This window comes from Ensifer sp. VA4, from assembly GCF_055710065.1.
The window spans coordinates 1-55,345 of sequence record NZ_JBVQPO010000017.1 but is presented as its reverse complement, the minus strand read 5'-3'; the positions used below and the strand labels follow the sequence as shown (position 1 = coordinate 55,345).

General features: G+C 62.6%; 55 protein-coding genes and 2 pseudogenes (1 of these 57 cut by a window edge). 19 read left to right on the top strand and 38 right to left on the bottom strand.

What is annotated here, in order from left to right; translation table 11 throughout:
- The 4 genes from AC0C6X_RS26490 to AC0C6X_RS26475 all read left to right on the top strand — a co-directional run.
- Positions 1–564 carry the 3' portion of an alpha-D-ribose 1-methylphosphonate 5-phosphate C-P-lyase PhnJ gene (locus AC0C6X_RS26490; protein ID WP_173519859.1) on the top strand. 315 nt of this gene lie to the left of the window's left edge, so only the last 564 of its 879 coding nucleotides appear in the window; the start codon falls outside the window, past its left edge; the stop codon is at positions 562–564.
- A complete protein-coding gene (gene phnK / locus AC0C6X_RS26485; protein WP_173519858.1) occupies positions 561–1,337 on the top strand; it encodes a phosphonate C-P lyase system protein PhnK in 777 nt (258 codons plus the stop codon). The genes AC0C6X_RS26490 and phnK overlap by 4 nt, the downstream gene beginning before the upstream one ends.
- 65 nt (positions 1,338–1,402) lie before the next feature.
- On the top strand, positions 1,403–2,110 hold the full coding sequence (phnL, locus tag AC0C6X_RS26480) for a phosphonate C-P lyase system protein PhnL (protein ID WP_472956059.1): 708 nt from the start codon (positions 1,403–1,405) through the stop codon (positions 2,108–2,110).
- Positions 2,107–2,721, top strand: coding sequence for a DapH/DapD/GlmU-related protein (locus AC0C6X_RS26475; RefSeq protein ID WP_173519856.1), 615 nt, complete (start codon positions 2,107–2,109; stop codon positions 2,719–2,721). The genes phnL and AC0C6X_RS26475 overlap by 4 nt, the downstream gene beginning before the upstream one ends.
- A gap of 65 nt (positions 2,722–2,786) precedes the next feature.
- Here AC0C6X_RS26475 and AC0C6X_RS26470 read toward each other — a convergent pair whose 3' ends face one another.
- From AC0C6X_RS26470 to AC0C6X_RS26435, 8 genes are all read right to left on the bottom strand, one after another.
- Entirely contained in the window at positions 2,787–3,383 is a 597-nt protein-coding gene (locus AC0C6X_RS26470; RefSeq protein WP_472956058.1) for a DUF922 domain-containing Zn-dependent protease, read from the bottom strand.
- A gap of 180 nt (positions 3,384–3,563) precedes the next feature.
- Positions 3,564–4,088: a DUF992 domain-containing protein gene (locus AC0C6X_RS26465; RefSeq protein WP_472956057.1), complete on the bottom strand. Its 525-nt coding sequence runs from the start codon at positions 4,086–4,088 to the stop codon at positions 3,564–3,566.
- A gap of 357 nt (positions 4,089–4,445) precedes the next feature.
- Entirely contained in the window at positions 4,446–6,164 is a 1,719-nt protein-coding gene (locus tag AC0C6X_RS26460) for a dihydroxyacetone kinase family protein (RefSeq protein WP_472956054.1), read from the bottom strand.
- A gap of 11 nt (positions 6,165–6,175) precedes the next feature.
- Positions 6,176–7,111, bottom strand: a complete 936-nt coding sequence (locus AC0C6X_RS26455) for a sugar phosphate isomerase/epimerase family protein (protein WP_472956052.1) — start codon at positions 7,109–7,111, stop codon at positions 6,176–6,178.
- A 46-nt stretch (positions 7,112–7,157) separates the two neighbouring features.
- Entirely contained in the window at positions 7,158–8,696 is a 1,539-nt protein-coding gene (locus AC0C6X_RS26450; protein WP_472956051.1) for a tripartite tricarboxylate transporter permease, read from the bottom strand.
- A gap of 33 nt (positions 8,697–8,729) precedes the next feature.
- Positions 8,730–9,230, bottom strand: coding sequence for a tripartite tricarboxylate transporter TctB family protein (locus AC0C6X_RS26445; RefSeq protein WP_247960610.1), 501 nt, complete (start codon positions 9,228–9,230; stop codon positions 8,730–8,732).
- A gap of 159 nt (positions 9,231–9,389) precedes the next feature.
- Entirely contained in the window at positions 9,390–10,376 is a 987-nt protein-coding gene (locus AC0C6X_RS26440) for a tripartite tricarboxylate transporter substrate binding protein (RefSeq protein WP_472956048.1), read from the bottom strand.
- A 74-nt stretch (positions 10,377–10,450) separates the two neighbouring features.
- Positions 10,451–11,494 carry a 4-hydroxythreonine-4-phosphate dehydrogenase PdxA gene (locus AC0C6X_RS26435; protein WP_472956047.1) on the bottom strand — a complete coding sequence of 348 codons (1,044 nt, stop codon included), beginning with the start codon at positions 11,492–11,494 and terminating at the stop codon, positions 10,451–10,453.
- Positions 11,495–11,697: 203 nt separating this feature from the next.
- Between AC0C6X_RS26435 and AC0C6X_RS26430 the strand changes: the two genes are divergently transcribed.
- Positions 11,698–12,384 carry a GntR family transcriptional regulator gene (locus AC0C6X_RS26430; protein WP_247960612.1) on the top strand — a complete coding sequence of 229 codons (687 nt, stop codon included), beginning with the start codon at positions 11,698–11,700 and terminating at the stop codon, positions 12,382–12,384.
- Positions 12,385–12,575: 191 nt separating this feature from the next.
- On the opposite strand, the pseudogene AC0C6X_RS26425 reads toward AC0C6X_RS26430, so the two are convergent.
- The 3 genes and pseudogenes from AC0C6X_RS26425 to AC0C6X_RS26415 all read right to left on the bottom strand — a co-directional run bounded on the left by AC0C6X_RS26425 (position 12,576) and on the right by AC0C6X_RS26415 (position 14,941).
- Positions 12,576–13,838: pseudogene (locus AC0C6X_RS26425) on the bottom strand (IS110 family RNA-guided transposase).
- 306 nt (positions 13,839–14,144) lie between these two features.
- A complete protein-coding gene (locus tag AC0C6X_RS26420) occupies positions 14,145–14,402 on the bottom strand; it encodes an HVO_A0114 family putative DNA-binding protein (RefSeq protein ID WP_334196910.1) in 258 nt (85 codons plus the stop codon).
- 2 nt (positions 14,403–14,404) lie between these two features.
- Positions 14,405–14,941, bottom strand: a complete 537-nt coding sequence (locus AC0C6X_RS26415; protein ID WP_472956044.1) for a ribonuclease toxin HepT-like protein — start codon at positions 14,939–14,941, stop codon at positions 14,405–14,407.
- A 763-nt stretch (positions 14,942–15,704) separates the two neighbouring features.
- Between AC0C6X_RS26415 and AC0C6X_RS26410 the strand changes: the two genes are divergently transcribed.
- On the top strand, positions 15,705–19,361 hold the full coding sequence (locus AC0C6X_RS26410; protein ID WP_472956043.1) for a FecR domain-containing protein: 3,657 nt from the start codon (positions 15,705–15,707) through the stop codon (positions 19,359–19,361).
- A 17-nt stretch (positions 19,362–19,378) separates the two neighbouring features.
- Positions 19,379–21,367 (top strand): CHASE2 domain-containing protein, encoded by a 1,989-nt coding sequence (locus tag AC0C6X_RS26405; RefSeq protein ID WP_472956042.1) that lies wholly within the window; start codon positions 19,379–19,381, stop codon positions 21,365–21,367.
- Between the two features lie 8 nt (positions 21,368–21,375).
- On the opposite strand, the gene AC0C6X_RS26400 is transcribed toward AC0C6X_RS26405, so the two are convergent.
- From AC0C6X_RS26400 to AC0C6X_RS26380, 5 genes are all read right to left on the bottom strand, one after another.
- Positions 21,376–22,092, bottom strand: coding sequence for an ABC transporter ATP-binding protein (locus tag AC0C6X_RS26400; protein WP_173519845.1), 717 nt, complete (start codon positions 22,090–22,092; stop codon positions 21,376–21,378).
- The gene (locus AC0C6X_RS26395; RefSeq protein ID WP_472956039.1) at positions 22,073–22,837 is read right to left on the bottom strand and encodes an ABC transporter ATP-binding protein; all 765 of its coding nucleotides are present in this window, start codon (positions 22,835–22,837) and stop codon (positions 22,073–22,075) included. The genes AC0C6X_RS26400 and AC0C6X_RS26395 overlap by 20 nt, the downstream gene beginning before the upstream one ends.
- Entirely contained in the window at positions 22,837–23,841 is a 1,005-nt protein-coding gene (locus tag AC0C6X_RS26390) for a branched-chain amino acid ABC transporter permease (protein ID WP_472956037.1), read from the bottom strand. The genes AC0C6X_RS26395 and AC0C6X_RS26390 overlap by 1 nt, the downstream gene beginning before the upstream one ends.
- A complete protein-coding gene (locus tag AC0C6X_RS26385; RefSeq protein ID WP_472956034.1) occupies positions 23,838–24,704 on the bottom strand; it encodes a branched-chain amino acid ABC transporter permease in 867 nt (288 codons plus the stop codon). The genes AC0C6X_RS26390 and AC0C6X_RS26385 overlap by 4 nt, the downstream gene beginning before the upstream one ends.
- Before the next feature lie 177 nt (positions 24,705–24,881).
- The gene (locus AC0C6X_RS26380; protein ID WP_472956032.1) at positions 24,882–26,054 is read right to left on the bottom strand and encodes an ABC transporter substrate-binding protein; all 1,173 of its coding nucleotides are present in this window, start codon (positions 26,052–26,054) and stop codon (positions 24,882–24,884) included.
- A gap of 471 nt (positions 26,055–26,525) precedes the next feature.
- Here AC0C6X_RS26380 and AC0C6X_RS26375 point away from each other — a divergent pair, with 471 nt between their 5' ends.
- The 5 genes from AC0C6X_RS26375 to AC0C6X_RS26355 all read left to right on the top strand — a co-directional run bounded on the left by AC0C6X_RS26375 (position 26,526) and on the right by AC0C6X_RS26355 (position 29,772).
- The gene (locus tag AC0C6X_RS26375; protein ID WP_472956029.1) at positions 26,526–27,320 is read left to right on the top strand and encodes a DUF899 domain-containing protein; all 795 of its coding nucleotides are present in this window, start codon (positions 26,526–26,528) and stop codon (positions 27,318–27,320) included.
- 38 nt (positions 27,321–27,358) lie between these two features.
- Positions 27,359–27,586 carry a hypothetical protein gene (locus AC0C6X_RS26370; RefSeq protein ID WP_472956028.1) on the top strand — a complete coding sequence of 76 codons (228 nt, stop codon included), beginning with the start codon at positions 27,359–27,361 and terminating at the stop codon, positions 27,584–27,586.
- Between the two features lie 131 nt (positions 27,587–27,717).
- On the top strand, positions 27,718–28,239 hold the full coding sequence (locus AC0C6X_RS26365) for a hypothetical protein (RefSeq protein WP_472956026.1): 522 nt from the start codon (positions 27,718–27,720) through the stop codon (positions 28,237–28,239).
- A gap of 155 nt (positions 28,240–28,394) precedes the next feature.
- On the top strand, positions 28,395–28,715 hold the full coding sequence (locus AC0C6X_RS26360) for a FliM/FliN family flagellar motor switch protein (protein ID WP_173519837.1): 321 nt from the start codon (positions 28,395–28,397) through the stop codon (positions 28,713–28,715).
- 289 nt (positions 28,716–29,004) lie between these two features.
- A complete protein-coding gene (locus AC0C6X_RS26355; RefSeq protein ID WP_472956024.1) occupies positions 29,005–29,772 on the top strand; it encodes a 3-hydroxyacyl-CoA dehydrogenase in 768 nt (255 codons plus the stop codon).
- A gap of 66 nt (positions 29,773–29,838) precedes the next feature.
- Here AC0C6X_RS26355 and AC0C6X_RS26350 read toward each other — a convergent pair whose 3' ends face one another.
- Entirely contained in the window at positions 29,839–30,450 is a 612-nt protein-coding gene (locus AC0C6X_RS26350; protein ID WP_210266660.1) for a helix-turn-helix transcriptional regulator, read from the bottom strand.
- A 167-nt stretch (positions 30,451–30,617) separates the two neighbouring features.
- Between AC0C6X_RS26350 and AC0C6X_RS26345 the strand changes: the two genes are divergently transcribed.
- From AC0C6X_RS26345 to AC0C6X_RS26335, 3 genes are all read left to right on the top strand, one after another.
- Positions 30,618–31,226 (top strand): superoxide dismutase, encoded by a 609-nt coding sequence (locus AC0C6X_RS26345; RefSeq protein ID WP_173519834.1) that lies wholly within the window; start codon positions 30,618–30,620, stop codon positions 31,224–31,226.
- A gap of 247 nt (positions 31,227–31,473) precedes the next feature.
- Positions 31,474–32,070 carry a flavin reductase family protein gene (locus AC0C6X_RS26340; RefSeq protein ID WP_472956020.1) on the top strand — a complete coding sequence of 199 codons (597 nt, stop codon included), beginning with the start codon at positions 31,474–31,476 and terminating at the stop codon, positions 32,068–32,070.
- A 24-nt stretch (positions 32,071–32,094) separates the two neighbouring features.
- A complete protein-coding gene (locus AC0C6X_RS26335) occupies positions 32,095–32,427 on the top strand; it encodes a hypothetical protein (RefSeq protein WP_210266659.1) in 333 nt (110 codons plus the stop codon).
- Positions 32,428–32,595: 168 nt separating this feature from the next.
- On the opposite strand, the gene AC0C6X_RS26330 is transcribed toward AC0C6X_RS26335, so the two are convergent.
- The 6 genes from AC0C6X_RS26330 to kdgD all read right to left on the bottom strand — a co-directional run bounded on the left by AC0C6X_RS26330 (position 32,596) and on the right by kdgD (position 38,531).
- Positions 32,596–33,876: a TRAP transporter large permease gene (locus AC0C6X_RS26330; protein WP_173519831.1), complete on the bottom strand. Its 1,281-nt coding sequence runs from the start codon at positions 33,874–33,876 to the stop codon at positions 32,596–32,598.
- The gene (locus AC0C6X_RS26325) at positions 33,877–34,398 is read right to left on the bottom strand and encodes a TRAP transporter small permease (protein WP_173519830.1); all 522 of its coding nucleotides are present in this window, start codon (positions 34,396–34,398) and stop codon (positions 33,877–33,879) included. It abuts the gene before it with no gap.
- Positions 34,399–34,481: 83 nt separating this feature from the next.
- A complete protein-coding gene (locus AC0C6X_RS26320) occupies positions 34,482–35,459 on the bottom strand; it encodes a TRAP transporter substrate-binding protein (protein WP_173519829.1) in 978 nt (325 codons plus the stop codon).
- A gap of 129 nt (positions 35,460–35,588) precedes the next feature.
- Positions 35,589–36,461, bottom strand: a complete 873-nt coding sequence (locus AC0C6X_RS26315; RefSeq protein ID WP_472956017.1) for an amidohydrolase family protein — start codon at positions 36,459–36,461, stop codon at positions 35,589–35,591.
- The gene (locus AC0C6X_RS26310) at positions 36,458–37,600 is read right to left on the bottom strand and encodes a mandelate racemase/muconate lactonizing enzyme family protein (RefSeq protein ID WP_472956015.1); all 1,143 of its coding nucleotides are present in this window, start codon (positions 37,598–37,600) and stop codon (positions 36,458–36,460) included. The genes AC0C6X_RS26315 and AC0C6X_RS26310 overlap by 4 nt, the downstream gene beginning before the upstream one ends.
- 19 nt (positions 37,601–37,619) lie before the next feature.
- Positions 37,620–38,531: a 5-dehydro-4-deoxyglucarate dehydratase gene (gene kdgD / locus AC0C6X_RS26305; protein ID WP_173519827.1), complete on the bottom strand. Its 912-nt coding sequence runs from the start codon at positions 38,529–38,531 to the stop codon at positions 37,620–37,622.
- Between the two features lie 283 nt (positions 38,532–38,814).
- Between kdgD and AC0C6X_RS26300 the strand changes: the two genes are divergently transcribed.
- Both AC0C6X_RS26300 and AC0C6X_RS26295 read left to right on the top strand, forming a co-directional pair.
- A complete protein-coding gene (locus tag AC0C6X_RS26300) occupies positions 38,815–39,609 on the top strand; it encodes an NAD-dependent epimerase/dehydratase family protein (protein ID WP_173519826.1) in 795 nt (264 codons plus the stop codon).
- Positions 39,610–39,696: 87 nt separating this feature from the next.
- On the top strand, positions 39,697–40,434 hold the full coding sequence (locus AC0C6X_RS26295; RefSeq protein ID WP_173519825.1) for a FadR/GntR family transcriptional regulator: 738 nt from the start codon (positions 39,697–39,699) through the stop codon (positions 40,432–40,434).
- Positions 40,435–40,455: 21 nt separating this feature from the next.
- Here AC0C6X_RS26295 and AC0C6X_RS26290 read toward each other — a convergent pair whose 3' ends face one another.
- The 5 genes from AC0C6X_RS26290 to pcaD form a co-directional block, all read right to left on the bottom strand.
- Positions 40,456–41,511: a 3-carboxy-cis,cis-muconate cycloisomerase gene (locus AC0C6X_RS26290; protein WP_173519824.1), complete on the bottom strand. Its 1,056-nt coding sequence runs from the start codon at positions 41,509–41,511 to the stop codon at positions 40,456–40,458.
- A 90-nt stretch (positions 41,512–41,601) separates the two neighbouring features.
- The gene (pcaG, locus tag AC0C6X_RS26285) at positions 41,602–42,216 is read right to left on the bottom strand and encodes a protocatechuate 3,4-dioxygenase subunit alpha (protein ID WP_173519823.1); all 615 of its coding nucleotides are present in this window, start codon (positions 42,214–42,216) and stop codon (positions 41,602–41,604) included.
- Positions 42,216–42,965 (bottom strand): protocatechuate 3,4-dioxygenase subunit beta, encoded by a 750-nt coding sequence (gene pcaH / locus AC0C6X_RS26280; protein ID WP_173519822.1) that lies wholly within the window; start codon positions 42,963–42,965, stop codon positions 42,216–42,218. Before pcaH ends, pcaG begins: the two co-directional genes overlap by 1 nt.
- Before the next feature lie 12 nt (positions 42,966–42,977).
- Positions 42,978–43,382, bottom strand: a complete 405-nt coding sequence (gene pcaC / locus AC0C6X_RS26275) for a 4-carboxymuconolactone decarboxylase (RefSeq protein ID WP_173519821.1) — start codon at positions 43,380–43,382, stop codon at positions 42,978–42,980.
- Positions 43,375–44,187, bottom strand: a complete 813-nt coding sequence (gene pcaD, locus AC0C6X_RS26270; RefSeq protein ID WP_472956009.1) for a 3-oxoadipate enol-lactonase — start codon at positions 44,185–44,187, stop codon at positions 43,375–43,377. Before pcaD ends, pcaC begins: the two co-directional genes overlap by 8 nt.
- Positions 44,188–44,280: 93 nt before the next feature.
- Between pcaD and pcaQ the strand changes: the two genes are divergently transcribed.
- Both pcaQ and AC0C6X_RS26260 read left to right on the top strand, forming a co-directional pair.
- Positions 44,281–45,207, top strand: coding sequence for a pca operon transcription factor PcaQ (pcaQ, locus tag AC0C6X_RS26265; RefSeq protein ID WP_173519819.1), 927 nt, complete (start codon positions 44,281–44,283; stop codon positions 45,205–45,207).
- A 196-nt stretch (positions 45,208–45,403) separates the two neighbouring features.
- Positions 45,404–45,643 (top strand): hypothetical protein, encoded by a 240-nt coding sequence (locus AC0C6X_RS26260; protein WP_472956006.1) that lies wholly within the window; start codon positions 45,404–45,406, stop codon positions 45,641–45,643.
- A 255-nt stretch (positions 45,644–45,898) separates the two neighbouring features.
- On the opposite strand, the gene AC0C6X_RS26255 is transcribed toward AC0C6X_RS26260, so the two are convergent.
- The 10 genes and pseudogenes from AC0C6X_RS26255 to tdh all read right to left on the bottom strand — a co-directional run.
- The gene (locus AC0C6X_RS26255; RefSeq protein WP_472956003.1) at positions 45,899–47,218 is read right to left on the bottom strand and encodes an MATE family efflux transporter; all 1,320 of its coding nucleotides are present in this window, start codon (positions 47,216–47,218) and stop codon (positions 45,899–45,901) included.
- Positions 47,219–47,248: 30 nt separating this feature from the next.
- Positions 47,249–47,827 (bottom strand): peroxidase-related enzyme, encoded by a 579-nt coding sequence (locus AC0C6X_RS26250; protein ID WP_173519816.1) that lies wholly within the window; start codon positions 47,825–47,827, stop codon positions 47,249–47,251.
- A gap of 1 nt (position 47,828) precedes the next feature.
- Complete coding sequence (locus tag AC0C6X_RS26245) at positions 47,829–48,329, bottom strand: CMD domain-containing protein (RefSeq protein ID WP_472956000.1); 501 nt, start codon at positions 48,327–48,329, stop codon at positions 47,829–47,831.
- Between the two features lie 27 nt (positions 48,330–48,356).
- Positions 48,357–49,826 carry an NAD(P)-binding domain-containing protein gene (locus AC0C6X_RS26240; RefSeq protein ID WP_472955997.1) on the bottom strand — a complete coding sequence of 490 codons (1,470 nt, stop codon included), beginning with the start codon at positions 49,824–49,826 and terminating at the stop codon, positions 48,357–48,359.
- Between the two features lie 14 nt (positions 49,827–49,840).
- Positions 49,841–50,911: an ABC transporter ATP-binding protein gene (locus AC0C6X_RS26235; RefSeq protein WP_173519813.1), complete on the bottom strand. Its 1,071-nt coding sequence runs from the start codon at positions 50,909–50,911 to the stop codon at positions 49,841–49,843.
- A gap of 5 nt (positions 50,912–50,916) precedes the next feature.
- Positions 50,917–51,708, bottom strand: coding sequence for an ABC transporter permease (locus tag AC0C6X_RS26230; protein ID WP_173519812.1), 792 nt, complete (start codon positions 51,706–51,708; stop codon positions 50,917–50,919).
- A 10-nt stretch (positions 51,709–51,718) separates the two neighbouring features.
- On the bottom strand, positions 51,719–52,699 hold the full coding sequence (locus tag AC0C6X_RS26225; RefSeq protein WP_173519811.1) for an ABC transporter permease: 981 nt from the start codon (positions 52,697–52,699) through the stop codon (positions 51,719–51,721).
- Positions 52,700–52,775: 76 nt separating this feature from the next.
- A complete protein-coding gene (locus tag AC0C6X_RS26220; RefSeq protein ID WP_472955994.1) occupies positions 52,776–53,876 on the bottom strand; it encodes an extracellular solute-binding protein in 1,101 nt (366 codons plus the stop codon).
- 61 nt (positions 53,877–53,937) lie between these two features.
- On the bottom strand, positions 53,938–54,933 hold the full coding sequence (locus tag AC0C6X_RS26215) for a LysR family transcriptional regulator (RefSeq protein ID WP_173519809.1): 996 nt from the start codon (positions 54,931–54,933) through the stop codon (positions 53,938–53,940).
- 122 nt (positions 54,934–55,055) lie between these two features.
- A pseudogene (gene tdh, locus AC0C6X_RS26210) lies at positions 55,056–55,345 on the bottom strand (L-threonine 3-dehydrogenase); the annotation flags it as partial.

Below are 55,345 nucleotides of genomic sequence, written 5' to 3'. Positions count from 1 at the left end.
ACGCGCCACCGCATTCCGGAGGAGAAGCTAACCGAAGGCCAGATCCTCGTCTACCAGGTGCCGATCCCGGAGCCTCTGCGCTTCCTCGAGCCGCGCGAGACCGAGACGCGCAAGATGCATGCACTCGAAGAATACGGACTGATGCATGTGAAGCTCTACGAGGACATCGCTCGCAACGGCCATATCGCGACGACCTATGCCTATCCGGTCAAGGTCGAAGGGCGCTATGTCATGGACCCGTCGCCGACGCCAAAATTCGACAATCCGAAGATGCACATGTCGGAAGCGCTGCAACTCTTCGGCGCCGGCCGCGAGAAGCGCATCTACGCCGTACCACCCTATACCGACGTGGTCAGCCTCGACTTCGACGACCATCCCTTCGAGATTCAGAGCTTCGACAAGCCCTGCGCGCTCTGCGGCGCCGAGGACGTCTATCTCGACGAGGTGATCCTCGACGACAAGGGCGGACGCATGTTCGTCTGCTCCGATACCGACCATTGCGAAGACCGCCGCGCCTGCGGCCATGCAGGTCACATGCTCGCCCACCAGGAGGCCGCAGAATGAGTACCCTCCCCCTTCTGAAAGTGAACGACGTCTCGAAGTTCTACGGGAGCCGCATCGGCTGCCGTAACGTCTCCTTCGAGCTCTATCCGGGTGAAGTGCTCGCCATCGTCGGCGAGTCCGGCTCGGGCAAGACGACGCTTTTGTCGTGCCTGTCGACCCGCTTGATGCCGACGTCCGGCATCGTCGAATACCACATGCGGGATGGCCAGTACCGCGACCTCGCCCGCATGGGAGAAGCCGAGCGCCGCTTCCTGATGCGCACCGACTGGGGCTTCGTGCACCAGAACCCGGCTGAAGGTCTGCGCATGACGGTTTCGGCTGGTGCCAATGTCGGCGAGCGGCTGATGGCCGTCGGTGACCGCCACTACGGCAACATCCGCGCCACCGCCAGCGACTGGCTGGAGCGGGTGGAGATCGGCGTCGACCGCATCGACGACCAGCCGCGCGCCTTTTCCGGCGGCATGCGCCAGCGCCTGCAGATCGCCCGCAATCTCGTCACCTCCCCGCGCCTCGTCTTCATGGACGAGCCGACTGGCGGCCTCGACGTCTCGGTCCAGGCGCGCCTGCTCGATCTGGTGCGTGGCCTGGTGCACGACCTTGGCTTGGCGGCGATCATCGTCACCCATGACCTCGCCGTCGCCCGCCTTCTCTCGCACCGCATGATGGTGATGAAGGACGGCGCCGTCATCGAGCAGGGCCTCACCGACCGTGTGCTCGACGATCCGCGCGAGCCCTATACCCAGCTCCTCGTTTCTTCCATCTTGCAGGTGTGACGCATGATCCCGAAAAGTGAAAATCGGTTTTCGGCCCAGATCATGCGCAAAGGAAAGTAAGAACCATGGCAACACCTCTCGTTGTTTCCGAAGTCGCGAAAAGTTTCACCATGCACTTACGTGACGGCGTTCGTCGGCCCGTCGTCGCCAACGTCTCCTTCTCGGTCAAGGCGGGCGAGTGCGTCGTTCTCGGCGGCCCGTCCGGCGTCGGCAAGAGCTCGATCCTGAAAATGCTCTACGGCAATTACGGCGTCGATGAAGGCCAGATCCTGATGGATCACGACGGCAAGCTCGTAAACCTCGCAACGGCCGAACCGCGCACGGTGCTCGAAGTCCGGCGCACGACGCTCGGCTATGTCAGCCAGTTTCTGCGCGTCGTGCCGCGCGTCTCGGCGCTGGACATCGTGGCGGAACCGCTACAAGCCCGCGGCACGCCTCTCGAGGAAGCGCGCGCCCATGCGGCCGAGCTTCTGAGCAAGCTCAACCTGCCGCGCGAACTCTGGAGCCTACCGCCGGCCACCTTCTCCGGCGGCGAGCAGCAGCGCGTCAATATCGCCCGCGGCTTCATCACCGACCACAAGATCCTGCTGCTCGACGAGCCGACAGCTTCGCTCGACGCGAAGAACCGGGCGGTCGTGGTCGAGATGATCGTCGAGAAGAAGGCCAAGGGCACGGCGCTGATCGGTATTTTCCATGACGAGGAAGTGCGCGACGCCGTTGCCGACCGCATCCTGGACGTTTCGCTGTTTTCGCCACGAAAGGCCGCCGCATGAGCCCGAAGCTTGGGCTCGAACCCTTCATCCATCCGACGGCGAGCGTCAACAATTCGACGCTCGGCCGCTACACCGAGGTGCAGGAGCGTTCCCGACTCGACGAGGTCGAGTTCGGCGATTACTCCTACATCATGCAGGACGGCTCGATCTGGTGCGCGACGATCGGCAAATTCGTCAACATCGCAGCCGCCGTCCGCATCAATGCCACCAATCACCCGACATGGCGGGCGACGCTGCACCACTTCACCTATCGCGCGCCGAACTATTGGGACGATACCGAACTCGACCACGACCTATTCGCCTGGCGCAGATCCAACCGAGTAACGATCGGTCATGACGTGTGGATCGGCCATGGCGCAACCATCTTGCCCGGCGTCACCGTCGGCAACGGCGCGGTCATCGGCGCCGGCGCTGTCGTCTCGAAGGATGTCGCGCCCTACACCATCGTCGGCGGCGTGCCGGCGAAGCTCATCCGCGCCCGCTTCAACGAGGGCATCGGCGAACGGTTGGACGCGCTTGCCTGGTGGGACTGGGACCACCAGCGCCTCCGCCGCGCTCTCGACGATTTCCGCGAGTTGACGGCTGAGGAGTTCCTGGTGCGGTATGCTTGAGCGGATGGCCAATCAGGCCGCCGAGCATAGGTTCGGCGCCCTTTCGGCCAGAGAGGACCAGCGATCTACGGCCCGTTCACCAACCTCAGGATGAGCTGGTGGATATTGCCGCCGTCCGTCAGTTCGACCTGATCGAAGTCGCGGCTGCGCTGGCGTTGGGCTTGCGAAAGCGCACCAAGGCGCGAGGTCATTTCGCCCCTGATCTTTCGGCACTTGGGATCGTCAGGGACAGTGAGCCCCAAGGTCGCGCCTTCTATCGCGTGTACCATCTCCTTGATGAAATCACCGTGCACGCGTTCGTGCTTGCGCACGCCATCGATGAAGATGTCCCAGTTCTCCCGCGTGCCCGCAGGCAGCGGCTTTGCCGGCTTTGGTAGCGTATAGGTGATGATCAGCTTCGGCTTGGCGGTGGTCAGCACGCAGGCGCCGGCCTGTTCCTCGTATTTCCGCGTCCAGGTCAGCTTGAAATTGGTATGGGCGATCGCCCGGCCAAGGCCGGCTTTCGGACCGCGCTCGCCGATCGAGGCATAGAGTTCGGCGCCCGTCTGCCCCTCGATGCTATAGGGCGCTTCCTTCTCGACCGCCTGCCATTCGGCAGTGGCGGTCCGCGGCGCGGACGCGAGGCAAATGGCAACGACGCCAAGGCAAAGGCTTTTGCTCAATCCGAACCCTCGACATTCGCTTTTACGGCGCAGAACGCCGGTCGGCTTTCCTTAAACGGGAATCGCCGGAGTTCAAATGAAAAGGCACCGCAACTCGATTCGAGTGCGGTGCCCTTGTCGTTTTGTTCGGTCATGCCGGGCCCGTTGCGGGAGGAGTACAACTGGCCGTCGATACCGATCTTAGTTGACCGCCGTCAGTGTCATCGAGGTGCCGGTGGCCGCAAGGTTGAGGCCGATCTGGCCGGTCACGCTCACCGTCTGCAGATGGATCGAACCGGAGGTGCCGCCAACGAGGATGTTGGCACCGATGCCGGCGCCGACCGTCGCCTCAGCGGTTGCCCCCTGATAAAGACCACCGAGCGAGCCGCGGTGGTAGCCTGCGGTCGGTGCAAACACCGCCCAGATCAAGCGGCTTTGCGTCGTGAAGCCCACATCAACGCCCATCTTGCGGATGGCGCCGGAATAATGGTCGGATGCTTCGGCGCCCATCGTCGAACGGAAGACGCAATCCACTTCCTTGGCGGAACCCAGCACATAGCCGACGCCGCCGGCGATGTTGCAGTCGAGATAGCCGATCTTGACACCGTTGCTGGTATCGGGCTCAGGCTCAGGTTGAACAGTCGCGAGATCGGCTGCGTTTGCGGCCATCGCGCCAGCGAGAACCAGAGACGCTACGGATACCTTCACGGCAAAACTCTTTTTCATTCTTGTCTCCTTCTCGGAACGTCAGAAATGATTGGCAATGACCGGCGGCACACGAACTCGAGCACATAGCGCACGCTGCAGGAAATCAAAGCCATAGCCTGGCTTCGGGCAATTCCGTGGCAGGCTGTCTTCAGCCGAGAAAATTGATTGGGTTTCCCCAACAATGACCAGAGATTGTGTTGAAAAAGCCACGCCCGACGGCGCCCCCGGCCCGCTCGCGTCCGCAAGAGCGGAGGGCGGAGGGCGGAGGGCGGAGCGTATCCGGCGATGAAGATTCGACTCAAGAAAGGCGGCCACCACCCGCGGCAGATTGCGATCGGACGGCATTGCCGCCGCCCGATCCCGGCACTTAAAGCGTCAGGCCCTTGCGGCTTGCGCCAGGAACCCGTCGGCAACACGCGCCGTCAACGCCAGCGACACGGCGCCCGCATCCGGATGTCCGATGCTTTTTTCGGCAAGTGGGCGTGCGCGGCCAAGCTTCGGCGTCAGGCCGGAGGTTGCCTCGGCTGCTTCTGTCGCTGCTCTGGCAGCAGTCCTCCACGCCTCGGTCAGACGTTTGCCACTGGCAAATTCACGCTCCAGGGTCGCGACAAACGGCACCAGCGCGTCGACGAGCGTCTTGTCGCCAACGCGCGCACGGCCGAGGCGGGTGACGCCATCGAGCGCACGGCGGGCGCCATCGACGATGGCGGCGTCCGAAGGCGCCGTCTCGTCGTCGAAGGCATTGCTCCACGAACGCAACAACAGACCCCAGATCGCGCCCGAGGTGCCACCGGCGCGATCCGCCCAGGCATCACCCGCCACCGCCAGGACGCTTGCCGCTCCGGCGCCGGCCGCGACTGCCGTCTTTGCCGCCTCGTCGGCGGCGGCCGAACCACGGTGCATGCCCTGGCCATGGTCGCCATCGCCGGCGAAGGCGTCGATGCGGCCGAGTTCGTCTTCAGCCTGCTTCAACGCTTCGGCGATTTCACCAATCAGCCGGGCAATGCACCTGCCGCTTTCCCGGGATGCATCCGAGGCGGGTGCAAACGCAATCGCGCCGTCTTCGTCCTTGAGCTCGTCGGTCGCAGGCTCGGCGGCGATGATCGTGCCCTTGCGCAGCACCGGCGCATCGCAAGGAGCGCGCCAGTAGGTCTCAAGCTCGTCGTTCAGCCACATCAGCGTCAGCGAGCAGCCCTGCATGTCCAAACTGGTGACGAACTCGCCGCATTCGGGATCGACGATTTCGAAGCCGGCCGCCTTCAGTTCCTTCTCGATCGCCACCCAGAGGACGAAGAGTTCTTCGTACTTCGTCGCACCGAGACCGTTCAGGAGCGGTGCGACCTTGCGGGCATCAGCCGGCCGCTCGGCCAAAAGCTTGCCGACGAGAAGCTTGGCGAATTCGCTCGCCGACACCATCTTTTCTTCGCTGATGCCCGGCTCGCCGTGTATGCCAAGGCCAAGCGCCATCTCGCCCTTCGCCACGGTGAAGAGCGGCGCCTTGGCGCCCGGAAGCGTGCAGCCGCCAAAGGCTACCCCGAAGGAAACGGTGCGGTCATTGGCAAGGCGGGTGATGCGCTCGACCTCGTCGAGGGCGAGGCCCGCTTCGGCGGCCGCGCCGGCGATCTTGAAGACGACGAGGTCACCGGCGATGCCGCGGCGCTTCTCGGGCGTTTCGGCGGATGCGCTGGCGACGTCGTCCGTCACCGGCACGATGCGCACGTCGATGCCTTCGGCGCGCAGGCGTTCGGCTGCAACGCCGAAGTTCAGCACGTCGCCGGCATAGTTGCCGAAGCCGAGCAGGATACCACCGCCCTGATCGGCCTGGCGGCAGACACGGGCCACGGCCGCCGTCGAGGGCGAAGCGAAGACATCGCCGGCAACGGCCGCATCCGCCATGCCCGGACCGACATAGCCGGCAAAAGCGGGATAGTGCCCGGAGCCGCCGCCGATGACGACGGCGACCTTGCCCTTCGGCACCTTGGTCGAGCGAACGACGCCGCCCTTCACGAGACGGACGTTGCGCGCATAGATCGAACCGAAGCCGGCAAGCGCGGTCGTGGCGAACTCTTCCGGTGCGTCAAAGATGGTGGTCATCGCGTCTTCCCTTAGTCGCGAGGCAGAATGCGCCTCAGATAGTCCCGATTGGCCGCACTGACGGAGAGGCCGTCGCCGCCGTAGTGCTCGCAGAGGAACGGGCTGTTAAAGCCGTGGGCCAGCGCCATGCGGATGGCAGCACGGTAGTTGATCACACCGAACTCCAGCGGCGCCGGATGGGTGACGACCAGCCTCGATGTCTCGTCCTCGGTGCGGTAGTAGTTCTTGACGTGCCAGTATTTTGCGAATGGAGCGACCTTGGCCATCATCTGCTGCCAGTGCTCGACCGGGCGATGCAGACGCACGAGGTTGCCGAGGTCGGCGTTGATGCCGACATTGGCCATCCCGACATCGGTGATGAAGCGCACGGCACTGTCGGCCGAGCCGATATAGGTATCCTCGTACATCTCGAGCGCCAGCTCGATGCCGAGTTCCTCCGCATGGCGGCCGAGTTCACGAATGCGTTGAACCGCCTTCTGCCAGACGGCCGGGTCGTCGGGGTTCTTGACGCCATCGACCGTCCAGAACCAGAGCGCCTTCTTCTGTGCCTCGGTCAGCGGGCCGAAAAGGCCAAAGGATACGGAGCCCGCACCGATCGCCGCCGCGGTTTCGATGACGCGATGGCTGTAGGCGAGATATTCGTCGCCATGCTCGGGGTCGATCACGCTGCGCCGCGAGGTCGAGATAGCCGGCATGATAAGGCCGAGGTCGCGGGCGAGGTTGACGAAGCTGTCGAGCCGCTCTGGCGAGAGATCGGCTAGGCGGATCCAGCTATCGGTCGGGTCGAGTTCGGTGAAGCCGGCATCGACCACGTCGGCCAAGGTTTCGGCCCATTGCTCGACCGATTGCTCCTGCACCGAACTGCCGTCGGCGAGCACGTTCGGATACTGGATCATCGCGGCCGCGATCGGCCAGGTTTTACGGGTCCATTTGCGCGCGTCCGGCATGGCTCTCCTCACGGTTAATTGGACTTTCTGGGACAGGGCGGCTCTGTCAAGCCGCCGCGCTGCCGTCACTATGCGAGGCCTTGGCATCTGCCTTGCGCTTACGCGCCAGGCAGATCAGTCCGAAGACGAGCGGCGACAGCAAGAGCGCAACGCCGAGCGCCATCAGAGAGGAGACCAGCGGGTTCGACCAGAAGATGTTCAGGCTGCCGCCGGAGAGCAGCATCGACTGGCGGAAGGCGTCTTCCGCCTTGTCGCCGAGCACCATGGCGAGAACCAGCGGCGCCAGCGGGTACTCGAGCTTCTTGAACACGTAGCCGAGCACGCCGAAGCCGATGACGAGGAAGATATCGGAAACCGAGTTTGCCACCTGGTAGGCGCCGGAGAAGATCACCGCGACGATAACCGGGCCGATGATCGCGAAGGGCACGCGCAGGATCGAGGCGTAGAGCGGCACGGTGGCAATCACCAGGAACACCGCAACGACGTTGCCGAGATACATCGAGGCAATCAGGCCCCAGACGAAATCCGGCCGCTCGGTAAAGAGCATCGGACCCGGGGTCAGACCCCAGATCATCAGGCCACCCATCATCACCGCAGCCGTCGCCGAACCCGGGACGCCGAGCGCCAGCATCGGCAGCAGCGCCGAGGTACCGGCGGAATGATCGGCGGTTTCCGGGGCCACGACGCCACGCGGATCGCCCTTGCCGAACTTCGACTTGTCGCGCGCCGAGCGGCGGGCAACGCCGTAGCTCATGAAGGAGGCGGCCGTCGGGCCGGCGGGCGTGATGCCCATCCATATGCCGATGATCGTCGAACGCAGGATCGTAAACCAGTAGCGCGGGATCTCGACCAGCGTGCGGCCGATCTCGACGAGCTTGACGCGCGCCTTGATACCCTCGAAGCGCAGTCCCTCCTCGGTCGTCAGCAAAAGCTCGCCGATACCGAAGAGGCCCATGACGGCGATCAGGAAGCTGACGCCCTTCATCAGGGTCGGGATGTCGAAGGTCAGCCTGAGATCGCCGGAAATCGTGTCCATGCCGACGGAAGCAAGCGCAAAGCCGAGCATCATCGAGACGAGCGTCTTGAAGGGCGATTGCGCGCCCATGGAGATGAAGCTTGCGAAGGCGAGGAAATAGACGGCGAAATATTCGGGCGACGAGAAGCGCAACGCAAAGTTTGCGACCCAGCCGGAGAGCAGCGTGATCATGACGACGCCGGCGAGCGCGCCGATACCGGCGGATACGAAGGCAAGCGTCAGAGCCCGGCTCGCTTGACCGGCTTTCGCCATCGGATAACCATCGAAGGTCGTCGCTACCGACGAGGGCTCACCAGGAATGTTGAAGAGGATCGACGTGGTCGATCCGCCAAAGAGTGCGCCCCAATACATGCAGGAGAGCAGGATGATGGCGGAGATCGGGTCCATCGAGAAGGTCAGCGGCAGCAACAGCGACACGCCGTTCGGCGCGCCGAGTCCCGGCAGTACGCCGACCAGAATGCCGAGCGTGACGCCGACCATCATCAGCAGGATGTGGTTCCAGCTGAGGATGTGGCCGAAGCCATCGATCAGAAGACCGATATTTTCCATGTCATTCCTCCCGGGAAAGCTTAGGCGTCGAGATCAGTAGATCCCGAACCAGGCCTCGACCGGTCCCTTGAGCAGCGGAACCTTGAAGCCGATCTCGAATACGACGAAGAAGAACAGTGAAACGGCGACGCCTGAAGGCAACGCGATCCACCATTTGTAACGCCCCTGGAAGAGCATCGTGCCGGCGATGTAGAGCGCCGTGCCGAGATAGAGGCCGAGCCAGGCGGAAACGCCGGCAAAGGCAATCAGCGGCAACAGGAACAACGCGACCACCTTGGCGCGCTGCCCCTCGATGAAAATCTCGCCCGTGCCGCGATGCTTGAAGAACGCGTGGATGATGTTGGCGACGCTTCCGAGAAGGATCAGCAGGCCGACGTAGAAGGGAAAATAACCGGCTTCCGGCCCGAATTCGGTCCATCCCGCACCGACATCGAGGGATCCGTAGCAGACCGTCGCGCCAAAGGCGCCGGTCAGCACAGCAACGCCAAGCTCAACCGCGAAGCGGGAGACCCCATTCGCACCGTTTTCGCTCATGATCATGACCTTTCAAAGCGGATGACGGGCGCCTCCGCATGATTCCTGAATCGGGATCGATTTAAGGAATTATGCTGCAATTTTAAGTGCTACAGCGTCCATGGCGCGTCAGGCGTAACGCACGGCGCTGTAGAGGCACCCGTCCCGATATCGCGCCTGTTAGTTGGCGAGCCAACCCTCGCGCTTCAGCACTTCGCCGACAGCCGCGCCATCCATTTCGATGGCGGTCTTGAAGTCGTCGCCGGCAATATAGGACGGCGACTGCGAGGTGTCGGCGAGGTACTTCGCCCATTCCGGCGTTTCGGAAACCTTGCGCATCAGGTCCGCATAGAACTTGACCACATCCTGGTCAACGCCGGCCGGCAGCCAGACGGTGCGCGGCATGGAGTAGTTGTCGATGGCGATGCCCGATTCCTTGCAGGTCGGGATATCGCTCCAGGCCTTGTCTCCGGCGACTTTGGCGTCGTTCGTAAGCTTGACGCTCTTGAAGACGCAGAGCGGCTTGACCATGCCGGCTTGCCACTGGCCGAGGTTTTCGCTCGGATTGTTGACGTTGGCGTCGAGGTGCTCGCCGGCAAGCTGTACGGCCGCTTCACCGCCGCTCTTGAACGGGATGTAGTTGATCGTCGCGCCGGTCGCCTCGTTGATCATCGAGGTCAGGATCTGGTCGACGTCCTTCGACTGGCTGCCGCCGATTTTCAGGCCGCCTTCCTTCGCCTTGGCGGCGAAGTCTGCTGCGGTGTTGTAGGAGGACTTGCCGTTGACCCAGAGAACGAACTCGTCAGAAGCAAGCGCCGCTACCGGCGTCAGGTCTTCCGTCTTGTAGGGAACCTTGGCGCGAACCGGCAGCAGGTAGGCGTTGTTGGTGCCGAATGCCAGCTTGTAGGCGTCGCCCTTGTTGGTGGCGGTATAGACGAAGCCTTCGGCGCCGCCAGCGCTGCCCTTGTTGGTGACGACGACCGGCGCCTTCATCAGCTCGTACTTGCCGATGATCGCCTGGATCGTGCGGGCAAAGATGTCGGTACCGCCGCCCGGACCGGCGGTAACGACGAATTCAACCGGGCGATCGGGCTCGAAAGCGGCGGCCGGAGCGGCAACGCCGAAAGCGGCTGCCATGATGCATGCGATGGAAACTGATTTCTTCATGTCTGGTCCTCCCGTTATTTGAGTTGCGGCGCAAGACCTCCTCCTGCGCCGTTATTGCGTGAAAGCGCGCGAAATCAGGCAGCCGCCTTGAGAGCGGCCTTTTTCTTCGCCATGCGCACGGCAAGCAGCAGCGCTTCGCGGCTGGCGCCGACGTCGGCAATCCCCTTGCCGGCGATGTCATAGGCTGTGCCGTGAGCCGGCGTGCAGAGCGCGAAGGGCAGACCGCCCATCATGGTCACGCCCTTGTCGAAGCCCATCAGCTTCATCGCGATCTGGCCCTGGTCGTGATACATGGTGAGGACGGCGTTGTAGCCTTCCTTCAGCGCCCGACCGAAAACGGTATCCGCCGGGAACGGACCCTCGACGTTGAAACCGAGCGACTTCGCCTTCTCGACCGCGGGCTCGATGATGTCGATCTCTTCCATGCCGAAGCTTCCGCCATCGCCGGCATGCGGGTTGAGACCCGCGACGGCAATCCTCGCTTCGTCGTAACCCGCCTCCTTGAGGCAGGCCTGGGTCAGCTCGAGCTCGGCGATGATACCATCGATCGAGAGATTGTCGGCCACGTCCTTGAGCGGGATGTGCGAGGTGACGCGGGCGTTCCAGACCTCTTCGAGGACGTTGAACTCGCGAACCTTGCCGGTGAAGCCGAGAACATCGGCAACGAAGCGGATTTCATCGTCATAGCCCGGATAGGCGAAGCGCATGGCCTTCTTGTTGAAGGGCGTGAAGCAGACGGCATCGGCCTTTCCCGCATGCGCCAGCTCGAGCGCCGTGCGGAAGTTGCGGGTCGCAAAGGTGCCGCCGGCAAGCGTCGCCTCGCCGCGAACGACGTCGGAAGGATCGAGGTGAGCGAGATCGACGAATACGTGACGCGACGTTCCGGCCTTGTCGAGATCTGCGAGCGACGACTGATCGAGGTCGAGCGTCACGCCGGCAGCCTTGGCACCCTCATCGAGGATCCGGCGATCGCCGATGGTGATGATGTGCGCGGCTTCGCGGATGTCCGCAAGCGTCAGCAGCTTTGCGGTCAGTTCCGGGCTGATGCCCGCCGGATCGCCCATGGCGAGCGCAATGACAGGACGCGCGCCGTTACCGGCAGCACCGTTGGTCGTCATGTGAGATGTCCTCCGCTTCATTCTTTCGGCTGCCGTCATACGTTATTCAACATTCTGCATCAAGTCTTTTGTATTCTGTATGCAGCATTTTCTGTTGACGATAGAAGAGCCGGTCTCCATGCTTTAATGAGACAGCACTGATTCAATCGGCGCGAACGGGAACAGACGGCCGGCGCCCAGCCGCCAGACGCAGAAGCAAGACCATGAACGAAATCACATCTCTTGAGAGACGGCCGGATGGCGGCCCAGGCCCGATCCGACGCACGGCACTGCACGACACGCTGGTCAGCCATCTGCGCGACATGATCATCGAGGGCGACCTATCGCCCGGTACCCGCCTACACGAAGGCCAACTCGGCGAGCAGCTCGGGGTGTCTCGCACGCCGCTGCGCGAAGCCATAAAATATCTTGCGAGCGAGGGCCTGGTAGAGCTCGTTCCGAGCCGCGGTGCCGTGGTCAAGCGCTTCAGCGCCAAGGACGTGCACGACATGCTGACGGTTCTGCAGACGCTGGAGGAGCTTGCCGGCAAGCTCGCCTGCGAGGCTGCAAGCGATGCCGGTATTGCCGAAGTGCGCGCGCTCCATGACGAGATGGTCCGGCGCTACAAGGCCGGCGACCGGCTGCAATATTACAAGCTCAACCAACAGATCCATTCGGCCATCGTCCAGCTTGCCGCAAACGCCGCTTTGGCGGACATGCATGGCATTCTGCAGACGCGGCTGAAGCGCATCCGCTTCATCGGCCACGAGGGACCGGAGAAATGGGCAGCGGCCGTTGCCGAGCACGAGGAAATGATCGTCGCACTCGAAGCTCGCGACAAGGCAAAGCTCTCCGAGGTCCTCGGCCGCCACCTCATGAACGCCTGGGAGCGCGTGCGCGACGCGGTGTAAGCATCGCAGCAGGCCCGGCGCAAGCGAGCCCTCTCTGCGCGGGGCCCGTCCAGTACGCGCCTTCCATCAAAACTTCGATTAGGCGTTCGTAATGACCGTCGCGTTTAGCCACGCGAAGGTTCCATTTTTGGCGAGTTCGCAGTGCTAAGTGGGCAGTCGCCGAGGAAAATGCGGAAATTCCTAAGAAACATTCAGCCGGATATTGGCGCGGGTTGTAGGGTATACCCGAACGACTTTGCTCTTCGCTCGAGATTGGTGAGGACGCGTCGACGGTAATTCTCCTCGTAGTGGGAGGCTCCCGGATCGCTGTATGCCATACCGTGCCGCAGGGTGTTGTAGAACAAGACGGCGATTTTCCGGGCCGTGGCAGTGACCGCCTTGGCCTTACCGACGCGTGCGGACAGACGCCGATAGAATGCCCCCAACGCGGTCTGAGTGCGCCCAACCGCAACCGCGGCAGGTCGCAGTAGCGCCGCGGCCCGGCTAGCAGACCGTCGGGTGCGTGACGACAACACTTTGCCGCCGGAGATTTTGTTGCTTGGTGAGAGGCACAGCCAGGAGGTGAAGTGCTTGGCACTCGGCCAGGCCGAGAGGTTGGTCCCGCACTCTCCGACCAATTTGAGCGTCAGTTAGGGCCCGAGCCCGTGAATCTGAGTGACGTCGCAGCCGAGCAAGCCGTACAGGGCGGTGCGAACATCAAAGGCTGGGTCATTGGCTTGCTTCTGCGTTGTCCGCACGGTCGGCGGTTTGCCGACAGGGGTGGACGAGGCCTTCCGCAGCCGCTTCAACACAGCCTCGATGCGCACGTCGCAGAGCGCCACTTTGGCTTGGTAGACGTCGTACAACTCCAGCGCCTGGGTCAGGGCAAAGATGTGCTCTTCGCGATCATTGCCGACAAGCGCTTGACGGATCGTCTCCGCAGACGCTTGGCAGCGTGGTCACGATAGGACGCCAGAACCATCGGGTCGCGCTCACCGGCGACAATCGCACGGATGATGGCCATGCCGGTGACACCGGTGATGTCTGCCACCACGTGGTGGAGCTGCAGATTCATTTGCGTCAGCGCTTTTTGCATGTGCTGGATGTGCGAGGCAGCGTAGTCCAGCAAACGTTCGCGTTGGCGCAGATAGGCGCGCATGATCGCAACTTCGCCCTTCAGCCGGAAGCTGGCCCTGAGCAATCCATATTCATGCAAGCGCTGCAGCCATTGGGCGTCGCTAATATCGGTCTTGCGACCCGGCACGTGCTGTATCTCGAAGACCGGAATCCAGTAGACCCCCGTGGACTCCATCGCGACCGTGCGCACGCCACACTGCGTGAACCAGTCGGCCAACCTATGCGGTGAAGGTTCCAAAACTGCGCACCGGCTCGCAAGCTTGGTCGGGACCGACCGCGGCCACGTGCATCGTCGCCCCGATGTCGATTGCCGCGGCATTCAAGTGAGTCGGCGAAATATCCCGCTGCGAGACTTCTTTGCACCAGCCATGGCGGGCTCTCCTCTTCTGATGTCGAATGGAGAGGCTGGGCTGTGCCAAAGAATCAAATTCCTAAACGGGATCGCCGTAAACGGCGTCACCACTCTCAAGCGCGCAACAGCCCATGGACCACGTTAGGTAACGGGGTTAAACACCACCAAAATGCCGACGGCCTCTCCTCTCCAGCGCTCACTCTAGCACACCGTTTCTATCGCCGCAGGCGGGGCTCCGACCCGCGAATGGTTAGGTAGCAAGTGCCACTGAGATACCGCGTCGGCCGCGCGGTCAGACATGGAGTTCGTCAAGACTGATCCGAAGCTCCGTCACCGCCAATTCTGGGCGCTTGGGTCTGGAGCCGACCAGACAGATTATGCCCACTTCTTCTAGCATACCCAAGCTTCTGGACACATTTGGTTGCGGACGATCAGCCAGACGCGATAGGCTGGCAACGCTCTCCGGTTTGTGGCGATGAATAAGTGCAAGAAGCCGACAATTCTCCGGCGTCAAAGCGCGAAGCACTTGTTCCGGTCTAGGCTTTTCCACGACTACGATCCACCGGACGTACCGCCGCCTGAGCCGTCGCCACCGCCGTTGTCATCGGGGGCTTCTTCAAGGAGCGCTTGTTCAAGAGAACTCACAGCTTCGATGAAAGCTGGAAGAGCCACAGTCACCCTATCAAGGTTTTCGCGCACCCTTTCCGGCTTTAGATCGAAACCATACCGATGGCGAACAAGACGCCGAAAGCTCTTCAACTCGCTTAGCGACTCATAGAGTTCACTATCCAGGACGGCGGGCCGTATCCCAGCGATTTCGGTAACCATCTGGTCGAGGAGGTCTTGATGCATTGTTGCGCCCCCAGGCACCGCATCGTCGACATCCCTCGCCAGGCTCAACAGGATGTCCTCGATGCCATTGTAGATGTTGTGAACTCCGAGGGATATTGCAGAGGCGGCCCCCCAGTCACCGGCAAGAAACTCGTCATAATGGCTGTTAGAGTACTTCTTAAGCTCTGATAGCTCCGCTCTTGCCCTCTCCATCTTTGGCGACAGTCGTGCAAAGGCTGGATGCCTAAACAAGGTCATGCAACATCTCCTTTAGCCGCTCTTCAGTGAGGTCGGCCTCAAAAATAAGATCATAGGGAAGGCCAGTCCCGCGCAAGTGCTCGGCTACCAGACGTTCAACCATGGCGCGGCGGTGCGGAGCGGCGCTTCCATGAACAAGAAGATCTATATCCGAGTGCGCCTTGAAGGAATTCTTTGCAAGAGACCTACGATAGATACGTCGACACCGAGCCGTTGCGCGTCCTTGACGATACGACTGGCGCTTTCTATCGCAGACAGAAGCCGGCCTGTCGCTCTCTGTCTGGTCAGCGCGTCCAATTTGTTCATCGCCTGTCATCCTTCGACTTGCAAGACTGAAGCCCGTATCGGTGCCAACTACCATGTATATATATCACCAAAAGATATACTCAACACGGGCAATCGAGGTTAAGCGTCCGGAAACGTTTGGACCGCCGCCCAGCCCTTTTAGAAATTACCAGTGAGCCAAACCAGGATAGAAATGGTGATTGCGGTTTCGAGTACAGCATTCTGCCTCGCGAGGGCGGTGCTTTCCTTCCGGATCGTGTATCACAGAGCATGGAACCTTGTAGCATTTGCTACATATGCCGCGAAAATGCGCACCCTGCTGGCTTGCACCTCTCCCGAACGTTACGCGCGGCATAACACAACCTGTTTCCGGAATAAGACACATAGCTTGGAAAACAACTTCGAATATTCGAACGCTATTGACTTTGACTCACTCGAAATTCACTGAATCCACAGTGGGGTGGAGACGGGAAATAAGATGGGGCGGCAAAGACTTCGAGTACTGCTTGCGACAGCAGCGATACTCTGTCCAAGCATAGTATTCGCGGAACCGGTTAAGCGAACGCCGCCCGTCGCCGGATCGGTAATCGCCCGCAAATCCGGCGAGGAAGTTCGTTTCGTCGATGTTTCGAACTGGCGCTTCGTCGACCTCGCGCAGGATCTACTTTCTGGCGACGTCCTGCGCACCAATGCAACCGGGGCTCTCGCGGTTCTCTTCTCCGACCACACGCAAATCCGGCTCGGCCGCAACACGGCGCTGCGCGTCAAGCGCATGGGAGCGGGCGGCGACACGAACCTCGAACTGCAGTCGGGCACGATCTGGGCGCGCGCGGAACGCGGCGGCCAGGGTCTCGAAATCGACACGCCTGCGGCAACGGCGGCCATTCGCGGCACGGACTGGACGTTGACCGTCGCTGGTGACACGACCTCACTGACCGTTCTCGAAGGCGTCGTGGAACTTAAGAACGCCTATGGTAGCGTGACGGTAAAGCAGGGCGAAGGTGCCGTGGCCGCGATTGGCAAGGCGCCAACCAAAATCGTGATCGTCACGCCGAAAGACCGCGAGCAGATGCTGTTCCATCTGTCGCTCCGTGATGCATTCGCCTTGATGCCGCCGACGCCGCTCAAGGTGCGTGACATGCGCCGCGAGCGCGAGCGGATCGAAGCGCAGCCTGAATCCTCTCGCTCGGCCGAAGACTGGCTGACGATCGCCGAAATCTACCTGGGGCTCGACGGACGGACGAAGGCGTCAGCGGCACTGGAACAGGCCCGGCGGCTCGGCCTCAATCGATCGCAAAACGCACGCGCAGACCTCATCGAAGCGCTCATTGCCGGTTCCGAGAACCGATATAGCGATGCGGCGCGGCTCTTTGAAAAGGCAGCCCCCGGGCTCGATGCCAAGCGCCGCTCAGTCGCCGCTTACGGCGGCTATTTTGCCCGCGCCCTGGCAGATCCGGATCGTATCGAGGAGCCGCCGTCTCAGGCAGCGGGGGCCTATGGGGCTTTTGCCGCCGCCTGGACCGCGGGGTTCCGCACCGACATTCGCGCGGCGATTGAAACGATCAAGAAAGCGGAACGGCAATATCCGGATGACCCGTTCCTTCCGGCGGCGCGCGCGCAATTTGCCATGTTGCTTGACGATCGCGACGAAATCCGCGACGGCATCGAAAGGGCTCTTGCGAATGATCCCGACGATCCAACCGCGCTTGAATCTCGCGCCAAGTATCGTTTGCTCATTGAAAATGATCGGCACGGTGCGCTGGCGGACCTTGAGCGCGCTGTCGAAATCACCCCGGGCGATCCGTCCATCTGGAACTGGATAGGCTTGGCGAAGAGCGATCGGGGCGACAATCGCGGCGCCGAAAGAGCGTTCAAGAAGGCAATCGAACTCGACCCGGCAGACCCGCTCTACCACGCCAATCTCTCGATCCTCTACCTCGATGAAAACCGGATGAAGGAGGCGAAGGATGAGATCGACGCGGCGCTCGCCGCCGACCCGTCCTTCGACATCACCTTGGTCGCCCGAGGGCGCTACCACATGCAGACAGGCGAACTGGACAAGGCTCTGAACGACCTGCTCGCCGGCTCGACCGCCAATCCCGCCTATTCCAATGCCCAATTGCTGCTGGCAGGCGCCTACTACGAAAAAGGCGACCGCATCCCCGCCGCGCAAGCACTCGACAATGCCGATCGCCTCGATCAGAACGATCCGGTCATCATGCAGATGCGAACCGCCATTGCGATCGACGAATACGATTCCGATGCGGCAATCCGCTATGCGCAGGAACTGATGCGGCGAACCCGGGCGCGCGGTGGCGACAGTGCGCCGCTGGGCGCCAATCAGGACGCCGGCTCGACGCTCAACGATGCCTTCCGCCTTCAGGGGTTGAATGCCTGGGGTCAATATTACGGCGACGTGGTCTTCGATCCATTCACGGGATCGAGCTATGTCGACCAAGCGGTGCGCGGCAGCGTCAATCCGCTGTTCAATGACTACGATTTCGACGGCAGCCCGGTCGTCAACACCGCCAACCCGCAAAGTTTCTCCGCCTTCTTTCAAGGCTTGCTGATCGAACCCCATATGCTGGCGAGCCGCGAGCGCACGACGAACATTGTCCAGCGACCGTTCTTCGAGGCAGCGCTCGGCGGCGGCATCATCGCCGACGACGATCACACGGGCTGGATCGGCGAAGCGGAGGTGCGCGGGCTCACCTTCTCGCCCTTCCCGATCAGCGTCTTTGGCAACCTCCATTGGGAGGAGCCACGCGATACGATGGACCTTGGTCAGGGCCTGGCGATCGAGCGCGAGACGCGCCTGCTCGGCGGCAACGGCTACCTTACGGCCTCTCCAACGCCGGACGACAGGATTGTGGCCTACGCCAACTATGTCGATGTTGATGATGTCAGAAGCATTTTTGACATTCCGGATCCACGCGCGGCACCTTTTGATCTGGATGGGATCAATGACGACAGCTCGTCACGGCTGCTATCGGGCGTGGCCTGGAGCCATACATTCGGCTACCGCAACATAGCCAACGCCGCTTTCTTCTTCTCAGACCGAAACATCGTCGAAAACGAGCGAGTTCGGTTGTCGGACGTGACTTTTCCCGACCTTGCCACCAGTCGAAGCGAGGACGAACAGCGGACCTATATCGCCGCCATCAATCACCTCTATGGTGATGGTGATTTCACCTGGCGGTACGGGATCGAAGGTGGTGTGGTCAGGTCGTCGAGCACGCTCGATATCTTCGATCCGCTCGGGGTCAGTACCGGCAACATCAACAATCCGCTTATCGCATCCGCCTCGACATCCGCGACGCAGACCGTCGCCAAGGCCTATCTCGACACGATCTACGAAATCACGCCGGACCTGAAGGCGGAAGGCGCGCTGTTTGCCCGCTACATCGAGGATGTCAACGACGGCGATATCCGCCTCGAACCGAAGCTCGGCATCGCATGGGCGCCGGCGGAGGGCCATTGGTTGAGAGCAGCCGCCATGCGCGACGGCTTGAACTTCGACGTCGCCACCCTTGCCCCGATCGGCGTCGTAGCCCTGCAGCCAAACCAGCTTCGCTTCGGCGCGGAAGGCTACGCCGACACACTGGCATTCCGCTGGGACGCGGAATGGAACAATTGGCTGTTCACGGCGCTCGATTACCAGCACCAGGAAGTACGCGAACTGTCGCTTGATATCCCGCTCTCCACCAGTAGTCTCGACTACGCCAAGGTCGGGCTCGACCGGGTGGCTGCGACGGCAAACTTTGCGATCGGCCACGGCTTCGGTCTTTCCTTGACGGCGGCCCATACGGAAGCTGACGTCAAGGAGCGCACTGCCAACCAATTGGACGAACTTCTCTTCGTGCCCGAAAACACCGGGCAGGTAGCGCTGACCTGGGTCAACACCGCCAACGTCAAGGCGACGATCGCGGCAAACTACATCGGCTCGCGGCCGGCAGGCGGAACGACGCTCGACGACTTCTGGACGCTCGACGCATCGCTGCAATGGGAGCCTTTCGACAAGCAGATCGAAGTCGACCTCGCGGCATTCAATCTGCTTGACGAGGACTTCGAGCTCAGAAGCGGCATTCCCGGCTGGGGACCGACGTTCAAGGGCACGATCAAGGTGCGGTTCTGATCAAGGAGCACATCGCCGTGCAGGCATCGGGCGGCCGATACGGACAGTTGGATGCTCGTGGCTTCGCACTGCGGCGGCTGAAGCTTCTGGGGCTTGCCGCCTTTGTCAGCATCGCGCTTTCGCTTGCGACCCTGACCAATGCCTGGCTGCTCAATGAATTGCGCAGCTTCGACTATCTGTCGACCGTCGGCACGCCGCCGCTGCCCGACAACAGCCCCGTCGTCGTTGCCATCGACGAGCCATCGATGGCCGAGATCGGCCGGCAGTGGCCATGGCCACGTGCCCTCCACGCCCGTCTCATCGAAGCGCTGCGCAAGGCCGGTGCCCGCGCGATCGGGATGGACGTCATTTTTGCCGAGCCGTCTGCCGATCCGGCGCATGATGATGAGCTGGAAAATGCGCTTGGTGCCGACGTCGTCCTCGCCGGCGACCAGACGCTGGTGGAAGCGCCACAGGCCGATCAGTTCGTGCGCACCGAGCCTCTTGCCCGCTTCACTGCCAAGGGTGCCATAACCGGCATTGCCTCGGTCAATCTTGGCGGCGACGGCACGCTGCGCTCGATCCCCGATTATCCGGACGGTTTTGCCGCCGCTCTCGCCGGGATCGCCGGCACGCGGAGGCAACCTCCCCCGACGGACGCGCTCATCCAGGTCTTCGGACCGGCGCGGACCTATCCGACCGTTTCCTATTACCAGGCGCTCGATCCCGACAATTTCCTGCCCGAGGGCACCTTTCGCGATCGTGTCGTGCTCGTCGGCCTCAGCTTGCAGAATGCACCTTCGATTGCCGATGGCGGCGCCGATGCTTTTGCAACATCCGATACCGTCCATTCGAACAAGCTCGTTTCCGGCGTCGAGATGCAGGCGACGATCTACGACAATCTTGCGCACGACCTCTTCATCCAGCGGGCTCCACGACCCATTGTAATCGCTGCGATCGCATTTGCGGCGATCCTGGCCGCTTTCGCCGTGCTCAGAACGACGGGGTGGCGCACGCTCGGTTACGCCATTGTCGCGCTGAGTCTCATTGTTCTTTCAAGCTACGCGGCGATGCGTCTTGGCCATGCCTTCCTTTCGCCGCTCGGCCCGGGACTCGCCTTCCTTGCGGTGGCCGCCGGCCAGGCTGGGCTGGACTATGCCGACGAACGTCGACGGCGCCGCGAAATCACCCGGGCCTTTCAGCAGTACCTATCCCCGGCCCTTGTCGAACGACTGGCGAAGGACCCGTCGCATCTGAAGCTCGGCGGCGAACGACGCACGCTTTCGATTCTCTTCTGCGACATCCGCGGTTTCACCACCATTGCCGAAGAAATGAAGGACGATCCGGAGCGATTGACGACGCTCGTCAACCGATTGCTGACGCCGCTGTCGGATGCGGTGCTGAAGCAGGGCGGTACTATCGATAAATATATCGGCGACTGCCTCATGGCCTTCTGGAATGCGCCGCTCGACGACCCCGACCATGCGGTCCATGCGGTGCGTGCAGCGCTCGACATGCTTGCGGCGCTCGCACGGGTCAACGAGGAGCTGGAGGCCGAGGCGAAGCGGGAGCGCGGGCCCGCGCAGACGCTGCGGATCGGCATCGGCATCAACACCGGCGAATGCGTCGTCGGCAACATGGGCTCGCATCAGCGCTTTGACTACTCCGCCCTCGGCGATGCGGTCAATCTCGCCTCGCGTCTCGAAGGAGCGTCCAAGGATTACGGTATCTCGCTGCTCCTCGGCGAGGAGACCGCGCGTCTCGTGGAAAAGACCTTCCCGATCGCGGAGCTCGACCGCATCACCGTCAAGGGACGCAGCACCGTATCGCCTGTCTTCACCGTCGCGGTCGGCGCCAACAAGGAAGCGCTCGAGCGCCACCGGTCTTTCGTGCAAGCCAAGTATGACGGCGTGCTTCAGGCGCATGACGTGGTGTTCGACCAATTGCAGAAAGTCCTGCCGCCACTTGCGCGCTACTACGAGCGTGAGCGCAGCCGTCTCGATCCGCCGCGGCACGAACCGGGTTGAACCCAGGCTCAATGCAAGCCGCCGACTCCCAGCAGCCGCTCTACCGCACCGTGGTCCTTGGCGAGCGCCTCAGGTGTTCCTGTCCAGGCGATGCGGCCGCGCTCGAGCACGATCACGTGATCGGCAAAATCGAGCGCGCTCTGGATGCGTTGTTCGACCAGCAGGATGGTCATGTCGCCGGTCTTTGCCAGTTCGGCGAAGGCCTTCATCAGTTCCTCGCAGATAACCGGCGCCAGACCCTCCAGCGGTTCGTCGAGAAGCAGGATCGAAGGTCGCCCGAGAATCGAGCGCGCCGTCGACAGCATCTGCTGCTCGCCGCCGGATAGCTGACTGCCGAGATTGCGTCGCCGTTCATGGAGACGCGGGAACATGTCGTAGGCTTCCTGGATTGCGCTCTTGGGACGGTTCTTGAGCCCGACGAAAAGGTTCTCCTCGACGGTCAGTGTCGGAAAAACGCAACGCGCCTGCGGCACGAAACCAAGCCCCTGCATGGCGCGCGCGGCGCTCGGCAGCGCCGTCACGTCCGTGCCACCCATGCGGATGCGCCCGTCATATCGCCGCGTCTGGCCGGCAAGAGTGGCAAGCAGTGTCGTCTTGCCCATGCCGTTGCGGCCAAGAACGGCGAGGCGGGCTCCTGCCGGAACGGCGAAAGACACACCTTCGAGCACGCGCGTCGGGCCATAGCCCGCGGACAGGTTTTCGACCTCAAGCGGCGTGGCTGGCATTGGCATAGCTCCCCAGATAGGCTTCCCGTACGCGCGGATCCTTCGTCACCTTCGACGGCGACCCGTCGAAGATGATCGCGCCCGCAGCCAGAACAATCACACGCTTGGCGAAGCGGAAGACGAGGTCCATGTCGTGCTCGATCATCAACACGGCGAGATCATCAGGCAGATCGGCCAGCGCCTGCTCGATGCGGCCAGTGTCGCTCTGCGGCACGCCGGCGGCGGGCTCGTCGAGGAGCAGCACCCTCGGTTTCAGCGCCAGTGCGACGGCAATCTCCAGTAGGCGCTGCTGGCCATAGGCAATCTCGCTCACCTTGCGGTGCATCAACTCCTTGAGGCCGAGCTTGGCGAGAAGGTCCTGGACCTCGGCCATGACATCGGACATGCCCAGAAAATTGCCGAAGAGGCGGCCAGCGCGACCGCTTCGTTGCAGCACGGCCAGTGCAACATGCTCGGCGGGCGTCATGTCGGCAAAGAGGCGGGTCACCTGGAACGAGCGAACGAGCCCCCGCCGCACGCGGCCGATCGCATCGACGCCGGTCACGGCTTCGCCACCGATACGCACCTCGCCGGAGTCAGGCCGGAGGTTGCCGGTGACCAGGTTGACGAAGGTGGTCTTGCCGGCGCCGTTCGGGCCGATCAGCGCCACCCGGTCTCCCGGCGCCATGCTGAGGCTGACATCGTTGGTGACCGCAAGCCCGCCAAAGGCGCGTTTCAAGTTGCGGACTTCAAAGATCGGCTGCATCACTTCGCCTCCCGGCGGCGGATAACGAAACTGGCGACGGTACCGTAGATGCCCCTCGGTGCGAACAGCACGACGGCGATCAACAGCGCCCCGACCATCGTCAGCCAATGAAAGGGGTTTGCCGCCGACACGACGTCCTCGAAGAACATGAAGACGACCGTCCCCGTCAGCGCGCCGAAAAGAGAGCCCGTACCGCCGAGTACCAGCATGACAAGGCTTTCGGCCGACATCGTGAAGGAAAGGCTGTCGAGACCGACGACCTGGGTCGTGATCGCGTTCAGCGCGCCGCCGACGCCGGCAACGGCGCCGGATATGACATACATCTTCATCAGCGCGATCTTCGGCGAGGCACCCATGGAGCGGATGCGGATCGGATCTTCCTTGATGCCCCGGCACAGCATACCGAAAGGCGAGCGCACGATCAGCCGCAACAAAACGAAGACGATCGCGAGCAACGCAACGCCGAACACGTAAGCTGTGCGTCCCCATAGGTCGAACTCGTAGAGACCGAGGAGCGCCGTCGGGGCGATCCCGGAAAGGCCGTCGCTGCCACCGGTCCAGGACGATGCCTTGTTGGCGAACTCATGAAAGAGATGGATGAGCGCGATCGACAGCACCAGTTGTGGCAGACCGTGGGCGCGCAGGATGACGACACCGCAGACGAGCCCGGCCACCGCGCCAGCCACAATACCGAACGCCAGCATGGCGAGCGGATCGTTGATGCCGTAATGCGCCGAGGCGATGCCGGCGGCATAGGCGCCGGCGCCGAAGAGGGCGGCGTGACCGAGCGTCGCAACACCGCAATAGCCGGTGACGAGATCGAGCGACAGCACCAGAAGAGCTACCCCAATGATCCGGGTCAGAAGCGCCAGATTGTTGGGAAAGAGGAAATAGCCGATCACCGCGACCAGCAGGATGATGCCCAGGCCAATGAGGTCTCCACCGTTGAAGCGCCGGCGCACGGGCGATGCCGCAATCATGTCGTTCGTGGTCGTCATGGTCATCCCTTGGCCCTCCCGGCGAGCCCGCGCGGAAAGATGCAGATGATCGCGATCACCGCCAGATAGAAGAAGAACTCGCCGAATTCCGGCATGAGGTAGCGGCCGGTCGTATCGATCGCGCCGAGCAGCAGGCAGGCGATCAGAGCGCCGGGGATCGAGCCGGCACCACCGACAGAGACGACGACGAGGAAGGTCACCATGTAGCGCAGCGCATAATAGGGTTCGACCGGAAGCAACTCGGCGCCGACGACCCCACCGAAAGCGGCGAGCCCAACGGCAACCGCAAAGCTCACGGCATAGACGATCTCCGTGCGCACTCCGAGGGCGGCAGCCATCGCCGCATTGTCGACCGAGGCGCGCAGCTTCACGCCAAAGGCGGTCTTTTCGATCGCGTACCAGAGTCCGGCGGCGACCGCGAGGCCGCAAAGGATCGCGAAAATGCGGTGCGTGGCGATCGCCCGGAAGCCAAGGTCGACCGATCCCTGCAATTCGCTTGGGAACGGCACGGTCTTCAGCGTCGGCCCGAAAACGTAGTTGGCGATACCGATGATGCAGAAGGTGATGCCGATGGTCATCAGCACCTGGGTCAGTTCCGGCGCGCCGTAGATCCGCCGATAGAGCAGCCTTTCGATCGGAACAGCGATGGCGATGGTACCAAAGATCGCAAGGAGGATGGCGAAGCCATAGGCAAGGCCGAGATCGCGCGCGGCATAGGAGGCGATGTAGCCGCCGATCATGGCAAAGGCGCCATGCGCCAGGTTGACCACGCGCATGAGGCCCATGGTAACCGAAAGGCCGATGGAGATGACGAAGAGCACCATGCCATAGGCAAGGGCATCGATCGCAATGCTGAGGACGGTTTGCATGGGGCTATCCGTTGCCCTTTCTTCCAGTTTTTGCCGCGCCGGATTGGGGACGCATAATATGCGCGCAGCGCCATCCCTGCGCCAGCGCCTGTGATGTCGCGGTGCACGCGTCTCCGCTCACGGGCGCAGCCGATCTGCGCCTCGGTGCTGGCGGCGCTAGGCGCCCGCCTCAACCTCCTACTTCAGCGCAGCGAGACCGGGGTCGCCCTGCTTCTCGAAGGTCTGGATTTCCTTGTTGTAGTAGGTGCCGTCATCGGCCTTGGCGACTTCGCGCAGATAGATGTTCTGGGTGATGTGGCGCGATTCCGGATCGATGGTGACCGGGCCGCGCGGACTCGTCCAGGAGAGACCCTTGACCGCATTGACGGCCTTGGCCGCGTCCTGCTCGCCACCGGTCGCCTCGATCATCTTGTAGATCACGTGCATGCCGTCATAGGCGCCAACCGAGGGGAAGGAGAGCTCGGCCGGGTTGCCGATCGCCTTGCCGGCCGCTTCGACGAAGGCCTTGTTCTCCGGAGAGTCATGCGAGACCGCGTAGTGGAAGGTCGTCTGGATGCCGAGCGCGGCCTCGCCGAGGGCCGGCAGGTCGGATTCCTGCGTCAGATCGCCGGGGGCAAAGAACTTGATGCCGCCGTCCTTCAGGCCGTTCTCCTTGAAGGCCTTGACGAAACCGAGCGTCGTCGGGCCGGACGGCAGGAAGGCGAAGACGCCCTCGGCACCGGAATCCTTGATGCGCTGCATGATCGGCGAGAAATCATTGGTCGCGAGCGGCATGCGGATCGCCTCGACCACCTGGCCGCCGGCCGCTTCAAATCCCGCCTTGAAGGCGTTCTCGGCATCGACACCCGGGCCGTAATCGCTGACGACGGAGATCACCTTGGAGACACCGGCATCCTTGGCGACCTTGGCGATCGGCGTGGAGGTCTGCCAGGTAGTGAATGAAGTGCGCACGACGAGTGGGCTCTTGGTGACGATCGCAGAGGTCGCCGCATTCATGATGACGAGCGGCACGTTCGCCTGGGTAAGGAGCGGCGTTACCGCCATGGCATCCGGCGTGAAGTAGAAGCCGGCAAGATATTGCACGCCTTCCTTCACCACCAGTTCCTGCGCCAGCGCCTTGGACTGGGCGGGATCGGCCTGCGGCACGTCGCGATAGATTATCTCGATATCGTCGTCGCCGACCTTGCTGCCGTTCAGCGCCATATAGGCGTCGATGCCGGCCTTGAAATTCTTCCCCTGAAGCGCGAACGGACCAGAAAATGGCCCGACGACGCCGATCTTGATCGTGTCGGCATAAGCCGCGCCGCTCATTGCCAAAGCCGCGACCGCAGCCAGAATCATCCGTTTCATGTTTCCTCCCTGAAATGCCGATCGCTTCCGAACCGGCATCGTCCTCGCAAACCCCGTTGATTTGATAGGCATCAACTTGCCATGCCAAACGGTGATGTAAAAATAAAATATGGGGCCAAAATCATAATCGGGAAGTTATGCATCCGGAAGGCGGGCCAACCATACGAAGCGTATTCAACGGTGATGCGCGCTACGTCAACGACAACCGAATGACGGCCGCCGGCAGGTGGACCGAGACATGGGAAGTATAGAAGGGGAAGCCGTTGCGGGGCCGCGCCGAAGCGGAGACGCCCGCCGCCCTCGCCGGCCCACACGCCCCCATCGCATCGCCCGATTTAATTCCGTCACAGTTGTTACTCCCGACATTTGATCCGTGGTGCCAAACTCCCCTCGATGACGGCGCGACGACCTGCATCCCGGCGCTCCAGCCGCACGACGCAGAATTCGTCTCAAACGAGGAGATTGAAAGCCATGATCAAGACAGTCGACAATGGGCAGGCCACCGACCAGCCAACCATGCAAAAGCCGGAGGTCGTCTCTGCGCAGGCCTGGGAAGCAGCACGCCAGAACCTGCTCGTAAAGGAAAAGGCCTTTACTCGCGCTCGCGATGCGCTCGCCGCCGAGCGCCGGCGCATGCCGTGGATGGCGATGACGAAGGAATATGTCTTCGAGGGCCCGGACGGCAAGGCGAGCCTCCTCGATCTCTTCGCCGGTCGGCATCAGTTGATCGTCTACCGCGCCTTTTATGAGCCGGGTGTCTATGGCTGGCCCGAGCACGCCTGTCGCGGTTGCTCGATGGTCGCGGATCAGGTTGCCCACCTTTCCCACCTCAACGCCCGCGACACCACCCTGGTCTTCGCTTCGCGAGCGCCGCAGGCGGATATCGCCAGGCTGAAGGCGCGCATGGGCTGGACGATGCCCTGGTACACCATCACCGATAGCTTCGACCTCGATTTCGGCGTCGACGAGTGGCACGGACACAACGTGTTCTTCCGCGACGGCGATCGGCTGTTCCGCACCTACTTCATCAACAACCGCGGCGACGAACAGATGGGCGGCACCTGGAACTATCTCGACATCACGCCGCTCGGCCGACAGGAGGTCTGGGAGGACTCTCCCGAGGGCTATCCCCAGACCCCGACCTACAAGTGGTGGAACTGGAACGACAGCTACATCGAAGGCGCCGCGCCCGATCGGCGCTGGGTCGAGGTCTCGGACGCCGGCGAGGCGGCGATGCGAAGCCAGGACGCGAGCTCGCTGCGATGAGCGCCGGACTTTCTGCCGGCGCGCGAGAGCTCCGCTGGATGGCGGCGCGTAGGGCGGCCGATGGGCTCGCCCTCGCGGCGTCGCCGACCTTCGCGCTCATGGCGATTTCGACCGGCGCATGGGGCACCGAGGTCGGGCAAATGTTGTGCGCCGGCGAGCCGGCCCCGCAGATCGGCGGGATGACCATGATGTACCTCTTGATGAGCGTCTTTCACCTCGCCCCATGGCTGCGGCTCCTTCACGCCACCAAGCCCGAGGCAGCCTAAAGCCGTCCGTATATCCGCCTGGCAATACACCATACCGGCCCTACTTGAAGGCAAAGCGGGGCCGGTCTTCGCGACACGCAAAAGGTGTGGAAACGACCGGAACCATATGTCCGTGATACCGGCGAATGGGCATGCTGTTGATTCTGAGAGGCTGTGACCTCTTGGGATTGAAGCAGGAAACGGCTTCCGCAGGTAAATCCGGCCGCCCGCGAACAGCATTGTCTGGAATGGTTGCCGGGCAATGCCGCGTGAGAACGGTTCCGGTGGAAATATTTGATCGAATCGGGAAAACGAACTTGAGTGTTGCAACATCCCAGCCGACGCCGACACGTTTCAAGCTACGCCTGGTGCCGTCACTGGTCGGCGCCCTCCTGAGCGTCGCCGCCCTTACGTCGTCGCTATACTATCTCGTTGGTCCGCAAAGCATTCCCGCGGAAGTCGCCGCGATCGATCTGTCGGGGACGCCGACAGATGCAGGCGCTTCCCCGAACAAACCGCCAAGCTTCGAGATTCTCTACAGCAACGGTGATCAGGGGCTGATGGTTTACGAAGGCTACGTCTATGTCGTGCGACTCGGCGACAAGTTACCGAACGGCCGGCGCATGATCGGTTTCCAAAAACGGGACGGAAACTGGAACGCAGTGACGCTTTGAGGCCATCTGCCGGCCCGGCGTTGTGGATGTTAACCGTTTGTTAACGCTCGCCTACGAGGCAGGGAGAACCCCCATTTAGCCACGGTTGCCACCCAGGGCGAACTGGCGCAACTCTTTGTTAAAGAGTCGTGAATCAGTGCTTTGGATGGTGCAGAATGATTAACAAGAAGCTACAGGATGAGCTGGTCGAACTCGACGAGAGCCCTGCGCTTGAGAGCCGCTCGGTGATGAGCGAGCGTGCGGTCCAGGGCATTCCCCTGGCGATCGAAGCCGTCATCGGGCGCGCCAAGCTGACAGTTTCCCAGATTTCAAAACTCCATCCTGAAGACACGATCCATCTCGACCGCAATTTCGGCGAACCGGTGGAACTCAAGGTCAACGGCATGATCATCGGCAGAGGCGAGATCGTCTATGACGAATCCAGCAACGCCGTCGGCATCAAGATCATCGAGACGTCGCCGATCGCACGACGCTAGATTCCTCGCCAGGATGCGCAGCTGACCAGCGAGAGAGATGGACGTCAGGCGGCGCACACGGCAGCGCCCGCCCGCCGGGAGATATCATCAGTCGAGTCGGTTTCTTCCTCGGCGTCCAGCCCCGCTTTGGACCCGAACCGAACCACATCTGGTGGCGAACGTCTAGACACGGCTTGCGGAAGGCAGGGAAACATAAGCCAGGAACGGGCACAACGCCGCCCTTGGCTTCGTGCCGCCGCAAGGCTATGTCCATGCCTATCGACACGATCCGGTACGGGAGGAGCCTCAGATGCTGATCGATGGAAAAGTCTTTATCGTGACCGGCGGCGGTTCGGGCCTTGGCGCAGCCGTCGCGCGGCGGCTGCATGGCGAAGGCGCCCGTGTGGTTCTTGCCGACGTCAACGCCAAGGCCGGCCAGAAAATGGCCGACGAGCTCGGCAGCAACGCCCTCTTCCACAAGACGGATGTCACCAGCGAGACGGATGCCGCCGCCGCCGTTGCAGCGGCCTTGGACCGCTTTGGTCATCTCCACGGGCTTGTAAACTGTGCCGGCATTGCACCCGGCGAGAAGGTGCTCGGCCGCGACGGGCCGCATCGGCTGGAGAGCTTTTCGCGCGCGGTCACGATCAACCTGATCGGCACCTTCAACATGCTGCGGCTTGCCTCCGAGGCGATCGAGCGAGAAGAGCCGGGCGACGACGGCGAGCGGGGCGTGATCGTCAACACCGCATCGGTCGCCGCCTTCGACGGCCAGATCGGCCAGGCGGCCTATGCTGCCTCCAAGGGCGGCGTCGTCTCGATGACGTTGCCGATCGCCCGCGAACTTGCCCGCCACGGCATTCGCGTCGTCGCCATCGCTCCGGGCATCTTTGAAACGCCGATGATGGCCGGCATGCCGCAGGAGGTACAGGATTCGCTCGGCAAGAGCGTTCCCTTCCCGCAGCGCCTCGGTAAACCCGACGAGTTTGCCGCACTCGTGCAGCATATCTGCGAGAACCGCATGCTGAACGGCGAAGTTATCCGCCTCGACGGCGCGCTGCGCATGGGCGCGCGCTGATAGGATCAGCTTCCGACGCCGCGCCTGCATTCAGCCGGCGCGGCGTCGTGCTCCTACCGCCGCCGATCAGGCGGCTTGATCCACCATTTTGACGACGTAGGCGCAGCGCCGAGCACCGGCGAGAATGTGCTCGGCGCGCTCGACCTCGACACCGGGGCCGAGCACCGCACGGAACACACTCAATTCCGCCCGGCAGAAGCCCTGGCAGCTCGTTGCGGCAGCGCAGATCGGACAGTGGTTCTCGACGAAGAGCAGCGTGCCGTCGCCAGGATCCTCGCAGGCCGCCATATAGCCTTCCCGCGATCGCAGCCGCACCAGTTCGTCCACCCGCTCGCGCAGGTCCTTCTTGTCCGTCATCGCTGCGCCATAGTTCTGCCGGGTCTCGTCCTCCCGCGCCGCGATCAGCCGCTCGATCGCCGCCTCGCCGAGCGTCTGGCGGATCGTCCTCAAGAGCTGGACGGTAAGCTCCGCATGGGTATCGGGAAACTCCGCATGGCCGGCGGCGGTCAGCCCCCAGAACTGCGAAGGGCGGCCGACGCCTTTCGCCTCCGACCACGATAGGACCAAACCATCCTCGGCAAGACGGACAAGCTGCTGTCGCACGGCCTCGCCGGTAATCGCCAGACGCTTTCCGAGTGCCGTCGCCGTCTGCGGGCCATGCAGCTTGAGCGCCAGCATGATGCGCTCGCCCGGCGTGCGGCCGCTGCTCCGCTCTGAATTTAACAAGGGATCGCTTGACATATTCCTGCACACAGATTTACAAAGAAGTCTCTTGCTAAATACACTCTCATCCAACCGCAGACAAGTGATCCCTCGAGAGTGTCCCGCCCGCAAAGGATTTGATCATGGCCTTCGAACTTCCCGCCCTTCCCTATGCACCCGGTGCGCTCGCTGAAAACGGCATGAGCGCCGAGACGATCGAGTTCCACCACGGCAAGCATCACCAGGCCTATGTCACGGCGCTGAACGGTTTCGTCGAGAAGGATGTATCGCTCGCCGACCTGTCGCTCGAAGAGATCATTCGCCACAGCCACGGCAAGGCGGAACTGGCGCCGGTCTTCAACAATGCCGGCCAGCATTGGAACCACATCCTGTTCTGGAAGAACCTTTCGCCCAAGGGCGGGCAGATCCCCGGTGCGCTCGAAAAGAAGCTCATCGAAGACTTCGGCAGCGTTCAAGGCTTCAAGGACGCCTTCAAGGCGGCCGCCACCAGCCAGTTCGGCTCCGGCTGGGCCTGGCTCGTGCTTGGCCCGGACGGTAAACTCAAGGTGACGAAGACCGCCAACGGCTCCAACCCTGTCGCCATCAACGAAGGCAAGGCTCTGCTCGGCCTCGATGTCTGGGAACACGCCTATTACATCGACTACCGCAACCGCCGGCCGGACTACGCGTCGAACTTCCTCGACAAGCTCGCCAACTACGAGTTTGCCGAAGCGGAATTGAAGTCCGCCTGACCGGCTGAGGATCGCCCTGAGCTGGAAGCAGCTCTACTGCATGTCTCCTTTGATCGTAGCCGGTTAAAGGACAAAGGCATGTGGCAATTCAAAGTGCTACAGCGACCTTTGCGCGTCGACGCGCGGCGCTGTGGGCAGCAAGTCAGAGAATTTGCGGCAGCCCTCTTGCCCCCGCCTGAGCCTGGCTTCCGCAAACCCCGTGGCGTCTCCCCGCCGCCACGGGCTATCCTCAGTTGGAACAAGACCCATGCGCCAGACACCTCCGCTTTCCGTCGACATCGACGCCCACGCCGATCTGGCCGTGTCGAAACCGGAGTTCGCCGACACCCTGTCGCATCTCGCTGCCACCGTCTGCGTGGCAAGCGCCGGCAAGGGCGCCAATAGTCTTGGCCGGACCGTGTCCGCCACCTTTTCACTGACCGCGAACCCGCCATCGATCGTCGTTTCGATCAAGGCTAACAGCCCGCTTGCCATGCGGATTGTCGCCGAGCAAGGTTTCTCGCTCGCCATGCTGGCCGAGGGGCAAGAATTGATCGCGGACGCCTTCGCCGGCAAGATTGAAGCGTCCAGGCGTTACCTCGTCGGCATCTGGGCTGACTGGCCGAGCGGACGGCCGAGGCTTCTCGGCGCTGCCGCCGCGCTCGACTGCCTGCTGAGCGCTTCGGTGCAGGTCGGCGACCACACGTTATTCGTAGGAACAATTGTCGCAACCGAGACTTCCACCCATGCCGGCCCCTTGATCTGGAGCCGCCGGCGGTATCAGTCTCTCAACGGGACGAGATCGTTGCCGGCTCAGCCGAGCAACGGGCCCGCGACGTTGCACCCAAGCAAGCCTGCGGCCTGAACCGGCGATCGCGTAGGAGGAGCAATGCGGCAAGCGCTCGAAAAGCTCTTAGAAACCGGCAAGGACGACGCCCTGCTGCGCTTCACGCTCGCCAGCATCTGCCTTCAGGAAGCGGACCTCGATACCGCGCTTGCCCATGTCGAGCGCGCAATCGCCTTCGACCGGGACTATTCCGCTGCGTGGAAACTGCGTGGTGCCATTCTACACAAGGTCGGCCGGTTCGAAGAGGCGCTCCAGGTCTGGCGCGAAGGCCGCGCCGTCGCCGAGCGGAAGGGCGATCTGCAGGCGGCAAGGGAGATCGGCGTTTTCCTCAAGCGCCTGGAACGCCAGTGCATCGCCGCCAACAGAAACGATTAGCCGGCCCACCTTCAAGGTGGGCGGTCCGGCAGAGATGCCGAGTTCCGCAGGACCACCTACAGCGCCGCGCGTCTTTTCAGACGTGCAAACGTCGCTGTAGGACTTTGATTTGCTGCATGTCTTTGTCCTTAAATCGAGGTCGATTAAGGAGACATGCAGGGGGTCAGCTCACTTGAAGACCGACGGCAACCAGAGCGACAGCGCCGGGATGTAGGTGACAGCCATCAGCACTGCGATGCTGGCGCCGAAGAACGGCCAGATCGTGCGCATCGCCTCGCGAATGGAAATTCCGCCGACGGCGCAGCCGACGAAGAGCACCGTGCCCACCGGCGGCGTGTTGAGCCCGATGCCGGCATTCAGGATCATCACCACCCCGAAATGTACCGGATCGATGCCGAACGCCTTGACGACCGGAAGCAGCACCGGCGTGCAGATGATCACCATCGGCGCCATGTCCATGAAGGTGCCGAGGAACAAGAGGATGATGTTGATGACGAGCAGCACGATGATCGGGTTCTCCGAAATCGCACCGATCGCGCCGATCATCAGCGCCTGCACCTGCAGGAAGGCCATCAGCCAGCCGAAGGATGCCGCCATGCCGATGACGAGGAGAACCATGGCGGTGGTGCGCACCGCCCCCATGACCGCTTCGACGAAGCCTGTCCAATCCAGTTCGCGATAAACCAGCATCGCGACGAGGAAGGCATAGAGCACGGCGATGCAGGAGCTTTCGGTGGCGGTGAACACGCCGGAGCGCACGCCGCCGAAGATGATGCCGATCAGGACGATGCCCGGAAACGAGGCGAGCAGATAGTAGAAGAGCCTGGAAAAACCCGGGAACGGCTCGGCCGGATAGCCTCTGCGCCTTGCGACGACATAGGCGGTCACCATCAGCGAAAGCGCAAGCAGCAGGCCGGGAATGATGCCGGCGGTGAAGAGATCGGCGACCGAGACATTGCCGCCGGCGGCGATCGAATAAAGGATCATGTTGTGCGATGGGGGGACCATCAGCGCGATGATGGCTGCGTTGACGGTAACGTTGACGGCGTAGTCACGGTCATAGCCGCGCTTTGCCATCTGCGGGATCATCAGGCCGCCGACGGCCGAAGCATCCGCGACTGCCGAGCCGGAGATGCCGCCGAAGAGCGTCGAGGCCACGATGTTGACCTGGCCAAGGCCGCCACGCAGATGCCCGACGAGGCCGGCGGCGAACTGGATCAGCCTGTTGGCGATGCCGCCGCGCACCATCAGGTCGCCGGCAAAGATGAAAAACGGGATCGCCATCATGGCAAAGACGTTCATGCCGGAATTCAACTGCTGGAACACCACCACCGGCGGCAGGCCGAGATAGAGCACGGTGGCGAAGGAAGCGATACCGAGGCAAAACGCGATCGGCGTGCCGATGAGCATCAGCAGGGTGAAGACCCCGAAGAGAATAGTGTAAGCCATTCAGGCCATCTCCTGCACGACGATATCGGCGGCGACATCGACACCCAGAACCAGATCAACGAAACGCTCGGCAGCGAAGAGGGCAATCATCACGCCGCCGACGATGAGCGGAAAAAAGTCGACCCCTCCCGGCCATCCAAGGACCGGAATAGTGGCGCTCCATGTGCCGATGCAAAGAAGCAGTCCGTAATAGGCCATGGATGCCCCGAAGATGACGATCAGGCCAAGGCTCGTCAGATCCATGGCAAGCTGGACCGAAGGCTTCATCACGTGGCGGATGACATCGAGGCCGAGATGCACGCTCTCGCGCACGCCGACCGCCGCGCCAAGCATGATGAACCAGGCCATCAGGTGGAGAGACAAGGGCTCCGACCAGCTTGGCGAGTCGTTCAGAACATAGCGGGCAAACACCTGCCAGCCGACGATCAGTGTCATGGCGACCATGCCGGTGCCGGCGATATAGAGCGACGCGCGGCTTAGCGCCCCGAGAAGCGGGCGTATCGCCCGCATGAAACGACGCATCTTTCTTCCTCCTCCGCGAAAGCAATCCTATGGACAGTTGCGAAGGCCGGTTCCTTTCCCGGGACCCGGCCTTTCATCTGCCGTCACTTGACCGCCTTCACCCGCTCGAGAAGGTCCTTGAGTTTCGGGTCGCTGACGAACTGGTCGTAGACCGGCGCCATTGCGGCGGCGAACTCCTCCTTGTTGACCTTGATGACGTTTGCGCCGGCGGCACGAACCTTCTCTTCCGAGACCTTCTCGCGCGCGCTCCAGAGTTCGCGCATCTTGCCAACGGAGTCCTTGGCCGCCTGACGAACCAGGGCCTGATCCTCGGGGGAAAGCTTGTCCCAGGTCATCTTGGAAATGACCAGGATTTCCGGATTGAGGGAATGTTCGGTGAGCGAATAGTTCTTGGCGACCTCGAAATGACGGGCGGATTCGTAGGACGGCCAATTGTTCTCGGCGCCATCGACGACACCGGTCTCGAGCGACGAATAGACCTCGCCCATCGGCATCGGCGTCGGGTTGGCACCGAAGGCCTGCATCATGGCGATCCAGAGATCGGACTGCTGCACCCGGATTTTCAGGCCCTTGAGGTCCGCCAGATTCTCGATCGGCTTTTTGGTGCTGTAGAAGGAACGCGCGCCGGAATCATAGAAGGCGAGACCGATCAGGCCGTGCGGCTCGAAGGCCGCCAGCACCTCGTCGCCGATCGGGCCGTCGACCGTCTTGTGCATGTGCTCGGTCGAGCGGAACAGGAACGGCATGCCAAGCACCATCGTCTCCTTGACGAGGTTGTTGAAGGGCGCGGCATTGACGCGGTTCATGTCGATGACACCGAAGCGCGTCTGCTCGATCGTGTCCTTCTCGCCGCCGAGCACGCCACTGTTCATGACCTCGACCTTGATCCGCCCGTTGCTACGCTCGGAAAGCAGTTGCCCCATGTATTTGACGGCCTCGACCGTCGGGTAGCCATCCGGGTGGATATCCGCCGAGCGCAGAGTGATTTCCTGCGCTTGCGCCGCTGTGCCAGCAAACGCCAGCCCCATGGCGACGCAAAGCATGCCTGCAGTTTTCCTCATGTTTTCTCCTCCTCTGATCGTGCTTCGGCCTCTCCGAAGGCCGGGTGTCTGCCCGTCCGGGCCGGCATGCAAAATCCTCTTGTCGTCAGGCCCGGCAGGGAGCCTCCCAGCTCCCATTGCGGACTGAAGTCACGCCACGGCGAAGGCCGGCAGCTTGAACAGGTGTTCCGGGTTCTCGACGAGGGCGAGATGCCGCGCCCGGTCGTCGGCAAGCCAGCCGAGCACCAGTTCCGCGAGCCGCGCGTCCTCGGGATAGTCTTCCGTCTTGCGGATCATGTTGTGCGGCCAGTTCGAGCCCCAGACGATGCGTTCCGGCGCATGTCTGGCGATCCGGCGCGAAAAGGCGGCCACGTCCTCGTACGGCCATCCCTGCCGCGAACTTTCGTAGACGCCGGCAAATTTGAACCAGACATTGCCGCGGTCGATCAACTTCAGCAGCGCCGCGATCTCCGGCCCATCCAGATCGACGCCGGCGAAGAACTTGCCGTGGTGATCCAACACCCAGCGCGACCTGATGCGCTCCAACCGCGGCAGATGGTCGAGCAGCCTGTTGCCGTCGAATTGCACGGCAATCATCCAATCCGCCGCCTGTGCCCGCGCGTCCACTGCTTCCAGCGCGTCGAGCCCTACCGCGCCACCCGGCAAATCCATGATGCGTGCGCCGACAGCGCCGGTTTCGCTCAACGCGCGCATCTGCGCATCCGAAGTGTCCTCGTCGATGACGACGACGGCGTGCGCGGCGGCACCCATTGCTGCAACACAGGCAAGCGTGTTGGCATTGTCCCGCTGATGGGCATTGCCTTGGGTGATGATCACCCTGTCGATGCCGAGCCAGGCCATGACCTGGCGATAGGCCGCAGCATCCGGCAAAGGTTCAACAGGCAAAGGCGGACCGCCGGGAAGCGACGGGAAGCCTGGCAGATACATGTGCATCTGCGAATCGATGGCGCCCTTCGGCAGGCGCGGTTCGGGCGGGCGGCCGGTCAGGATGCGCTCGATCATCTTGCAGTCTCGGGCATCTTGAATTCGACGAGCGCATCGCGATTGATCTCGATGCCGAGCCCCGGGGCGTCCGGTTTTGCGACGACGCCGTTGACGGCCTCGATCGGCGCCGTCAACACGGCCTGGCGGAACGGGTTCTCCGTCCGGTCGAACTCCAGGATCGGCTCGATCGGCTTCACCCGCACCGGATCCGGCGTCATCGCCGCCATGAATTGCAGCGCCGCGGCAATGTGAACGCCCGTGCCCCAGACATGGGGCACGATGCGAACGCCATGCAACGTCGCGAGGCTGGCGATCTTCACCATTTCGGAAAAACCGCCGCAACCGCACAGGTCCGGCTGCAGGATGTCGACGGCGCGGCTCTCGATCGCCGGCGACATGCCATAGCGCGTGTGCCAGGTCTCGCCGCCTGCGACGGGAATAGGCTGCCCTGCCCTGACCTCGCGATAGGCCGAGAGCTGCTCGGGCACGACCGGCTCCTCGAACCAATCGATGTCATAGTCCGCCGCAGCCTTGCCGAGGCGGATCGCTTCGGTGACGGTGTAGCCGTGGTTGGCGTCGATCATCAGCCGCATCTCGTCACCGATCGCCTCGCGCACCGCGCGGATGACGGAAAGGTCTTCCTCGATGCCGAAGCCGATCTTGATCTTGCAGGCGTGAAACCCCTGCGCCCGGCGCTCCGCCATCTCCATCGCGTTGTCGGACACACGGTCGACGCCGTCACGCTTGAAGCTGCCGGTCGCATAGGCGCGAACGCTCTCGCGCCAGCGACCGCCAAGCAGCATCGAGACGGAGGCGCCGTAGTGCTTGCCCTTGATGTCCCAGAGCGCGATGTCGATGCCGGACAGCGCCGTGATCGCGAGACCGCGCTGCCCCTGGTCGCGAAGCGCGTTATAGAGGACTGCCCAGAGCTTTTCGGTCTGGCGCGGATCCTGGCCGATCAGCCAGGGGGCATAGGCCGCGACCACGGCCGCGTTCGGCCGCGCCGGCCCAAGGCACTCGCCCCAGCCGATGCTGCCATCGTCGCATTCGATCTCCACCAGCACATGGGCGCGACGATCAAAGCGCATGGACGCGCTTTCGAAGGGCACGGCCAGCCGGTGCTCGAGGAGATGGGTGCGGACGGCGGTGATTTTCATCGGTTGCCCTCGCTGCGGTTCAATTCTTGCGCTTGTTCGCACCGATCAGGGCATCGAGCATCGCAACTTCGTCATCGGTGAGGTCTGTCAGCGGCGTGCGGACCGGACCGGCATTGAAGCCCTGCAGGCGCACACCGGCCTTGATCGCCGAAACCGCATAGCCCTTGCCCCGGTTGCGGATCGCCATGAACGGATAGAAGAAGTCCTTGAGGAGGCGCTCGCAGGTGGCGCGATCGCCGCCGCGAAGGGCGGCGTAAAATTCGTTGGCAAGGCCCGGCACGAAGTTGAAGACGGCCGAGGAATAGGTGGTGAAACCGGCGCCGAGATAGGCCTCGGCAAAGAGCTCGGCGGTCGGCATCCCGCCGAGATACATCAGGCGGTCACCCATCTTGGCCGTGACCTGACGCACGAGACCGATGTCGCCGGTGCCATCCTTGAAGCCGATCAGGTTCGGGCACGCGTCACAGAGCCTGGCCAGCGTGTCGGCCTGCAGCACCGAGTTGTCGCGGTTATAGACCATGACGCCGATGCCGACCGACTGGCAGACCTTCTTCACATGGGCGTAGAGCCCTTCCTGCGGCGCGTCGATCAGGTAGTGCGGCAGAAGCAGGATACCATCCGCGCCAACGCGCTCGACCGACCGGGCGATATCGATGGCCATCTCCGTACCGTAACCGCAACCGGAAACGATCGCCGTGTCGCCTGCAACCTCCTTGGCGGCCTGGACGATGCCGGGAATTTCATCGGGCTTCAGCGAGAAGAATTCGCCGGTGCCGCCGGCAGCAAACAGCACCGGCGCCTTGTAGCCGGCCAGCCACTCGACATGCGCCCGATAGCTGTCCGGCGCGAAACGGCCCTCGGCATCAAAATGCGTCACCGGGAAAGAAAGCAGGCCTGATCCAAGAGCGGCCTTGATCTGCGCGGGGGTCATTTCGTGCGGGTCCTCCTCAAAACGCGATGCATCCTACTAAGCAAGTCACGGCATTCGTGTCAATAGGTCATAATACAAGTGATCATACAAGCAAAATTTCCGGCAATCGCGCTTGAAAGCAGGTCTTTCTATCGGCTCTCAGGGCATTCCTCAGCCCGACGCAGAGGCAACATTGACGCGGCTCGTCCATATTGCGTCAACCACATATTATGTGTTAGCCCCTATTGTATGACGGCATATGGCAATGCCGCAACACCGGCTGGCCTTCTGGAGGAAAGAGGAAATGGAACGGCTTCTGATCACCGGCGCGGCGGGGCAGCTCGGCCGCGTCATGCGCAAGAAACTTGCGCCGCTGGCGACCTTGATCCGACTTTCCGACCGGTCGCCGCTCGATCCGCCAAGCGAAAACGAAGAGTGCATTCAATGCGATCTCGCCGATGCCGCGGGCGTCCATGACCTGGTCGCCGGTTGCGACGCCATCCTGCATCTCGGCGGCATCTCGGTCGAGCGGCCGTTCTCCGAAATCCTCGACGGCAACATCCTCGGCCTCTACAATCTCTACGAGGCGGCCCGTGCGAACGGCAGACCACGCATTCTCTTCGCCAGCACCAACCACACGATCGGCTTTTACCCGCAAAACGAGCGGCTGGGTCCGAACGCGCCCTACCGCCCTGATGGGCTCTACGGCGTCTCGAAGTGTTTCGGTGAAGCGCTTGCCCGCATGTATTTCGAGAAGTTCGGGCAGGAGACGGCACTTGTCCGCATCGGTTCCTGCATGCCTGAACCGACCAACTACCGCATGCTCTCCACCTGGCTCTCGCATGACGACTTCGCCTCGATGATCGAAGCGGTGTTCCGCGTGCCGGTCCTTGGCTGCCCGGTCATCTGGGGCGCTTCCGCAAACGACGCCGGATGGTGGGACAACGCCCATGTTTCCTGGCTCGGCTGGCGACCGAAGGATAACGCGGAGGTTTTCCGCGAGAAGATTGCCGCAAACACGCCGAAACCGAGACCGGAGGATTCCCTGGCGCGGTTTCAGGGCGGCGCCTTTGTCGATGATCCGATTTTCAAGGACTAAGCGGATGTGCTTTGCCGCCCCATGGATTGCACTGCCGATCGCCAATGGCGTATCCAGAAGCCTTCGTTAAATTACGGAATTGGCCCCATGACCAATGCAACCGCATCCGAGACCGCCGCCCCTCCAGGCAAGACACTGGTGGCGAAGGTGACGGATGCACTCAGCAGCCAGATCGCCGGCGGCCATTACAAGCCGGGAGACCGCCTGCCGTCCGAGGCCCAACTGACCCAAGAGTTCGGCGTCAGCCGCACCGTGGTGCGTGAGGCGATTGCGGCACTCCGCTCCGGCGGACTGGTCGAGGCGAGACACGGCATTGGCGTCTTCGTGCTGGAGCCGACCCCGGTCGCTCCCTTGCCTTTCCATGGCGTCGACCTCGCGCGCGTCTCCTCGCTAATCGAAATGCTGGAGCTCAGAACCGCAGTCGAAGGCGATGCCGCCGCCCTCGCCGCCCTTCGCCGCTCGCCGGCGCAGGAGGAGAAGATCGTCGAAGCCTTCGACAGCTTCTGTGCGAGCGCCGCCGAGGGACGTCCAACCGCCGAAGCCGATTTCAGTTTCCATCTCGCGATTGCCCAGGCGACCAACAATCCGCGCTTCAGCGAGTTCCTGCAGATGTTGGGTCCGGCGCTTATTCCCCGCCGCGCGGTTTCCGAGAGTGGCGAGGAGACCGTACTGGCGTCGGCAGAGCTGAGCCGATTGATCTCTGAGCACGAGGCCATCCTCATCGCAATTCAGGATGGCGACGAGGAACAGGCGCGCAGCGCCATGCGCCAGCACCTCAAGAACAGCCAGGTGCGATATCGCTCGATGTTGCGCGCGGCCCGCTGAGCGGCCGGGCGGCGGCCGCGCTCAGGCACGACCAAGCCGGCGTATGTTGCTTGCAAGCTCGGCCGCCAGGCGAAGCGCTGCCGCCGTCGCACCGGCCATCTGCGGCATGATCAGCCATTCGAGCGTCCAGGCGGCACCGGAGCGTTCCTGCTCGTGGATCAACGCCTGGTGCATGCCGGAGAGCTGGGTCGCGTTGAAACGCGCCAAGGACACCAGAACCTCCGCCGCCACGGGGTTCTGCTTGTGCGGCATCGCCGAGGAACCACCGCCACCGGCAAGTTCGATCTCGTCACCCTGCTGCGCCATCAGCGCGATATCCTGGCCGAACTTACCCAGGCTGCCGGTCATCAGCGATAGCGCATTGGCAAAATCCGCCACTTCCGAGCGCTGACTGTGCCATTGCGGAAAATCGGCGAGTCCCAGTTCTTCCGCAAGCGTGGCGCGCACGTCATCTGCCCGGTCATCGAGTTTTTCGAGCGTTCCTGCAGCACCGCCGAACTGAACGGCGAAGAGGTCGCGGTCCATCGCTTCCAGCCGGTCCTTGTGGTCAAGCAGCGGCTCGATCCAGCTGCGCAGCCGGTCGGATACGGTGATCGGGATCGCCGCCTGCATCCGGGTCCGCCCCATCAGCGAACGCTCACCCCACTCGTTGTCGCACTCCTCGAGCACCGAAACGACATTGCCGAGGCGCACGGCGAAAAGCTCGGCGATCGCCTTCATGCGCAACATCAGGCTGGTATCGACGACATCCTGGCTGGTGGCGCCGTAATGCACATAGTCCGCAACCTCGCCACCGACGGCGGCGCGCAATTGCCGGACGAGTTCCGGCACAACCACCCCATCCACACCCATGGCGCGTTTGAGCGCGATGACATCGGGCGAGAAAGCGCGACAGGCCCCGGTGATCCGGTCGGCGGCGCTTGCCGGGATGATGCCGTGCACGGCTTCCGCCCGTGCAAGCGCCGCCTCGAAGGCGAGCATCGCACGGATATCGGCGGAGGCCGAAAACTCGGCGGCAACCGCCTCATCACCCAGGAGACCGGAAAGATAAGGATGGTCGAAGGCGGAATAGGTCATGGTTTCCCCGTTTCTGTTTGCCGAACGAAATGCCACCTGCTGCATGGCGCGCGCTATTCTTCGCCCCATGTCCAGGCGTGACATTCCTGTTCAGATGTCGAGGAACACCGTTTCCTTCTCACCTTGCAGGTGAATGTCAAAAACATAATTAGGCGCCGCTCCGGTCGCGACAAGCGTCGCAACACGATGGCGATGTTCTATTCGCGCAAGCAACGGATCGGCGGCATTGGCCTCGGCTTCTTCGGGAAAATACATGCGTGTGTGCAGCCCGACATTGATGCCGCGCGCAACGATCCAGAAGGTGATGTGCGGCGCCATCGGCCGGCCGTCCTTGAAAGGCACGCGCCCCGGCTTTACGGTCTCGAAGGTGAAGACACCGTCGTCCGCGGCGGTCGGACAGCGTCCCCAGCCGGTAAAATTCGGATCTGCCGAACCGCGCAGCTCGGTTGGCGAGTTATAGAGACCCACCGCATCCGCCTGCCAGATCTCGACGAGCGCGTCCTTCAGCGGCGTGCCCGCGCCATCAATCACGCGGCCAGTAATGGTGATACGCTCGCCAAGCGTCTGCTCGTTCACCATCCGTGCGCCGAGATCCGTTTCATAAACGCCGCCGATGCCGCAGAAGTTCGGGGTCAGGCCGATATGCACATAGGGGCCAGCCGTCTGTGACGGCGTTTCCTTGAGGTAGCCGAGTTGCTGAACCATCAGTTGCCCTCCAGCCGGTTCTCGAACAGCGTCGAGCGGCGTCCGCGCAGCACGATGTCGAACTTGTAGGCACGCGCGTCGAACGGGATCGTGTTCGCCCAGTCGAGCGGCGCGATCAATTGTTCGATCGCCTGGCGATCGGGAATCGTATTGACGATCGGACACTTCCAGATCATCGGGTCGCCCTCGAAGTACATCTGAGTAATCAGGCGCTGCGCGAAGCCGTGGCCGAAGACCGAGAAATGGATGTGGGCCGGACGCCAGTCGTTGACGCCGTTCGGCCAGGGATAGGGGCCAGGCTTGATCGTGCGGAAGGAATAAAAGCCCTCGTCGTCGGTGATCGTGCGGCCGCAGCCGCCGAAATTCGGGTCGAGCGGCGCAAGGTAGCTTTCCTTCTTATGGCGATAACGGCCACCGGCATTGGCCTGCCAGAATTCGAGCAGCGCCCCCGGCACTGCGCACCCGCGCTCGTCGAGCACGCGCCCATGCACGATGATGCGCTCGCCGATGGCGCTTTCCCCTGGCCTGGCGAAATTGTGGATCAAGTCGTTGTCGAGCTCGCCGATGACAGAATGGCCGAAGACCGGGCCGGTGATTTCCGAGATCGTACCGTCGAGCGACAGGAGTGCCTTTTGCGGCGAGCGCAAAACCGAGGTTTTGTAGCCCGGTGTCAGCGCCGGCGCGTGCCATTGGCGGTCACGCGGGAAAAAGGCGCCGGTCTCCGGCTTCCTGTTCGTTCTGTCAGGCATCATCTTCTCCCGTCAGGCAGCCTTGCCGCCATCGATCTCGGCAAAGACCTGCTTGGCGATCTTGATTGCGTGATTGGCCGCCGGCACGCCGGCATAAATCGCCACATGCAGCAGCGCTTCGCAGATATCCTCGCGGCTTGCGCCCGTATTACTCGTCGCCCGCACATGCATCGCCACCTCGTCATCCTGGCCGAGGGCTGCGAGCAGCGCGATCGTTACGATCGAGCGCTCGCGCTTCGTCCAAGTCGGACGCGACCAGACATGACCCCAGGCCGCTTCGGTGATCAGTTCCTGAAAGGGGCGGTCGAACTCGGTGGAAACCGACTGCGTCCGATCCACGTGATCGTCGCCGAGCACGGCCCGGCGCGTGGCCATGCCCTGGCGATAGCGATCGGAGGGCGCAGAGGCGTCATTCATGGGTCTTGTCTCCATGCATTGCGATTTCGTAGAAGGCGCGCAACACCGCGGTCAGCGCCTCCGGGTTTTCGACGCAGGGAATATGACCTGCATCGCGAATGACTTCGTATCGCGCACCGGGAATGAGGCGAGCTGTGGCGAGCACGACATCCGGCGGCGTCGAACCGTCCTGGTCGCCAACGACGCAGAGCGTCGGCACCGCGATGCGGGCGGCGGCCTCCGTGTAGTCGGCGTCGCGGATCGCGGCACAAGTGGCCAAGTATCCGGTCACCGGCTGGCGCACCAGCATGTTGCGATAGCCGGCATAGGCGGTGTTTTCGGGCCGGCGGAAGGCCGGCGTGAACCAGCGTTCGAGCACACTGTCGGCGATCCCTTCGATACCATGTTCCTCGATGGCGGCGATGCGCGCCGCCCACATCTCGGCGGTACCGATCTTGTGCGCCGTGTCACAGAGAACCAGCGCACGCACGAGATCGGGTCGGCGCTGGTAGAGCGACTGCGCAATCAGGCCGCCGACGGAGAGGCCACAGACGATCGCCTGCTTGACCGAAAGCATGTCGAGCAGGCCGGCAAGGTCGTTGGCATGATCCTCGATCGCATAGGGCGTCGGCCCGATATCCGAAAGGCCATGGCCGCGCTTGTCATAGAGGACAATGGCATAGTCTCCGGCGAGCCGAACGACGACGTCGCGCCAGATGCGAAAATCCGTGCCGAGCGAATTGGCAAAAACCAGCACCGGCCGGTCGCCGGTCGCGCCGATCACCTGGCAGTGAATCGTGATGTCGTTGATGCGGGCAAATTGCACGGGCTCTCTCCTCCGTCACCAAATTGGATATTTAATCTGGTTAGGTAAAATGATATTTCATGGCCTTTCATTAACTTGAGGGTTATGAATTCCATGATCGACGCCCGGGTCAAGTTTCGCCATCTGCAGACTTTTGTCGAGGTCTCCCGGCAGAAGAGCGTGATGAAGGCGGCGGAACTGCTGCATGTCAGCCAGCCGGCCGTAACCAAGACGATCCGTGAGCTCGAAGAGGTGCTTGGCGTCGCGGTTTTCGAGCGTGATGGGCGCGGCATCAAGATAACACGTTACGGCGAGGTATTCCTGCGCCACGCCGGTGCGGCACTGACGGCGCTGCGGCAAGGGCTCGATTCCGTTTCGCAGGAGCGCGCTGGCGACGGAGTACCCGTCCGGGTCGGGGCGCTGCCGACGGTCTCGACACGGATCATGCCGCACGCCATGACGCTCTTCCTCAAAGAGGATACCGGTGCGCGCATCAAGATCGTCACCGGCGACAACGCCGTGCTTCTCGAACAGTTGCGCGTCGGCGATCTCGATCTCGTCGTCGGGCGACTTGCGGCACCGGACAAGATGACCGGCTTTTCCTTCGAGCATCTCTATTCGGAGCAGGTGGTCTTTGCCGTCCGAGCCGGGCATCCGTTGCTGTCCGGAACCCACTCCGCCTTTGTGCGGCTCGCCGATTTCCCGGTACTGATGCCGACACGCGCCTCGATCATCCGCCCCTTCGTCGAGCGCTTCCTCATCACCAATGGCATCGCCAACCTGCCGAACCAGATCGAGACCGTCTCCGATGCCTTCGGCCGCGCCTTCGTCCGGGCAAGCGACGCGATCTGGATCATCTCCGCCGGCGTCGTCGCGGCCGATGTCGACGACGGCACAATCGCGATCCTTCCGATCGATACCAGCGAAACGAAGGGGCCGGTTGGCCTTACCATGCGTGCCGACGCGGCGCCAACGCTCGCCCTCTCGCTGCTGATGCAGACCATTCGCGAAGCGGCGACGGCGGTCTCGGCCAAGCTCTAGCGGTCCGGCGGCGGCGGCTGCACCACGGAGGCGACAGCAGCGAGCCGTTTCCTGATCCAAGCGACGGGCCGACAAGCCCGCTTGCCATCATCTCGCGCCGGCAACCGCTCCGACATTCATTATACGGCTGCTGCTCCGCAACCCCGGCGGCCCGCACCAGCGGATAGCCGGCGGCTGCGATATCGGAGTTGGTCCGGTGGAGATCGCGCACGAGATCAATGAATGGGGCGTTGTCTCTGGCGCCGGCCGCCGTGTCCGCATGCTCGCCGCCAAGACGCCGGCGCACAATCTCATCTTCAAGCTCGCGGAATCGGTCCTTTTGTGCCGCCAGCCGCGATGCAGCCGCAACATCCTTGGACGAGAGTGCCGCAGGCAGCAATGTCAACGAGACCACGATTTCCTCCGAAAGCGCGTCGATCGACTCGCGCTCAGTTGATGCCGGAAGGTTTCGGGTGTGAGCGCGCGCCGCTGGATGACCGACACCGCGATCAATGCGTGCGAAGCTGCGCACGAGGGAGGAGTCAATGAAGTCGTCCCGGAGATCGTGTTCCGAAATCGCCTTCCGGCCGAGTATCTTTCCTATCTCAAGGGCGTCGAACGCACCGATAGCTACACGATCCGCTACCAGGGCGACGACATGGTCGACGTCTCGCGCTTCACCGAGTTTGTAGTCGGCTACAATGAAGCCCAATCATTGCCGCGCCGTCGAAAACGTGCGGTCGGCGAGCCGCGGCAGCATCAGCCGGAAGGCGACGCTGCGGGCGCTTTGGAACAGGATCAGTGCGATCCACAAGCCGTCATTGCCGAACACGGGCTGCAGGATCGCCCAGGCGGCAAAATAGATCGCCAGTGACGCGACCATCAGGTTGCGCATCTGTTTCGACCACGTAGCGCCGATATAGACGCCGTCCATCTGGAAGGCGACGATGCCGAAGATCGGGAGAACTGCGACATAGGGCAGGTAAGTATGCGCAAGCGCGGACACGCTCTCCGTCGGGGCGGTGATGCCGATCACCCAGTCGCCGGCCGCAAGCAGTGATAGCGCGACGATCCCGGCAAAGATCAAGCCCCACATCGTGGTCAAGCCGACAGCCCGGTCGAAGGCCGGCCGGTAGCGCGCGCCGACGGCCCGGCCGGCCAGTTGCTCTGCCGCCGTTGCCACCCCGTCGAGAAAGGCGACACCGAAGAAATAGAACCGCAGCAGGATCGTATTGGCCGCGAGGATCTCGATGCCGAGCATGCCGCTCTGGCGGGTGAAGAAGGAGAGACCGATCAGAAGCGCGAAGGACCGGATCATCATGTCGCCGTTAACCGAGAAGGCGCGACGAAAGGCGGTAAGATCCGGCGGGTTCCAGGCGGTCCGGTCGGTCTTTGTCCAGATGAGATAGAGCCCCGCCAGCGCCGTGACAGCCTCCGCCACCAACGAAGCCGCCGCAACGCCCGCCACGCCCCAGCCAAGGACGAGGGCCCAATGGACACTCAAGCCGGCGTTCAGTGCATTGAGCAGGGTTTGCAGGATCATGCCCCAGAGCGCATCGCCGCGCCCGATGATCCAGCCGAAGACCACGAAATTGAACAGAACGAAGGGCGCAGACCACACGCGCCAGGCGAAATAGGTGGCGGCCGCCTCGGCCATTTTCCCCTCTGCTCCCATGACGGCAAGACCGAGTGCGCCGATCGGCTTTTGAAGCAGAAGCAACGCCAACCCCGCCACCAGCGCGATGATGAGCCCGCTTGCGAGCATGCGCTGCTCTTCGCGTCGATCACCGGCGCCGAGCGCCTGGGCGGTAAAGCCCGTGGTCGCGCCGCGCAGGAAATTGAAAGTGACGAAGATGACGTCGAAGATGACGGTGGAAAGCGCCACGCCGCCGATCAGGGTCTCGTCACGCAGTTGGCCGATAACGCCGGTTGCGACGAGCCCGACCAGCGGGCTCGACAGATAGGCGACCATCATCGGCAGCGCGATGCGGAGCACGTCGCGATGCGCGATGTCGAAGGGGCGGATCGTCATCGCAGTATGGTGGCAGGGCGCGTGTTTCACTCAATCCAGCCGGTGTGGTTCGCCGAGCGTATGCATTAGGCGGTTGGCCCAGCCGAAGATCGCAACCGCATGGATGAGATCGAGGATCTGGAGGTCGTCGAGGCCTATCTCGCGCAGATGGTAGAACTGGTAGGCGCCGACATTGTCCGGGTGAGCCGTCAGGTCGACGCCGAAATTGAACAGCGCCTGCTCGAACTCCGGCAGGTTCGCGTCGAGGCCGCTGCCATAGATCTCGTCCACCACCTCCGGCCGCTTTTCGAGCTGGATGTAGCGCGCGGCATGGACCGAAGCGCAGTAGATACAGCGGTTGACGAAGGACGCGGCAAGCGCACCAATCTCGCGACCGCCGCGGGAGAGACCGCCCTCGCTATACATGATGTCGTTGAAGAGCGGCGTGCGCTCCTTCAAGGTTTCCGGCTCGTTGGCAAGAACCAGCACATAGTCCGAGATTTTCTTGTTGGAAGGCGTAATCTTCAGCGCGTCGAGCTGTTCGGCGGTCGCCGTATCGACATCGACCGGCTTGACATAGGGCTTCCAGTCGAGCGCTTCGACGGTGAATTCGTGCACGGCTTGAGACATGTCAGTTATCCCTCAGCATCTTGAGGCCAGCCACCACCAGCACCTGATAGTTCACGAAGGCGATAAGCCCGGCGAGTGTGACGATGTCCCGGTCGTCGAGGCCGGCTGCAAGAAGCTTTTCGATATGGGCGCGCGTCGCCTCCTTTGGTGAAAGCGTGACCAGGTCGACATGGGCGAGAATCGCCTGAAGGCGGGGATCTTCGGTGCCGTTGCCAGGATCGGCAATCGACGCCAACCCCGAGCCCTCCTCCTCGCGTTCGAGCAGCGCCCGGAAATGCGCGGCAAGTTCCTGCGAGTTCCAGAGTGCCGCCATACGCGCGGCAAGTGCCGCCCTCAGCGCATAGGAGAAGTTGCGCGGCTCGGCGGGGCGAAGGGCTGCCTGATAGCTCGTCTGGCTCAAGTGTTTCAGTTTCGCCCGTTGCTCGCGCAGCGCCTGCAGATCGGGAAAGCGATCGAGCCCGAGCACGGTGTCGATCACGTCATTTGTCGATGGTGAGGTCATTGTTTTTCCAGTCCTCTGAAATGAGGTTCATGCCGTCTTCTGTGCCGGCCTCGGCGCATCCGCATCCACCCATTCGGTCCCGTCGAGCTCCGGCTTTTCGTAGGCGATCAGCGCTTCCCAATGGTAGTCGACGTCGCGAATGAAGAGCGAGGCGGCAACCCCGCGCGCCAGCCAGAGAGCGCCTTCGCTGATGGCGGGGATGTCGCCGCTGACCTTGCCGACGCTGACGGAGGCACCGTAGTTGAAGCAATGGATGTCCTTCAGCCAGGGTGCCGTTCCGGGCTCCTTCTCGGTGAAGGAGAAATCCGCGTTCAGCCAGGGGAAGCGCCCGAGTCCAGGGTTTTCTTCGCCCGGCGGCGGCGCATAGCGATCCTCCCAGCAGGCGATCCGGTCCTGATAGGGGGCAAGCTCGCTACGGCTCAGCGGATCGATCGAGAAACCGGTGCCGAGGATGACGAAATCAGTGCGGAAGATGCGACCGTTGGTGGTGGTGATCACGACCTCGCCGCTCTCCTCCTTCATCGAGCGGATGCCACAGCCGAAATGGAAGTAGGCGTTCGGATGCCGGCTGACACGCAGCGTCGAATTGTGCGGCGCCGGCGTCTGCTGCTTGGCCGCATAGTCCATCAGCCGCCAGCGCCATTCCGGAGAAATCTCGGCAAAGCCTGCGGTGACGCCATAGGAGCCGATGCCCATCAGCTTGTTGACGGTCGGCATTTCCTTGCGGCGGGCGAGAAGCCGCACCTCTCCTGCCCCCTGCTCCAGGGCCTCGGCCGCATTATCCACCGCCGAAGCGCCGACGCCGATGACGACGACACGCTTGCCCTTCAGACGAACGAAGTCGATGTCGTCGGCCGAATGCGCCCAGGACCTGTGCCGCTCCATTCCCTTGACGAAGTCGGGAATGGTCGGCTCGCCGAGCCCGTCGCGGCCGGTCGCCATCACCAGCTTGCGGGTGATGATCGCAGACTTCGCGCCGCCGGCGATTTCAAGCTCCAGCAGACCGTCGGTGCGCGGCACGATGCGGGTGACATGGGTATCGTTTTCGACCGGAACATCCATGACCTCGCGATACCAGCGCAGGTAATCCATCCACATCGGCCGCGGGATACGGAACAGTTCGTCCCATTCCGCTTCGCCATTAAGTGCTGTGAACCAGGCGCGAAAGCTGAGCGAGGCAATGCCCAGCGCCGGGCCGAGAAGGATCTTCGGCGAGCGCAGCGTCTCCATGCGCGCATAGGTAACCCAGGGCCCCTCGAAACCCTTCGGCGCACGATCGACGATGCGCAGATTGGCAATGCCGGCGCGCGCAAGCGCATGCCAGGCAACGAGCCCGCACATACCGCCGCCGATCACCACCACGTCGCTCACGGCATCGCCCGCCGCCGTCGTCACAGGCTTCGACCAGTTGGCCGGCGGATAGTTGAGATAGCTCAGATCCTGCCTTACCCGCGCATTGAGCTCGGCAAGCCGCTGCTTGTGTTGACTGTCGGTCATCCCCGGTCTCCCATTCATTGCGCCAGCAGGACGGCGTCGCTGTCGCGCCAACCCACCCAGACGTCGTCTCCTTCGACATGTGAAAGTGCCACCGGGTCGATCTGCGCCAAGAGCGTGCTCCCGTTGTCGAGCGTGACGGTCAGCGACGTGTGGGCGCCCTTGAAGACGCGCTGGTTGATACGCGCCTTCAGCGACGGGCGATCTTCGGGCTTGCGCGACAGGCAGAAAACCGCCTCCGGACGCAGCGCCAGGGTGACATGGTGTCCCGGGATCGGCGCCGTGCCGTTCACGTCCGCGTTCACGACGTTGCCGCGCCACTGGACCGCGGCGATCCCGCCCGACACCGATACGACCGTGCTCTCGAGAAAATTGCTCTGGCCAATGAAGTTCGCGACGAAGCGGCTGCGTGGCCGGGCATAAAGCTCGTCCGGTCCGCCCATCTGCTCGATCCTGCCCTTGTTCATCACAACGATGACATCGGACATGGTGAGCGCCTCTTCCTGGTCATGGGTGACGAAGATGAAGGTCTTGCCGGTCTTCTTTTGGATCGATTTGAGCTCGATCTGCATCTGCTGGCGCAGCTTGGCGTCGAGCGCCGAAAGCGGCTCGTCGAGGAGCAGCACGTTCGGATCGGGCGCCAACGCCCGCATCAACGCTACGCGCTGGCGCTGTCCGCCGGAGAGCTGCGCCGGCATGCGCTCGGCATGGTCCTCAAGCGAGACAAGAGAGAGAAGCTCGGTGACCCGCCTGTGGATCGCGGCACTTTCCATGCCCTTCAGCTCCAGACCGAAGGCGATGTTGCGGCCGACCGTCAGGTGCGGGAAGAGCGCATAATCCTGGAAGACGATGTTGACGTTGCGCTTGTTCGGCGGCAGGTGCGAAATCGGCTTGCCTTCAAGGTAGATTTCCCCCGACGTCGGGCTGTCGAAACCGCCGAGCATGCGCAGCGTCGTCGACTTGCCGCAGCCTGAAGGGCCGAGCAGCGTGACGAACTGGCCCGGCGCGATCGAAAGATCGAGATCATCGACAGCGGTAAGCGCTCCATAGGACTTGTTGACGTTCTTGAAATGGACGACAGGTTGCATTCGCGTCAGCTCCTGGAACGGCGGGTGAAATGCTCGGCGTAAAGGCCGATGGCGGTGGTAACGACGAGCACGATGGTCGCCATGGCGTTGATTTCCGGCGACATGCCACCTTGCACCTTGGCGAAGATCAGCATGGGCAGCGTCGGCTGGTAGCCGCCGAGAAAGAAAGTGCGGACGAAGTCGTCGATGCTGGTCAGCACGCAGAAGATCATGCCGCCGAAGAGCGCCGGCATCAGATAGGGGATGGTGACGCGCAGGAAGGCGATGAAGGGGTCGGCCCCGAGATCGCGCGCCGCGTCCACCAAATTGGCAGGCATCGAACGCAGCCGCGTCAGAACCATGATGACGACAAAGGGGACGGCATGAACCGTATGCGCGAGGATGATTGCGAAGGTTCCGGTCGGAATGTCAACGGCACGGATGAAGATGCGCATCGAGATCGCGTTGATCAGCCCCGGCACGACGGCGGGCAGACAGGCAAGCGCGAAGATCACCGCCTTGCCCCAGATGTTTTCCGCCGACACGAGAAGCGCGATCCAGACGCCGATGATCGTCGCCGAGACCGTGGTGGCGAGCGCGATGCCGATCGAATAGAGCGAGGCTTCGAGGAACTGCTTGTCCTGGACCACCTTGCTATACCAGGAAAGCGTCCAGTTGCCGATCGGGAAGGCGATGAAGTTCGCGTCCTTGAAACTCATCGCCGTCATCAGCGCCAGCGGCAAGACCAGATAGACGGCGAAGATCCAGTAGGAGGCGCCGAGCGCGGATTTCGGAAGGTCATTGAAATAATTCCGCATCGGTCCGCCCTCACATCAGCCGGACGGAGCGACCGCCGACGACCCGCATGAACAGCCCGACGGTCGTCAGCGACACCACAAGCATGATCATCGAGAAGGCGGCACCTTCCGGCCATTTGTCGTTCGACCCGTGGAAGAGGGTCGCGATGACCTCGGGAAAGATCACCGCATTGGGGCCACCGAGCAGCAGCGGTGCTGCGAAGACGCCGACGGCCGTCAGGTAGACGAGGCTGCAGCCGGAGACGATGCCGTCCTTGGAAAGCGGCAGGATGACCCGGCGGAACCGCTGGAGGGGTCCGGCACCGAGGTCGGCGGCTGCATGGATCAGCGGCGTCGGGATCTTCTCGATCGCCGAATAGAGCGGCAGGAGCATGTAGAGCGCGAGCAGATAGATGACGCCGAAGCTCAGCGAGAAGAAGGTGTAGAGCATCGGGATCGGCCGGTCGATGAAGCCGAACTCGCGCAGGAGCACGTTCAGCGCCCCGCGGTTGGCAAGCAGCATGATGACGGAGAAGGTGCGGATCAGTTCACCGGCCCAGAAGGGTATGAGCAGCAACAACAGGGCCCGCATCCGGTTCTTCGGCTGCACCACCTTCGCCACGTAGTAGGCAACGGGGTAGACGATCACCAACGTCGAGATCGTCACCACAGCGGCAAAGATCAGGCTGCGGACGAAGGGCAGGAAATAGAGCCGGTCAGAAAAGAACAGCGCATAGTTCGCAAGCGTATATTCGCTGCTTTTGTCCGGCTGAGGTGGGTAGTTGGCAAGAAGGCTGATATTGGCCATCTGCAGGATCGGGCCGATATGCAGCATGGCGATCCAGACAAGTGGCACGCCGGCGAGCACGGCGAGACGCACGCGCCGGCTTTCGACGAGAAGTCCGATTGTATGGCGATAAAGCCCCGAACGCGCCGTCCTGCCGATCCAACCGGCATAGTGCGGCACCATCGACAAACCGACGGATGGCGGTTGTGTTGTCGTATCCAGCATTCTCTTTGTTCCCGGCTCTGGAAGAGTCCATTTTTTAAAGGCGACCGGCCGCAGCCGATCGCCCGGATTTCAGACGTCAGGCTGCCTTGATCTCGGCGGCGGCCTTGTCGATCATCTCGTTCTTCATGTCGCGGTTGACCGAACTGAAGAACTGGATGCGTTCGACCTGCTCGGGCGGCAGCGACAGCGCGGCGCGCTCCTTGTCGTCCAGCACCTTGTCGACGCCTTCGAAGGCCGACGAGAAGCCGGACTGGCGAGTCATCGCAGCGCCGATCTCCGGCGAAGACAGGATGGCGTCGAGGAAGGTGTAGGCCGCGTCCGCGTTCGGTGCGTTGTTGACGATGTTGAACGAATAGAGGAAGCCGAAAGTGCCTTCCTTCGGCACCGAGATCTCGATCGGATGTCCGTCCATGACGAGCTTGGCGGCCGGCCCGGACCAGGCCTGCGCCAGGTAGATGTCCTCGTTGACGAACATCTGCTGCAGCTCGGAGCCGGCATCGTAATACTTGCGAACCTTGTCCTTGTGCTGGATGAGGAAATCGCGGGCCTGGTTCGTCGCCGCCTGCGCGACATCCGGCTTGTCGCCATAGGTCACGTAGTCGCCGTCGTTGCCCTGGTAGCGCATGACGATCGAGAGGAAGTCGCTGACGATATAGGACGTCAGGTTCTTGTTCTCGTCATCGAACATGATGCTCCAGCTGTCGGAGGCCTTGGCGTATTCGGTGTTGCGCACGAGGCCCTCGAAGCCCGCAAGCAGCGGCACGCCGAAGGTCTTACCGCCGACGGTCAACTGCGGCGCGCCCTTGTAGGCGGCGGCGAGCTTGTCCCAGTTCTTCAGTCGCCCGGTGTCGAGCGTCGCCAAGAGGTTCGACTTCATGAACTGTGAGAGGCGATGTCCGGTCACGGTCACGATGTCGGTGGAGGGTGCGGCCCCCTCAGCGGTCAGGAGGTTGTACTGCTTTCCCTGGTCGTCGGTCAGCCGAATGCGCACCTCGATACCGGTATCCTTCTGGAACTGATCGATGAAGGACTGCGGTACGAACTTGTCATAGGTCGTGATGTTGACGACCTTGCTCTGTGCGAAAGCCGGGCGAAGGATCGAAGGCGCAGCAAGCACGCCAGCCCCAGCCGCCAGCAGCTTCATTGCCGATCGGCGGGTTACGTCAAAATTGTTCATCTCGTTCTCCTCATTTAGCAGGCTCAATTTCCGTGTGAGCGTTTAGAGCTTTTGCTCCCCTTTATTCCGCTGCCGGGTTGTCCGGCAGCGCACCGATGCCGGCCTTCCTGCCGGCAAAGCTCCTTTCGGCGATACGCGCCATCTGCTTGGGATCGTGGACGCTAAGATCCGGTATCCGCTCCGAGGCGATCCGCGCTATCAGTTGAATGAGTTCCCGTACGCCGGCAGCGAGCGGGCGCGAACCGGCCGACAGGATCGCCCACAGGAAGGGGATCTCGACATCGAGCGGCCGAACGACGATCGGCGCCGATTGCAGGCCGTAGGCCGTCGCCGGCTCGATGATCGCCACGCCAAGGCCGAGTGATGCGATCTGCACGGCGTTGTTGGCCGCGTTCGTCGCGATGATCCGATTGGGCCGCACCCCGGCTGCATCGAGCGCTTCATCGACGCTATGGCGGAGCCGAAACGGATTGGACATCGTGACGAGCGTGCGCCCGGCAAGATCGGCGATCGAGATCACGTCCTTGGCAGCCAGCGGATCGTGCAGCGCAACTGCAGCCACGCAACGACCTTCGAAGAACCCTTGTACCTCCAGGCCGGGCTGGTCTGCCGGCAGCGAGGTCACGCAGAAATCCGCCGTGCGGGCGAACACCGACTGAACGGCAGCTTCTGCCGGCATGCTGCGGAGATTGATCGTGTGCGGCAGCAGATGCTCCGGCAGTTCTGCGAGCGCGATCGGGATGATGCCGCTCGCGAATGCCGGGGTCGCGGCAATCTCGATCGGCTCGGGCTCCTTGCCGGCGATCGCCTTGGCGCGGTTGCGCAGGTGCCCGATGCCGCTGACGAAACGCTCCGCATCTTCGTGAAAGGCAATGCCCTTGTCGGTCGGCGCGATCCTCGGGCCATTTCGCTCGAACAGCGCAAAGCCGAGCGACGTCTCCAGGTCCTGGATCAGGCGCGTCACCTGCGATTGCGAGCGGTCGAGCAGCCGTGCGGCACCGGTGATGCTGCCCGTCGACATAACGGCGAGAAAGGCCTCGAGATCGCGAACTTCCATGGGCTATCATGCGCTCCTTGCATTGTAGATATTCAATAGTGCATAAAACGCATTCTTAGTTCTAGTGACAAAAGACAATTTTTCTCAACGACCCGATCTGAGATCGACCGGCCCCGTGAGCCTTACCAGTCCATCACGACCTTGCCGGAATTGCCGGAGCGCATGGCCGCGAAACCGTCGCGGAACTCGTCGATCTTGATGCGGTGGGTGATGACCGGGGAAAGGTCGAGCCCGCCCTGGACGAAGGCGATCATCTTGTACCAGGTCTCGAACATCTCGCGGCCATAGATGCCCTTGAGGTTCAGCATCTTGAAGATCACCTTGTTCCAGTCGATCTCGAAGCCGGCCGGCGCGATGCCGAGGATGGCGATCTTGCCGCCATTGTTCATCTTGTCGATCATGTCGCGGAAGG

What these genes read in the sequence shown, in the direction of transcription:
- AC0C6X_RS26445 (WP_247960610.1), bottom strand. Translation starts at nt 9,230, where the DNA reads ATGAGCGAAAACGGTGCGAATGGGGTCTCCCGCTTCGCGGTTGAGCTT.
- AC0C6X_RS26380 (WP_472956032.1), bottom strand. Translation starts at nt 26,054, where the DNA reads ATGAAACGGATGATTCTGGCTGCGGTCGCGGCTTTGGCAATGAGCGGC.
- AC0C6X_RS26370 (WP_472956028.1), top strand. Translation starts at nt 27,359, where the DNA reads ATGGCGGCGCGTAGGGCGGCCGATGGGCTCGCCCTCGCGGCGTCGCCG.
- pcaQ (WP_173519819.1), top strand. Translation starts at nt 44,281, where the DNA reads ATGATCGACGCCCGGGTCAAGTTTCGCCATCTGCAGACTTTTGTCGAG.
- AC0C6X_RS26350 (WP_210266660.1), bottom strand. Translation starts at nt 30,450, where the DNA reads ATGCTGGCGCTCAAGCTGCATGGCCCGCAGACGGCGACGGCACTCGGA.
- AC0C6X_RS26455 (WP_472956052.1), bottom strand. Translation starts at nt 7,111, where the DNA reads ATGCCGGACGCGCGCAAATGGACCCGTAAAACCTGGCCGATCGCGGCC.
- AC0C6X_RS26435 (WP_472956047.1), bottom strand. Translation starts at nt 11,494, where the DNA reads ATGACGACCAACGGTGCTGCCGGTAACGGCGCGCGTCCTGTCATTGCG.
- AC0C6X_RS26450 (WP_472956051.1), bottom strand. Translation starts at nt 8,696, where the DNA reads ATGGAAAATATCGGTCTTCTGATCGATGGCTTCGGCCACATCCTCAGC.
- AC0C6X_RS26295 (WP_173519825.1), top strand. Translation starts at nt 39,697, where the DNA reads ATGACCAATGCAACCGCATCCGAGACCGCCGCCCCTCCAGGCAAGACA.
- pcaG (WP_173519823.1), bottom strand. Translation starts at nt 42,216, where the DNA reads ATGGTTCAGCAACTCGGCTACCTCAAGGAAACGCCGTCACAGACGGCT.
- AC0C6X_RS26365 (WP_472956026.1), top strand. Translation starts at nt 27,718, where the DNA reads ATGCTGTTGATTCTGAGAGGCTGTGACCTCTTGGGATTGAAGCAGGAA.
- AC0C6X_RS26410 (WP_472956043.1), top strand. Translation starts at nt 15,705, where the DNA reads ATGGGGCGGCAAAGACTTCGAGTACTGCTTGCGACAGCAGCGATACTC.
- AC0C6X_RS26415 (WP_472956044.1), bottom strand. Translation starts at nt 14,941, where the DNA reads ATGACCTTGTTTAGGCATCCAGCCTTTGCACGACTGTCGCCAAAGATG.
- AC0C6X_RS26345 (WP_173519834.1), top strand. Translation starts at nt 30,618, where the DNA reads ATGGCCTTCGAACTTCCCGCCCTTCCCTATGCACCCGGTGCGCTCGCT.
- AC0C6X_RS26395 (WP_472956039.1), bottom strand. Translation starts at nt 22,837, where the DNA reads ATGCAGCCGATCTTTGAAGTCCGCAACTTGAAACGCGCCTTTGGCGGG.
- kdgD (WP_173519827.1), bottom strand. Translation starts at nt 38,531, where the DNA reads ATGACCCCCGCGCAGATCAAGGCCGCTCTTGGATCAGGCCTGCTTTCT.
- AC0C6X_RS26310 (WP_472956015.1), bottom strand. Translation starts at nt 37,600, where the DNA reads ATGAAAATCACCGCCGTCCGCACCCATCTCCTCGAGCACCGGCTGGCC.
- AC0C6X_RS26430 (WP_247960612.1), top strand. Translation starts at nt 11,698, where the DNA reads ATGAACGAAATCACATCTCTTGAGAGACGGCCGGATGGCGGCCCAGGC.
- AC0C6X_RS26440 (WP_472956048.1), bottom strand. Translation starts at nt 10,376, where the DNA reads ATGAAGAAATCAGTTTCCATCGCATGCATCATGGCAGCCGCTTTCGGC.
- AC0C6X_RS26255 (WP_472956003.1), bottom strand. Translation starts at nt 47,218, where the DNA reads ATGACGATCCGCCCCTTCGACATCGCGCATCGCGACGTGCTCCGCATC.
- AC0C6X_RS26220 (WP_472955994.1), bottom strand. Translation starts at nt 53,876, where the DNA reads ATGAACAATTTTGACGTAACCCGCCGATCGGCAATGAAGCTGCTGGCG.
- AC0C6X_RS26465 (WP_472956057.1), bottom strand. Translation starts at nt 4,088, where the DNA reads ATGAAAAAGAGTTTTGCCGTGAAGGTATCCGTAGCGTCTCTGGTTCTC.
- pcaH (WP_173519822.1), bottom strand. Translation starts at nt 42,965, where the DNA reads ATGCCTGACAGAACGAACAGGAAGCCGGAGACCGGCGCCTTTTTCCCG.
- AC0C6X_RS26315 (WP_472956017.1), bottom strand. Translation starts at nt 36,461, where the DNA reads ATGATCGAGCGCATCCTGACCGGCCGCCCGCCCGAACCGCGCCTGCCG.
- AC0C6X_RS26335 (WP_210266659.1), top strand. Translation starts at nt 32,095, where the DNA reads ATGCGGCAAGCGCTCGAAAAGCTCTTAGAAACCGGCAAGGACGACGCC.
- AC0C6X_RS26235 (WP_173519813.1), bottom strand. Translation starts at nt 50,911, where the DNA reads ATGCAACCTGTCGTCCATTTCAAGAACGTCAACAAGTCCTATGGAGCG.
- AC0C6X_RS26400 (WP_173519845.1), bottom strand. Translation starts at nt 22,092, where the DNA reads ATGCCAGCCACGCCGCTTGAGGTCGAAAACCTGTCCGCGGGCTATGGC.
- AC0C6X_RS26225 (WP_173519811.1), bottom strand. Translation starts at nt 52,699, where the DNA reads ATGCTGGATACGACAACACAACCGCCATCCGTCGGTTTGTCGATGGTG.
- AC0C6X_RS26390 (WP_472956037.1), bottom strand. Translation starts at nt 23,841, where the DNA reads ATGACCATGACGACCACGAACGACATGATTGCGGCATCGCCCGTGCGC.
- pcaC (WP_173519821.1), bottom strand. Translation starts at nt 43,382, where the DNA reads ATGAATGACGCCTCTGCGCCCTCCGATCGCTATCGCCAGGGCATGGCC.
- phnL (WP_472956059.1), top strand. Translation starts at nt 1,403, where the DNA reads ATGGCAACACCTCTCGTTGTTTCCGAAGTCGCGAAAAGTTTCACCATG.
- AC0C6X_RS26300 (WP_173519826.1), top strand. Translation starts at nt 38,815, where the DNA reads ATGGAACGGCTTCTGATCACCGGCGCGGCGGGGCAGCTCGGCCGCGTC.
- AC0C6X_RS26240 (WP_472955997.1), bottom strand. Translation starts at nt 49,826, where the DNA reads ATGACCGACAGTCAACACAAGCAGCGGCTTGCCGAGCTCAATGCGCGG.
- phnK (WP_173519858.1), top strand. Translation starts at nt 561, where the DNA reads ATGAGTACCCTCCCCCTTCTGAAAGTGAACGACGTCTCGAAGTTCTAC.
- AC0C6X_RS26385 (WP_472956034.1), bottom strand. Translation starts at nt 24,704, where the DNA reads ATGCAAACCGTCCTCAGCATTGCGATCGATGCCCTTGCCTATGGCATG.
- AC0C6X_RS26475 (WP_173519856.1), top strand. Translation starts at nt 2,107, where the DNA reads ATGAGCCCGAAGCTTGGGCTCGAACCCTTCATCCATCCGACGGCGAGC.
- AC0C6X_RS26245 (WP_472956000.1), bottom strand. Translation starts at nt 48,329, where the DNA reads ATGACCTCACCATCGACAAATGACGTGATCGACACCGTGCTCGGGCTC.
- AC0C6X_RS26290 (WP_173519824.1), bottom strand. Translation starts at nt 41,511, where the DNA reads ATGACCTATTCCGCCTTCGACCATCCTTATCTTTCCGGTCTCCTGGGT.
- AC0C6X_RS26460 (WP_472956054.1), bottom strand. Translation starts at nt 6,164, where the DNA reads ATGACCACCATCTTTGACGCACCGGAAGAGTTCGCCACGACCGCGCTT.
- AC0C6X_RS26320 (WP_173519829.1), bottom strand. Translation starts at nt 35,459, where the DNA reads ATGAGGAAAACTGCAGGCATGCTTTGCGTCGCCATGGGGCTGGCGTTT.
- AC0C6X_RS26375 (WP_472956029.1), top strand. Translation starts at nt 26,526, where the DNA reads ATGATCAAGACAGTCGACAATGGGCAGGCCACCGACCAGCCAACCATG.
- AC0C6X_RS26230 (WP_173519812.1), bottom strand. Translation starts at nt 51,708, where the DNA reads ATGCGGAATTATTTCAATGACCTTCCGAAATCCGCGCTCGGCGCCTCC.
- AC0C6X_RS26360 (WP_173519837.1), top strand. Translation starts at nt 28,395, where the DNA reads ATGATTAACAAGAAGCTACAGGATGAGCTGGTCGAACTCGACGAGAGC.
- AC0C6X_RS26330 (WP_173519831.1), bottom strand. Translation starts at nt 33,876, where the DNA reads ATGGCTTACACTATTCTCTTCGGGGTCTTCACCCTGCTGATGCTCATC.
- AC0C6X_RS26325 (WP_173519830.1), bottom strand. Translation starts at nt 34,398, where the DNA reads ATGCGTCGTTTCATGCGGGCGATACGCCCGCTTCTCGGGGCGCTAAGC.
- AC0C6X_RS26250 (WP_173519816.1), bottom strand. Translation starts at nt 47,827, where the DNA reads ATGTCTCAAGCCGTGCACGAATTCACCGTCGAAGCGCTCGACTGGAAG.
- AC0C6X_RS26340 (WP_472956020.1), top strand. Translation starts at nt 31,474, where the DNA reads ATGCGCCAGACACCTCCGCTTTCCGTCGACATCGACGCCCACGCCGAT.
- AC0C6X_RS26355 (WP_472956024.1), top strand. Translation starts at nt 29,005, where the DNA reads ATGCTGATCGATGGAAAAGTCTTTATCGTGACCGGCGGCGGTTCGGGC.
- AC0C6X_RS26215 (WP_173519809.1), bottom strand. Translation starts at nt 54,933, where the DNA reads ATGGAAGTTCGCGATCTCGAGGCCTTTCTCGCCGTTATGTCGACGGGC.